We start from the raw sequence: 57,292 nt of genomic DNA, 5'->3' as shown, positions 1-57,292 counted from the left end.
AATGTTACTGATGTGATTGGGGAGGTTTCTGAGGTCGGCGTGTCGTTGGAACCGAACTGTGGCTAGATGGTGATCTCGCCGTCGAGTTTGGCCCGCATCGCCCGGTAGACCTCGGGCGCCACGAAGGGTTCGACGTTCCCACCCAGTTTGGCGACCTCCTTGACCAGCGAGCTGGACACGTGCGCGTACCGCGGGTCGGTCCAGAGGAAGAGTGTCTCGACGTCGGCGAGCTCGCGGTTCATCTGGGCCATCGGGACCTCGTATTCGAAGTCGCTGCTCGACCGCAGCCCCTTGACCATTGTCGTCACGCCCTCGTTGCGCATGTAGTCGACGAGCAGGCCGCGCCATCGGTCGACGCGGACGTTCGGCAGGTCGGCGCACGTGCGGGCGATCAAGTCGATGCGCTCGTCGACGGTGAACATCCCCTGCTTGTTCGGGTTGACCACGACCGTCACGATCACCTCGTCGAACCGCGCCGCGGCGCGCTCGACGACGAAGCGGTGGCCGAGGGTGAACGGATCGAACGAACCCGGGCAGAGTGCGATGGTCATGCGCTCGAACCTACCGTGTCCACCCCTCCGACGCCGCAGACGTGCAGCGCCAATTCGCAGTACATCGAGTCGGCCCAGCTGAACCATTCGCGCGTGAACCGGGCGTCGTCGTCGACGTGGAAGCTCTCGTGGACGTGCCCGGTGCCGGCGGTGGTCGCCGCGATGGTCCGCAGCAGACCGAGCGATTCGTCGGCGTCGGGCGTCGTGAGCCCCGCGACGGCCAGGGCGATCGGCCACACGTACTCCGGCGGGGTGTGCGGGCTGCCCGGTCCGGCGGCCAACACCCCGCGGTAGAAGTACGGGTTGTCGGGCGAGAGGACGAACTCCCGGGTGCGCCGGTACTGCTCGTCGGCCGGGTCGATGCCGGCGACCAGCGGCAGCGACAGCAGGCTCGGCATGTTCGCGTCGTCGGCGAGCAGCACCGAGCCGAGGCCGTCGACCTCGTAGGCCCAGATGTCGCCGTGCGTCGGATGGGCGGCGGTGCCGTGGCTGGCGATGCCGGCGCGCAGCATCGCGGCCAGCTCACGGGCCTGCGACTCGTCCTCGCCGGTCGACCGCGCGGCGATCAGGTCGAGGGTGTGCGCGGCCATGAGGTTCGACGGCACGAGGTACCCGTAGACGCAGGCGTCGTCGGACGGCCGGAAGCCCGACCAGCTCATGCCGGTGACGGCGACCGGTGACCCGAGGCCGTCGCGCGGCAGGGTGTCCTGCGCGATCGTGTCCGGCCGCACGAAGCGATAGGTGGAGTTCTGCTCGTGGTCGAGCTCGGTGCTCAGCGTCCGCAGCGCGGCTCGCGCGGCGAGTGCGAAGCCGTCGTCGAAGTGATCGGTGCGACCGGTCGCCGTGGCGAGCTGCTCGGCGAGTTGGAACGGGAAGCACAGCGAATCGATCTCGTATTTGCGCTCCCACAACCACGGGTCGTCGCCGAGGTCGCGCGGCTCGTGGCAGTTGCCGTTGGCCGCAGCGTTGAAGGCGTTCGCGTACGGGTCGTGCGCGATAAAGGCGAACTGCCGCGCGACGACGCCGGCGATCAGGTTGGCGAGGGCACCCAGGTCTTCAGATGCCTCCGCCGCCAGCAGGCGCAGGTACGGCCGCATCTGCGTCGCCGAGTCGCGCAGCCACATCGCGGGGATGTCGCCGGTGATGACGAAGACCGAGCCGTCGCCCTGCCGGTGCAGGGTCCGCGCGAGGGTGCGGCGCATCCCGGCGACGAACAGCTCGGCGCACCCGGCGTCCGATGCGTCGGCGACCCGGTCGGCCCACCGCCGCAGCACCGCGGGCGGCAGCAGTTCGTCAGGATCGGGCGCCACGCCCGGCACGGTCGGGTCGATGATCACGCTGGCTCCTCGGCGTCGACCCGCTCGGCCCATTCGACGCGGGTGTCGCCGTAGACCTTCTGCAACACCGGCCGCAAGATGGGCGGCCACACCGTCGGCCTGGCCCGCCTGCCCCGCTCGAGGATCAGGTAGCCGTCGCCGACGAGCGGGCCCACGGCGACCAGGACCCGCTCGAGCTCCTCGTCGGGCAGGCCGTAGGGCGGGTCGCAGAACACCATGTCGAAGACCTGGTTCCCGGCGCCACCGAGGTAGGCCAGCGCATCGGCGCGCACGACGGTGGCGCGATCGGCCGCGTCGCAGGTCGCAATGTTCGCCTTGAGGCCGTCGGCGGCGCTGCGGCCGGAGTCGACGAACACCGCTGCCGCCGCTCCGCGTGATAGGGCCTCGAGGCCGAGCGCCCCCGTTCCGGCGAACAGGTCGAGCACGGTCATGCCGTCCAGGTCGACGCGGGAGTCGATCGCGGCGAACAGGGCCTCGCGCACCCGGTCGGACGTCGGGCGGGTGTCATCGGAGGTCACGACCAGCCGGCGGCCGCCGAACGCTCCGGCGATGATCCTCGGCATCGCGCTACGCCAGCGCCAGGTCGTCGGCGTGCACGAGCGGGCCGCGCAGCTCGGCGGGCAGGTCTTCACTGGACAGGCCGATCATCTTCGCGACTTCGTCGGAATCGTAGCCGGCCACCCCCCGGCCACACAGGCCGCCGCGCTGGTCCACCAGCTCGACGACGTCGCCGGCCGAGAACACACCGTCGACCTCGACGACACCCGCGGCGAGCAACGAACGGCGGCGGCGCAGGGCGGCCACCGCGCCGTCGTCGAGGACGAGTCGGCCGTGGGTGTCGGCGGCATGTCGCAGCCAGAAGCGCCGGGCGGACATGCGCTCTTCGCCCGCGGCAAAGGCGGTCCCGACCGACGCGTCGCGCAGGGCGGTGTCGGCGTCCTTCGCACTGGCGAGCAGCACCGGCACTCCCCCGTCGGCGGCCAGGCGCGCGGCGGCGAGCTTGGAGGCCATGCCGCCGGTGCCCAGCGAGCCGCCCGATCCGGCGATCACCCCGTCCAGGTCGTCGGGGCCGGACACCTCGGGGATGAACCGCACCGGGTGCTCCGGCGCCGCCTTGCGCGGGTCGCCGTCGTAGAGGCCGTCGATGTCCGACAGCAGGACCAGCGCCTCGGCGCCGGCCAGGTGGGCGACAAGCGCGGCGAGGCGGTCGTTGTCGCCGAAGCGGATCTCGTCGGTGGCGACGGCGTCGTTCTCGTTGACAACGGCCACCGCGCCGAGCGCCCGCAAGCGGTCGAGTGTGCGCTGGGCGTTGGCGTGGTGGGTGCGCCGGGAGATGTCGTGCGCGGTGAGCAGCACCTGGCCGACGACGCGGTCGAAGCGGGCGAAGGAGGTGCCCCAGGCATGCGCCAGCGCCAGCTGGCCGACGCTGGCGGCGGCCTGCTTGGTCGCGAGGTCCGCGGGCCGCTTGCGCAGACCGAGCGGGGAGATCCCGGCGCCGATGGCACCCGACGACACGATGATGACGTCCGTGCCGGCGCGCATGCGGTGCTCGAGCGCCTCGGCGAGCTTGTCGAGGCGCTCGATATCGAGGCCCTCGTCGAGGTCGGTGATCGCGGCGGAACCGATCTTGACGACGATGCTGCGGGCGGCGGCGATCGCATCGCGCGTCGGGGACGAGCGCGCTGCGGTGCTCACCGGTCGCCCTCGTCGTCGGAGTCGTCGTCGACGTCCAGGGCCGCGGTGTGGTCCCACTCCTCGTGGTGCTCGCGGCGCAGCTTGCGGGCCGCCTTGCGCTCGGCCGCGCCGATGCGATCGCTGCGGTCGAGGCGGATGTCGGTGCCGCGCCCGGTGATGGGGACTTCGTCGCCGCTCGGTGTCGTGGGCTCCCAGTCGAAGGTGACGTCGCCGACCGTGACCGGCGCGCCCGGCTGCGCACCGAGGCGGTGCAGCTCCTCTTCGACGCCGAGGCGGTTCAGGCGGTCGGCGAGGTAGCCGACGGCCTCGTCGTTGTCGAACTGCGTCTGCCTGATCCAGCGCTCGGGCCGCTCGCCGCGCACGATGAAACCGCCCTCGACGTCCGGATCGGGACTGACGGTGAACTCGGCGGCGTCGACGGCCTTGGGACGGATGATCGCGCGACGCGCCTCCGGCTTGGGGTTGTCCTCGCGGTACTCGCGCACCATCTTCGCCAGCGCGAAGACGAGCTCGCGCAGGCCCTCGTGCGCGACCGCGGACACCCGGAAAACCGGCCAGCCGAACTTCTCGAGGTCCGACTCGACCAGGTCGGCGAGCTCGGCCGCCTCGGGGATGTCGACCTTGTTGAGAATGATGATGCGGGGCCGCCCGGCCAGATCGCCCAGACCGTGGTCGGCGTCGAGCGCGGGTTGGTACGCGGCCAGCTCGGCCTCGAGTGCCTCGATGTCCGACGCCGGGTCGCGGCCGGGTTCGAGCGTCGCGCAGTCGACGACGTGGGCGAGCAGCGCACAACGCTCGATGTGCCGCAGGAAGTCCAGACCGAGACCGCGCCCCTCGGACGCGCCGGGGATCAGCCCGGGGACGTCGGCGATGGTGAAGGAGTCGACCGCACTCGACCGCTCGCCACCGCGGCCGGGCGCGGTCTGCACGACGCCGAGGTTGGGGGCCAGCGTCGTGAACGGGTAGTCGGCGATCTTCGGCTTGGCCGCCGAGAGCACCGACACCAGCGAGGACTTGCCCGCCGACGGGAAGCCGACGAGGCCCACGTCGGCGACCGACTTCAGTTCGAGGACGAGTTCGCGCTCCTGGCCGGGCTCGCCGAGCAACGCGAAGCCGGGGGCCTTGCGAGCCTTCGACGCCAGCGCCGCGTTGCCGAGGCCGCCGCGACCGCCCTGGGCGGCCACGAACGTCGTGCCCGTACCGACCATGTCGGCCAGGATCGTGCCGTCGCGGTCGAGGATGACGGTGCCGTCGGGCACCGCGAGTTCGAGGTCGTCGCCGTTGGCCCCGTTGCGGTTGTCGCCCTGCCCGGGCTTGCCGTTCCCTCCGCTCGCGTGAGGGCGGAAGTGGAAGTCGAGGAGGGTGTGGACCTGCGGGTCGACGACGAGGCGGACATCACCGCCGCGGCCGCCGTTGCCGCCGTCGGGACCGCCGAGGGGCTTGAACTTCTCCCGGTGCACCGACGAGCACCCGTGTCCGCCGTTCCCGGCGGTCACGTGAATCGTCACCCGGTCGACGAAACGCGACATCGGTGCCTCCTCGAACGCGGTCGGACAAATGAAACAGGGCGGGCGAAAGGATCTCGGTGATCCCCGCCCGCCCTGTGAAAGAGCTTATGCGCCCCGGATCAGGCCGAAGCGGAATCCGGAACGATGTTGACAGTCTTGCGGCCGCGCTTGCTGCCGAACTCGACCGCGCCCGCCGCGAGGGCGAACAGGGTGTCGTCGCCACCGCGACCGACGTTAACGCCGGGGTGGATGTGGGTGCCGCGCTGGCGGACCAGGATCTCGCCCGCGTTGACCTTCTGGCCACCGAAACGCTTCACGCCGAGGCGCTTGGCGTTGGAATCACGACCGTTGCGCGAGCTGGACGCGCCCTTCTTGTGTGCCATTGTTCCGTCCTCCTGCGAAGTCTCTTACTTGATGCCGGTGACCTTGAGGACCGTCAGCTGCTGACGGTGGCCCTGGCGCTTGTGGTAGCCGGTCTTGTTCTTGAACTTGTGAATACGGATCTTCGGGCCCTTGACGTGCTCGACTACCTCGGCGTTCACGGCGACCTTGGCCAGCTTGTCGGCCTCGGTGGTGAGCTTGGCGCCGTCGACGACCAGCGCGACCGGGAGCTTCACGGTGCTGCCGGGCTCGCCGTCGAGCTTTTCGACCTTCACCACGTCGCCTTCGGCGACCTTGTACTGCTTACCGCCGGTCTTGACGATCGCGTACGTAGCCATCGGGTTTTCCTTCAATCTTCGTTGTCACAAACAAAATGCCTGCCCGCGTTGCGCTGCGGGTAGGCGACTTTCCAAGGTTACGGGAGCGCCGCGCCGCGGGTCAAACCGGCGAACCGGCCCCGCGGCGTGAGCGCGCTCACTCCTCGTGCTCGGGTGCGCCCGACGGCCGGCTGGCCGCGCGACGGCGCTTCCGTCGCACCACCGCGACCGGTTCTTCGTCCGAGGAAGCGGCGGCGACGGTCGTCTTGCTCAGCGCCGGGGCGTCGTCCTGGTCGCCTTCGCCGATCACGATGGTCGTGCCCGATCCGGTCGACACCGGGGCCCGGCGCACGCGGCGGTGGCGCGACTTGGCGACGTCGGCGGCCTTGGGCTGCTCGACGGGTTCCGACGCAGGCGTGGCGGCGACCTCGACGGCCTCGGCCTCGGCCGACTCAGCCTCGGCCGACTCAGCCGTCTCTACGACCTCTACCGGCTCGACGGTCGCGGTCTCGGTCTCGACGTCGACCTGCTCGATGTCGACCTGCTCGATGTCGGCGCCGTCTTCGTCGTTCTCGTGGATGTGGGCGTGCATCGCACGGAACAGCGGGTGCTCCTGTGCGGGGGCCTTCGACTCGGCCGCCGCGGTCTCCGACTTGGCGCCGCCCTTCTTGCGTCGCGAGCGCTTCGACCCGCCGCCCTGACCGCCGTCGTCGGACGGACGCACCTCGACGGGGTCGGCGTGCACGATGACGCCTCGGCCCGAGCAGTGCGTACACGTGGTGGAGAACGCCTCCAGCAATCCGGTGCCCAGGCGCTTGCGCGTCATCTGCACCAGGCCCAGCGAGGTGACCTCGGAAACCTGGTGGCGGGTGCGATCGCGGGCGAGCGACTCGGTGAGTCGGCGCAGCACCAGGTCGCGGTTGGACTCGAGGACCATGTCGATGAAGTCGACCACGATCATGCCGCCCAGGTCGCGCAGGCGCATCTGGCGGACGATCTCCTCGGCCGCCTCGAGGTTGTTGCGGGTGACCGTCTCCTCGAGGTTGCCGCCGGAACCGGTGAACTTGCCGGTGTTGACGTCGATCACCGTCATGGCCTCGGTGTGCTCGATGATGAGCGTGCCGCCCGAGGGCAGCCAGACCTTGCGGTCCAGCGCCTTGGCGAGCTGCTCGTCGATGCGGTGCACGACGAAGGAGTCGGGGGCGTCGGGGGCGGTCTTCTCGAACTTCTCGACGCGGTCCATCAGGTCGGGCGCGACGTCGCCGATGTAGCGCTCGACGAGACTCCAGGCGGTCGGGCCCTCGACGACGAGCTTCTTGAAGTCCTCGTTGAACAGGTCGCGCACGACGCGGACGAGCAGATCGGGCTCCTCGTACAGCGCCTTGGGCGCCACCGACTTCGCCTTGCCGCCCTTGCCCGGCTTGGTCGCCGCCTCGGAGTCGGCCTCGATCTTCTTCCACTGGGCCTCGAGCCGCTGAATGTCGGCCTCGAGGTCCTCGGCGCTGATGCCCTCGGATGCGGTGCGGATGATCACTCCGGCGCCCTCGGGCACGATCTTGCCCAGGATGGACTTGAGGCGCTTGCGCTCGACGTCGGGCAGCTTCCGGCTGATCCCCGTCGACGATCCGCCGGGCACGTACACCAGGTAGCGGCCGGCCAACGAGATCTGCGTGGTGAGCCGGGCACCCTTGTGGCCAACCGGATCCTTGGAGACCTGCACCAGCACGTTGTCGCCCGGCTTGAGGGCCTGTTCGATCTTGCGCGACCCGCCGTCGAGCCCGGCGGCCTCCCAGTTGACCTCGCCGGCGTAGAGCACGCCGTTGCGGCCGCGGCCGATGTCGACGAAGGCGGCCTCCATGCCCGGCAGCACGTTCTGCACGCGGCCGAGGTAGATGTTGCCGACCATCGACGTGGAGTTGGCGGTGGTCACGAAGTGCTCGACGAGGACGCCGTCCTCGAGCACGGCGACCTGGGTGTAGTCCTCGTGGGCCTTGTCGGCGACGGCGTGCACCTTTTCGCGCACGACCATCACGCGGTCGACGGCCTCACGGCGGGCCAGGAACTCCGACTCGCTCAGGATCGGCGGTCGCCGACGGCCGGCGTCGCGGCCGTCCCGGCGGCGCTGGCGCTTGGCCTCCAGCCGGGTCGATCCGGAAATGCCCTGCACCTCGTCGCGGGCGCGCTTGCTGCGCGGCTCGCGTTCGTGCACGACGGTGTTCGGGGGATCGTCCGGCGAGCCGTCCTCGCCGCCCTCTCCCCCGCCCTTGCGGCGACGACGGCGGCGACGACGCTTGGTGGTCGCGGTCGCACCATCCTCGTCATCACAGTTCTCGTCGGCCTCGGCGTTCTCGGCGTCGTCCTCGGACGTGTCACCGTCGGCGTCGTCGGTCTTCTTCTTCTTCGCGGCCGCCTTCTTGGCCGCGGCCTTCTTCACAGCCGGCTTCTCATCGCCGGCAGCGTCGGACGTGTCGTCGGCGGCCTCGTCCTCGTTCTCGTTCTCGGCGCCCTCGGCGGCGGCATCGCCGCGACCGCGGCCACGGCCACGACGGCCACGACGGCGACGGCGGGCGCGGTTCGGCTGGTCGTCGGAGTCTCCGCCGTCCGCCTGGTCCTCGTCATCGCCGGCTTCGTCGGAGTCGGCCGCACCGGCCGCGACGGGGACTGCCTCGGCGGGGTCCGGCGGCAGGAAGAGCGGATTGGCCGCATCCGGCGCGGCGGCGACGATCGGCGCATCCGTCGCCGCGGCTGCCGCCGAGAACAGACCCGAATCGGCGGGGGCGTCGGCCGCGGCGGGAAGTCCGCCGACGCGCTCGACGACGCGCTCGGCGGTCGCCTTGTCGACGGTGGACGAGGCGCTGCTCACCTGTGCACCCAGCGCCTCGAGGTGCTCGAGCACCTCTTTGCTGGTCGACCCCAGCAGCTTCGCCAGGGCGTGGACGCGCATTTTGTCGGGAAGTTCTGTTGCCTGGGTCGACGCGTTCGCGTCGGCCGGCGACCCGTTCTCGGTCACGTATTCTCCTTGCACCCCCGGGCGCGTCAACTGGCGCGGCCACTCGGGGGCTCATGCGGTATGCGGTTATGGGTCGCGCCGCGAAACGGCGGCGACCGCGTGGCTGGTCTTCCGGTGCGGATCGGTGTTCGACCGGGAATACGCCCGATCAGAACGCGCGAAACGCTCCTCGTGGTGAACGTGGAACACGAACCTCGACGCCGCGGTGAACCCTTGTGGGAGCGGTTCGTTGCCGTGGGGAGGTCCTGCTCGCGAAGCTTCTCGCGGGCGGTGGTCCGTCACCGTGCTGCGACGGGACACGGATGTGTCGGTCGCAACACCGCCAGTATCCCACATCACTCCGGGATCCGGAGAATCCCCGCGCCGACGGCGGGGCGCCGACCGACGTCAGGCCTTGGCGAGGTCCGGGAACCAGAGTGCGATTTCGCGCGCGGCGGACTCGGGCGAGTCCGAGCCGTGGACGAGGTTGTTCTGGGTCTCCAACGCGAAGTCGCCGCGGATGGTGCCCGGGGTCGCCTTCTCGACGGGGTCGGTGCCACCGGCGATCTGTCGCCATGCGGCGATCGCGCGCGGGCCCTCGACGACGGCCGCGATCAGCGGGCCCGACGTTATGAACTCGAGGAGGTCGCCGTAGAACGGCTTGCCCTCGTGCTCGGCGTAGTGACCGGCGGCCACCTCGCGCTCGGCGGTGCGCAGGTCGAGGGCGACCAGGGACAGGCCCTTACTCTCGATGCGGCGGATGACTTCGCCGACGAGGCCGCGGGCCACGCCGTCGGGCTTGATCAGTACCAGGGTGCGTTCGGTCACGCAGGAGATAGTAACCAGATGAGTTATCCACAAGGTGAACTCGGGCGGTTCCGCCGGGCCGCGGGCGGGCGTAATCTAGGCGGACGACGACCGATCCGGGGGGATCAGATGAGGGCCAAGCAAATCGAGAACGACATCGAATCGATCTACGAGATTCTCGCCGACCACGGCGGACAGCTCGTCACGATCACCAAAACACTCGCCGACCACGGCGGACAGCTCGTCACGATCACCGAGACACTCACCGACCACGGAAACCGTCTTGACTCGATCGAGACAACACTGACCGATCACGGCGCCCGCCTCGACTCGATCGAGACAACACTCACCGACCACGGCAATCGACTCGACTCGATCGAGGCCAAGGTTGACCACCTCGACACCAAAGTCGACCAGCTCGACACCAAAGTCGACCAGCTCGACACCAAGGTCGACCAGCTGGCCACCACGGTCGACAAGATGGGCACGCAACTCGACTTCGTCGTCGAGAAGCTGAGCTAGTCGATCGGCTCTTGGCCGGGCAGTTGCCCCGCGGCCTCGCGGTGGGCGACGTCGTTTCTGACGTACACGATGTAGGCCCAGACACACGCGAAGATCAGTCCGATGGCCGCGATGGACCAGTGGATCAGGCCGCCGACGATGGTGACGAGCGTGAGGCCGCAGTTGAGGGCGAGCGCCCACGGCCGGTTCTGGACGCCGCAGGCCAGCACGAGCGCGAGGATCAGGGCGACAAGGTAGGCGATCGCGACGCCGGTGAGCCCTCCCCCGATCGTCGCGACCACCGGGAACGCCAGACCGACGACGATGGCCTGCAGGATGAGCAGGCCGCTCATCACGCCGCGAAAGCCCTTCCACGGGTCGTTGGTGGGCGGGGTGAAGCGCTGCGCGGGTTCGTCGGTCATGCCGGTTCCTTTCCGAACAGCGAGCGGGCGGCGCCCGCGGTGACGACGGAGCCGGTGATGATGACGCCGGTGCCCGAGAGCGGCCCGCCCTCATTCTCCTCGGCCAGCGCGATGGCCTGCTCGACGGCGTCGGGCAGGAATGGTTCGACGACGATGCGGTCCTCGCCGAAGATCGGCTCGGCCGCGTCGGCCAGCGTCGCGGTGTCGAGCGCCCGGGGCGAGCCGTTGTTGGTAAGCACGACCTTGTCGAGGACGGGTTCCAACGCCTCGAGCAGTCCGACGACGTCTTTGTCGCCCAACACCGACACGACGCCGATAAGTCGCTGGAAGTCGAACTCCTCGGTCAGCGCCCGGGCCAGCGCCTGCGCGCCGTGCGGGTTGTGGGCGGCGTCCAGATAGACCGTCGGCGCGCTGCGGACGCGCTCGAGTCGCCCGGGGTTGGTCATCGACGCAAAGCCCGCGCGCACCGCGTCGACGTCGAGCTGGCGGTCGGGGCCCGCGCCGAAGAACGCTTCGACCGCGGCGAGGGCGAGCGAGGCGTTCGCAGCCTGGTGCGCTCCGTGCAGCGGTAGGAAGATCTCCGGATACACCCCGCCCAGGCCCTGCAGTTCAAGCATCTGGCCGCCGACGGCGGTCCGTGCCTCGAGGACGGTGAACTCCGAGTCCTGGCGGGCGACGATCGTGCCCGCCTCGACCGTCTCGCGCAACAGCACCTCGGCCACCTCGGGGGCCTGTGGCGCCAGGATCGTGACCGGGTCGACCGGGATCAGCGCGTCGGGGTCGGCGCCCTTGATGATTCCGGCCTTCTCCCCCGCGACGGCGGCCAGCGTGTCGCCGAGATAGTCGGCATGGTCCATCGCGATGGGCGTGATGACCTGCACCTGCGACGCGACGACATTGGTCGCGTCCCAGCGGCCGCCCATCCCGGTCTCGACGACGGCCACGTCGACGGGCGCTTCGGCGAAGGCGGTGTACGCCATCGCGGTGAGGACTTCGAACTTGCTCATGCGCGGGCCGCCGGCCTCGGTCGACGAGTCGTCGACCATGGTGATGAACGGTTCGAGCTCCCGATAGGCGTCGATGTAGGCGCGCGGGCTGATCGGCGCGTTGTCGATGGAGATGCGCTCGGTGGCCAGTTGCAGGTGCGGACTGGTGATGCGCCCGGTGCGGCGGTGCATCGCGGTGAGCAGCGCGTCGATCATGCGGGTCACCGACGTCTTGCCGTTGGTGCCGGCGATGTGGATCGACGGATAGTTGTGCTGCGGCGAGCCGAGCAGGTCGAGCAGCGCGGTGATGCGGGTGAGCGACGGCTCGATCTTGGTCTCGGGCCAGCGGGTGTCGAGTTCGGCCTCGACTTCGGCGAGCTCAGCCAGGTCGCCCGGGTCCACCGGCCGCCGGACCTCGTCGGGCTCGGGGCCGCTCACGCGCCGCCCAACGCCGCCAGCTTGGCGCCCAGCCGCGCGATCTCCTCCTGCGCGAGCGCCTGTCGCGCGCGGATCTTCTCGACGACCGCGTCGGGCGCCTTGGCGAGAAACTGCTCGTTGCCGAGCTTGGCGGTGGTCGTGGCCATCTCCTTCTCGGCGACGGCCAGGTCCTTGGCGACGCGGCGCTTCTCCGCCTCGACGTCGACGGTCCCGGAGGTGTCGAGGTCGACGAGCACGGTCTCCTCGCTCAGGCGCACCTCGATCGATGCGGTGGCGGTAAAGCCGTCCTGCGCCGGGTCGAGCCGGGCGAGGGAGTCGAGGAAGTGGCGCTTGTCGGCCAGGCCCGCGGTGTCGAGGCCGCTGATCTTCGCGGCGACCCGCTGCCCCGGGCGCAGTCCCTGGTCGCTGCGGAAGCGGCGCACCTCGGTGATCAACTTCTGTAGGTCTTCGATCGAGGCCGCGGACTTCTCGTCGCTCGGCAGGCCGCTGGGCCGGGGCCACTGCGCGATGACGACGGACTCGCCGCCGGTGAGCGCCTTCCACAGGGTCTCGGTGACGAACGGCATGACCGGCGAGAGGGCGCGCAGCAGCGGGTCGAGGACGGCGCCGAGGACGCGGGCGGTCGAGTCCTTGAGGGCGTCGTCGCCGATCTGGACCTTGGCCAACTCCAGGTACCAGTCGCAGACTTCGTCCCACGCGAAGTGGTACAGCGCCTCACAGGCCTTGGCGAACTCGAAGGATTCGAAGCCGGCGTCGACTTCGGCGAGCACCTCGTCGAGTCGGCCGAGGATCCACCGGTCGGCGTCGGTGAGTTGCTCGCGCGGGGGCAGGCCGCCCGCGCAGGTCGCGTTGTTCATCAAGGCGAACCTGGTGGCGTTGAACAGCTTGGTCGCGAAGTTGCGCGAGCTCTGCGCGTGGTCCTCGCCGACGGAAATGTCGCTGCCCGGGTTGGCGCCGCGGGCCAGGGTGAAGCGCAGGGCGTCGGCGCCGAAGCGCTCGACCCAGTCGAGCGGGTCGATGCCGTTGCCGCGCGACTTGCTCATCTTGCGACCGTGCTCGTCGCGCACGAGCCCATGCAGGAACAGGTCGGTGAAGGGCACCTTGGCGTCGCGCTGCGCGAGGCCCGCAGTGTCCTTGGCGCCGACGTAGGTGCCGAACATCATCATCCGGGCGACCCAGAAGAAGAGGATGTCGTAGCCGGTGACCAACACCGACGTCGGATAGAACTTGCGCAGGTCGGCGGTGTCGTCGGGCCAGCCCATCGTCGAGAACGGCCACAGGCCCGAGGAGAACCACGTGTCCAGGACATCGGTCTCCTGCGTGTAGCCGGCGGGCGGCTCCTCCCCCGGTGCCGGGCAGACGACCTCGCCGTCGGGGCCGTACCAGATCGGGATGCGGTGGCCCCACCACAGCTGGCGCGAGATGCACCAGTCGTGCATGTCGTCGACCCAGCCGAACCAGCGCGGCTCCATCGACTCGGGGTGGATCTTGGTCTCCCCGTCGCGGACGGCATCGCCGGCGCGCTTGGCAAGCGACTCGACGGCCACCCACCACTGCATCGACAGCCGCGGCTCGATGGGCTCGCCGGTGCGCTCGGAGTGGCCGACGCTGTGCTGGTACGGGCGGACTTCCTTGACGATGCGGCCCTGCTCGCGCAGTGCCTCGCACACGGCCTTGCGCGCCGCGAAGCGGTCCATCCCGTCGAACCGCGTGCCGGTGTCGACGACGCGGGCCTGCTCGTCGAGGATCGTCGGCATCGGCAGGTCGTGGCGCTGGCCGATGGCGAAGTCGTTCGGGTCGTGCGCCGGGGTGATCTTGACGGCGCCGGAGCCGAACTCGGGGTCGACGTAGTCGTCGGCGATGACCGGGATCCGACGGTCGAGGAACGGGTGCTCCAACTCGGTGCCGACGAGTTTCGCGTACCGGTCGTCGTCGGGGTGCACGGCGATCGCGGTGTCGCCGAGCATCGTCTCCAGCCGCGTGGTGGCGACGACGATGTGCGGCTCGTCGTCCTTCATCGAGCCGTAGCGGAAGGAGATGAGTTCGCCGTCGACGTCTTCGTACTTGACCTCGATGTCGCTGACGGCGGTCTGCAGGGTCGGCGACCAGTTGACCAGGCGCTCGGCCTGGTAGATCAGCCCGTCGTCGAAGAGTTGCTTGAAAATGGTGTGCACGGCGCTGGATAGGCCGTCGTCCATGGTGAATCGCTCGCGCGACCAATCGACGCTGTCGCCGAGGCGGCGCATCTGGCCGGCGATGCTGCCCGAGATGGCTTCCTTCTCCTGCCACACGCGCTCGATGAACGCGTCGCGGCCGAGATCGTCGCGGGTCTTGCCCTCGTCGGCGAGCTTGCGCTCGACCATCGTCTGCATCGCGATCGCGGCGTGGTCCATACCGGGCAGCCACAGCACCTCGTAGCCCTGCATGCGCCGACGACGGCTGAGCGCGTCCATCAGGACGTGCTCGTAGGCGTGGCCCATGTGCAGCGACCCGTTGACGTTGGGCGGCGGGATGACGATGGAGAACGGCGGTTTGTCGCTCGACGCGTCGGCGGTGAAGTACCCGGCGTCTACCCAGCCCTGGTACAGCTCCTGCTCGTGGTCGGCAGGGTTCCAGGCAGCGGGCAGCGCGCTCGTCGCGTCGGGGGTAGTCACGGCGTCAATTCTAAGGATGACGAAGGGGCTGCCGTGCAGGGGGCGGGTTTGTACGATTCAGCCCATGTCCCCTGCCGCCGCTCAGGCGTTTCCCAAGCTCAACGAGCCCGATGTCACTCTCGAGATCACTGCCGCTCAGCTCCTCGACATGGTCGGTCAAGTAAGGGAATCGACGAAGCGCGTGATCCTCACGTACGTCGGCGCTTTGGCGTGGGCATGCGCCACCGCATTGGTCGCCGCGGTGATTGCCCCCGCTGGAACCGACGACGCCGGGGGTGGTGGATCGCACCCGGCATCGCCTTCACGGCAAGCTTGGTGGTGTTCGGCTTCACTCGACGAAAGACGCTGCGCAGGCTGCGTGATCGGTACCACACCGCCCTCGACCGCGGATATGAGCAGCCGGCATACACATACTCGGCGGCCTTCGGGCCCGACTATCTCGACGTGGTGCTGGACGGGATCATCTACGAGCGGGTGTCGTTCGCCACGATCGACCGGGTCGAGCTCCACGGCGACCTAGCCGAGATCTGGGGCCGAGTCGACCGTTCAGCCTGGATGGTCTGCCCGCGGGCACTCCTCAATGGCAGCGGGATGGACAGGCTCCGGTCGGCCGGAGTTCGAATGGAAATCGCACAATGACTTACGCCAACCAACCGGGGTGGCAGGCAAATCCCGCACGAATCAGCAAATCCCGCACCGATCGATACGGGATTTGCTGATTCGTGCGGGAGGAAGCTAGGCGGTCTTGTCGCGCGGCTCGGTGCGCGGCTTCTTGCGCGGCACGACGGTCGGCAGGACGTTGTCGCGGACCGTGTCACCGGTGACGACGACCTTCTCGACGTCGTCGCGGCTGGGGATGTCGTACATGACGGGCAGCAGGACTTCCTCCATGATCGCGCGCAGGCCACGGGCACCGGTCCCCCGGTGGATGGCCTGATCGGCGATCGCCTCGAGGGCGTCGCCCGAGAACTCCAGCTCAACGTTGTCCATCTCGAACAGCTTGGTGTACTGCTTGACCAGCGCGTTCTTCGGCTCGGCGAGGATGTTGACCAGCGAACCCTTGTCCAGGTTGGTCACCGACGCGACGATCGGCAGACGGCCGATGAACTCGGGGATCAGACCGAACTTGATCAGGTCCTCGGGCATGACCTCGGCGAAGTGGTCGGTGGTGTCGACCTCGTCCTTGGTGCTGACCTCGTTGCCGAAGCCGATGCCCCGCTTGCCGACGCGGTCGGAGACGATCTTCTCCAGCCCGGCAAACGCGCCGGCCACGATGAACAGCACGTTCGTCGTGTCGATCTGGATGAACTCCTGGTGCGGGTGCTTGCGCCCGCCCTGCGGCGGCACCGACGCCTGCGTGCCCTCGAGGATCTTCAGCAGCGCCTGCTGCACGCCCTCGCCGGACACGTCGCGGGTGATCGACGGGTTCTCGCTCTTGCGGGCGATCTTGTCGACCTCGTCGATGTAGATGATGCCGGTCTCGGCGCGCTTGACGTCGTAGTCGGCGGCCTGGATCAGCTTCAGCAGGATGTTCTCGACGTCCTCGCCGACGTAGCCGGCCTCGGTGAGCGCGGTCGCGTCGGCGATCGCGAAGGGGACGTTGAGCATCTTGGCCAGCGTCTGCGCCAGGTAGGTCTTGCCACAGCCGGTGGGGCCCAACATCAGGATGTTGGACTTCGCCAGCTCGACAGTCTCCCCCGTCTTGGCGTCCTTCTTCTCCCCGGCCTGGATCCGCTTGTAGTGGTTGTAGACCGCGACGGCCAGCGTCCGCTTCGCGTTGTCCTGGCCGATGACGTAGTTGTCCAGGAAGTCGCGGATCTCGATCGGCTTGGGCAGGTCGTCAAGTTTGACGTCGCTGTTCTCGGCGAGCTCTTCCTCGATGATCTCGTTGCACAGGTCGATGCACTCGTCGCAGATGTAGACGCCGGGACCAGCGATGAGCTTCTTGACCTGCTTCTGACTCTTGCCGCAGAACGAACACTTCAGCAGGTCGCCACCGTCTCCGATTCGAGCCATGGTGCTACCTACTTCCCTGCTGCCTGTCGTGCCGGTACACCGACGGTACCCGCCTTGTGTTCGGACTTCGAGTTACTTAGAGCGAATGTCGCCGGATTCTTCCCACTACTTCTTCATCGACTTCTTGCGGTATCCGAAGACCTCGTCGATGATTCCGTACTCCTTGGCCTGCTCGGCGGTGAGGATGTTGTCGCGGTCGGTGTCCTCGCGGATCTTCGACGCCTTCTGACCGGTGTGGCCGGCCAGGATCTCGTCGAGACGGTTGCGGATGCGCTCGATCTCGGCGGCCTGGATCTCCAGGTCGGAGACCTGGCCCTGGAAGGCGCCGCCGGTGCGCGGCTGGTGGATCAGGATGGTCGCATTGGGCAGCGCGGCGCGCTTGCCGGGGGTGCCGCCGGCCAGCAGGATGGCCGCCGCCGACGCCGCCTCGCCGAGGCAGACCGTCATGATGTCGCAGTGCACGTACTGCATCGTGTCGTAGATGGCGAGCATGTCGTGCACGCTGCCGCCGGGCGAGTTGATGTACATGGTGATGTCGCGGTCGGGGTCCTGGGACTCCAGGACCAGCAACTGCGCCATCACGTCGTTGGCGACCGTCTGGTCGATCGGGGTGCCGACGAAGACGATGCGCTCCTCGAACAGCTTGGCGTACGGGTCGTACTGCCGGTGGCCGGTCGGGGTCTGCTCGATGAAGCTCGGCAGGATGTAGCGCGCCTGCAGATCGCGCATGGCCTGCGCCGATGCCGGGACGCCGGTCTGGTTCACGTCGTTGCTCATGATGCTCTTTCGAAGTCGAAGGTGTCGGTGGCTAGAGGGAGGTGACGACGTGGTCGACGAGGCCGTACTTCTTGGCCTCCTCGGCGCGGAACCACTTGTCGCGGTCGGCGTCGGCCTCGATCTTCTCCAGCGGCTGCCCGGTGTGCTTGGCGTTGAGTTCGTTCATTTCCTTCTTGGTCTGCGCGAACTGCTCGGCCTGGATGGCGATGTCGGCGGCGGTACCGCCGATGCCCGCCGACGGCTGGTGCATCATGATCCGCGCGTGCGGCAGGGCGTGCCGCTTGCCCTTGGTGCCGGCGGTCAGCAGGAACTGGCCCATCGACGCGGCCATGCCCATCGCGTAGGTGGAGATGTCGCACGGCGACAGCAGCATCGTGTCGTAGATGGCCATGCCCGCGGTGACCGAGCCACCGGGCGAGTTGATGTAGAACTGGATGTCCTTGTCCGGCGCCTCCGCCGACAGCAGCAGGATCTGCGCGCACAGCCGGTTGGCCACGTCGTCGTCGACCTGGGTGCCGAGGAAGATGATGCGCTCGCGCAGCAGTCGCTCGTAGACCGAGTCGTTCAACGTCAGGCCGGCGACGCCGGCGGACATCGCGGTGTGGATCGGGGAATTGCTCACGGGTTCCTGCCTTCGGGATTCATCTCGCGGTCTGATCGATCTCGCATTGGTGCTTGCACCGACACTAACCAATGGCCGGGCCCAACCCTTCCCAATAACACGCCGATTCGCTCACAGCTAAACGATGTTCCACCCGAACGGGTGCCCCGAGGGGACCACGGGCCGCGGAAACGACGACGGCCGCACCGGGGAGTTCCCGATGCGGCCGTCGCGTGACGTTGCCGGACTACTTGTCGTCGGCGGCGTCCTCGTCGTCGAAGGGGCCGAAGAATTCGGTGGTGTCGATCTTCTTGCCCTTGTCGTCCTTGACCGGCACGCGGCTGATGATCGACGCCAGCGCCTTGTTGCGACGGGCGTCGGCGATCAGCGCGCCGACCTGGTTGGAGGCCTGGAGCTGGTTGACGAACTCCTGCGGCTCCATCTGGTAGCGCTGCGCCAGGAAGATGATCTGCTGGGTCAGCTCGTCCTGGCTGACCTCGGTCTCCTCGGCGTCGGCGATCTCGTCCAGCAGCAGCTGGGCCTTGACGGCGCGCGCAGCACCGTCGCGGGCGTCCTTCTCGAACTCCTCGCGGGTGGTGCCCTGCGCTTCGAGCAGGCGCTCGAACATGGCCTCGTCGCCACCGATGCTCTGCATGACCTCGGCGGTCTGGTTCTCGACGGCCTCGTCGACGACGCCCTCGGGGACAGGGAAGTCGACGGTGTCGATCAGCTCTTCGAGCACCGCGTCGCGGATGCTGTTGGCCTGCTCGATCTTCTGGTTCTGGCCGACCTGGTCGGCGACCGCGGCGCGCAGCTCGTCGACGGTATCGAACTCGCTGGCCATCTGGGCGAACTCGTCGTCGAGTTCGGGCAGCTCGCGCTCCTTGACCGCGCCGACCTTGACGGTCACGTTGGCGTCGGAATCGGCGTACTCGCCGGCCACCAGCTTGGTGGTGAACTCGGCCTGCTCACCGGTCTTCAGCCCGACGACTGCCTCGTCGAGACCGTCGATCAGCTGGCCGGAGCCGAGCTCGTGGGAGAGGCCTTCGGCGGTGGCGTCGGCGACGGGCTTGCCGTCGACCGTGGCCGCGAGGTCCAGCACGACGTGGTCGCCGTTCTTGGCGCCGCGCTCGACGGGCTTGAGGGTGCCGAAGCGCTCGCGCAGGCCCTCGAGCTGCTCGTCGACGGCGGTCTCGTCGTCCTTGACGGCGTCGACGGTGACCTTCAGCTTGGAGTAGTCCGGCAGCTTGATCTCCGGGCGGATGTCGACGGTGGCGGTGAACTTGACCGGCTTGCCGTCGACCAGGTCCTCGACGTCGATGTCGGGGTTGGAGATGACCTTGATGTCGTGCTCTTCGACGGCCTCGGAGTACTTGATCGGGAGGATGTCGTTGACGACCTGCTCCAGGACGGCGTCACGGCCGACGCGGGTCTCGATCAACTTGGCCGGGGCCGTGCCGGGACGGAAGCCCGGGATGTTGATCTGCTGGGCGAGCGCGGCGTAGGCCTGCTCGAATCCGGGCTCGAGCTCCTCGAACGGGATCTCGACGGTCAACTTCACCCGGGTCGGGTCCAACTGTTCCACGCTGCTCTTCACGCGCGTCTCTCCTTATATATGTAGGTCGTAGTGTCGGGATGACAGGATTTGAACCTGCGACCCTCCGCTCCCAAAGCGGATGCGCTACCAAGCTGCGCCACATCCCGTGGGCTCGCTGCAGAGCGGGTGACGGGAATCGAACCCGCGTAGCTAGTTTGGAAGACTAGGGCTCTACCATTGAGCTACACCCGCGAGCAGGCGGCGCTGCCGGGATCGCCGGAACCGCCGCATGCGATGACCGACTGTACCTCGCGCCGACGCGGGGCCCGAAATCGGGGCGCCGGCCCTCCGACGACACGCGGACGCGTCGTCGAGTGGAAAATGTCACAGGCCGCATAACCGCAGGCACCGCGTCGTTTCGCCGGGATCTCCCTGTGTATCGCCTGGGAGGTAAGGAAACGCTGTGGCCATCCTGAAACGTTTATGCGACCATTGTCGATGATCAATCCGAGCGGACCTGGTTCCGCGCTGGATATCACCAGGGTTGGTCTCCAACCCCGCGGTGGCAATTCGAAGCCCCAACGAATGTGAAGGAACACCAGAGAATGCTTAGCACCACCAAGCATGCTCGGCGAGGCGCTGCCAAGGGCCTGCTCGCCGGACTCGCGGGCGCCGTGGCACTGACCGCCGCGCTCCCCGCCCAGGCACAGGCCGCGCCGGTCACGATCATCCCGGGCCTGCCCCCGGTCGAGATCCCCGGCTACAAGCCGCCGAAGCCGCGTCCGAAGCCGCAGCAGAAGCAGCAGCCCTCGGGACCGAAGGCTCCGCGTCCGCCGGCGCAGCCCGCTGTCGCCAGCCGCACCGGCTGGGTCGGCCTGTCCGACGACCACCTGCACTACGTCTTCTGGTACCGCAACGGCATCTTCGACCGCTCCATGCCGGTCTCGATGGGCAACAACAAGCACCCAACGCCCAACGGCACCTACTACGTCAAGGACCGTCGTCGCTCGATGTGGATGGACTCGTCCACCTACGGCGTGCCCGTGAAGTCGCCGGAGGGCTACCGCACCTTCGTCGAGTACGCCGTCCGCATGGACTGGAACGGCATCTTCATCCACGCCGCTCCATGGTCGGTCGCCCAGCAGGGCGTCTCGAACGCGAGCCACGGCTGCCTGAACGTCAGCATGGCGAACGGCAAGTGGGTGTTCGAGCACATCCCGCGCGGCACCCCGATCGTCGTCCGCGGCACCATCGGTGGCGGCAACTGGCGCACCCCGCGCGACTAGCTCCCACATAGACGCACAGTGAGCCGGATCCTCCTCGGAGGGTCCGGCTCACTTGTTTGTGTCGCGTCCCCGACCACCTCGTATTGTGTTGATGTGCCGCCGCTGCGGTGAGCGACAACAGGAGGACTCATGACGTTGGAACCGGGCGACGAATTTGCGGGCTACCGCATCATCGAGGTCCTCGGCACGGGCGGCATGGGCACCGTATACCGCGTCACCAACGCGAACCTGGCTCGCGACGAGGCTCTCAAGACCGTCCGTCCGACGACCGGGATCCCCGACGCCGACGAGCGCTTCCGCCGCGAGGCCCACGCGGCCGCCAATCTGAGCCATCCGAGCATCGTCACCATCCACAAGTTCGACGTCACCGACGACACGCCCTGGTACACGATGGAATACCTGCGGGGCGACGACCTTGCCAAGGTCGCGGGCCGCCTGCCCGCACACGAGGTCACCGAGATCATCGGCCGGGTGGGTCAGGCGCTCGACTACGCACACTCTCGCAGCGTGATCCACCGCGACGTGAAGCCGGGGAACATCATCCTCACCCGCGGCGCCAACCGCTTGCTCGACCGTGTCGTCCTCGTCGACTTCGGCATCGTCAAGGACGTTGCCCAGCCGACGCAGCTGACCCAGCCGTACCAGCCGCTCGGCTCCCCGCCGTACATGGCGCCCGAACTCATTCGCGGCGAGCCGGCCACCGCCGCGTCGGACCAGTACGCCTTGGCGGTCACCGCCTTCCAGGCCCTCACCGGCCACACCCCGTTCGCGGGATCGACCGGCGAACTCCTCGCCGCGCACGCCACCGCTCCCCCGCCGTCGATCACCCGGCACCGCCCCGACCTCGCTGCCGCCGACCAGGCCCTCAGCCGCGCCCTCGCCAAAGACCCCGCCCAGCGCTTCGGCAGTTGTGCCGAGTTCGCCGACGCCCTGGGCTTCGCGCTGGCCGGAGCGTCGCGAGACGCGGTCGCGCCGCCGACCTTGCCACCGCCGACAATGCCGCCCGTGGCCACCTACCCGCCACCGCCGACCGCGTACGCCCCGTCCCCGTACGGCGCCGCTCCCCTGCCACCGCCGCCGCCGAAGAAGCGCCGCAAAGGCCTTTATGCCGCGCTTGCGGCCCTGCTGGTCGTCGTCGCCGGCACCACCGGCGGCGTGCTGTGGCACCGCGCCAACCAGGCTCCGCCGCAGCGGGCCGACTGGCATCTCGCGAACCCCGCGGGCGTCAAGCCAGGGGCCTGGACCAAGTTGGCCACCGAGAGCAACACCCACGGCCCCCGGTCGGTGTGCGGGATCAACGACGGCGAGGCCTACTGCTGGGGCGAGTCGAACGACATGGGTCAGCTGGGCAAGGTCGGCGCACCGGCACAGTTCCGCAAGGTCGAGAACCTCATCAAGCCCGTCATCGACATCGCCGTCGGCCCGGATTTCGCGTGCGCGATACACGACGACGGCCGACTCACCGGCTGTTGGGGACGGAACAACGGGCGCATGGACGCGCCGCGCCCCGCCACGATGCCGCCACCGGCGAAGCCGTCGAAGGAACGCGTGACCGCCATCAGTGTCGCCTCGATCCGCGGCTGCCTGATCAAGACCGGAAAGCCCAAGTGCTGGGGCAAACTCAACCTTCTCAGTGACAATCCCGCCGATATTCAAGGGAGCATGCACTGGGGCCCCACCGATGTCTCGGTGTTCGGCGAGGTGGTCCAGGTGGCGACGCGGCCGAGCACGATGTGCGTCGTCGCCAAGGGCGGCACGGTGAAGTGCCAGGGAACCACGACCGACGGCCGCATGGATGACCGCGTGACCGACGTGCACGCGCAACCCACGAATCCGATTGTCGCCGAGATGCCGATTCTGAAGGACATCGTCGAAGTCGAGGGCAGCTCTGTCGGCTTCACCTGGTGCGCGCGCAGCAAGGCGAAGGTGTACTGCTGGGGCTCGGGCGGGGACGGGTTGCTGGGCAATGGCGACGAGCGCTTCGTCAACTCGCCTCCGATCCCCGTTGAAGGCCTCACCAACCCCACCTCCCTGTCCGGCGGAATGGAGTTCTTCTGCGCGGCGGCCGAGGGCTCCGCGTACTGCTGGGGAACGAACTCGGTCGGCCAGAACGGCAACGACCAACCCGGTGTCCAGACCGCGACCAAGGTCGAGGGCGTGCACAACGTGACGTCGGTGATCGCGGGCCGCGAATTCGCCTGTGCCCTCGCCGACGGGGAGCGCTACTGCTGGGGCAAGCCGCCTGTGCAGTGAGCCGGGCACCGTAAGGTATTTCACGTGCACCACGAGGGGCGGTGCCTGGCGAAGGAGTACCCATGGCGTTGGAACCGGGCGATGAGTTCGCGGGCTACCGCGTCATCGAGGTCCTCGGCACCGGTGGCATGGGGACGGTCTATCGCGTCGCCAATCCGCGGCTCGCGCGCGATGAGGCGCTGAAGACGGTCAAGCCCACGCCCGGCATCGCCGACGCCGACGAGCGGTTCCGCCGGGAGGCCCGCGCAGCGGCAAACCTGCACCACCCCGGGATCGTGACGATCCACGAGTTCGGCGTCACCGACGACACGCCCTGGTACACGATGGCGTTTCTCGACGGCGAGGATCTGGCCAAGGTCGCCGGACGCCTGCCCGCCCGTGAGGTGTCCGAGATCATCGGTCGTGTTGGTCCGGCGCTGGACTACGCCCACGCGCACGACGTCATCCACCGCGACGTCAAGCCGGGCAACATCATCCTGACCCGCGGTGCCAACGGCCTCCTGGATCGGGTGGTGCTGGTCGACTTCGGCATCGTCAAAGACGTCGCCCAATCGTCGACGCAGCTGACCCAACCGTTCCAGCCGCTCGGCTCCCCGCCGTACATGGCGCCGGAGGTGATCCGCGGCGAGCCGGCCACCGCCGCGTCGGATCAGTACGCCCTCGCCGTCACCGCCTATCAGGCGCTCACGGGACACGCGCCGTTCACCGGCGCCACCGGCGAGCTCCTCGCCGCGCACGCCACCGCGCCAGTGCCGTCGGTGACACGGCACCGTCCCGACCTCGCCGCTGTGGATCCGGTGCTGAACCGCGCACTCGCCAAGGATCCGGCGCAACGTTTTGGCAGCTGCGCCGAATTCGCCGAGGCGCTCGATCGCTCACTGGCGGGTTCCTCCCGCGACACCATCGTGCCGGCACCGCTCCCTCCCCCGCCCGCCGGAATCACCGCGCCGCCTCCGACGTCGTACGGCGCGTACCCGTACCCGGCGCCGTTTCCCCCTCCGCGGAAGAAGCGTCGCAAGGGGCTATACGCGGCACTCGCCGCGCTACTGGTCATCGCGGCAGGCACCACCGGCGGCGTCCTCTGGCACCGTTCCACCCAAGAGCCACCGCAGCGCGCGGAGTGGCAGTTGGCCAACCCGGCCGGCGCGAAGCCCGGTGCGTGGACGGCTCTGTCGACGGCCAGCAGCGCATACGGTCCCCGGACCGTATGCGGGATCAACGACGGCGACGTCTACTGCTGGGGCGAATCCAACGAACGGGGTCAACTGGGCAACGGCAAATTCGGCGGCCCCACGACGGCGAGCAAGGTGGCGGGCTTGAAGAAGCCCACCACAGCGGTCGCCGTCGCCCCGGATTTCAGCTGTGCGATCCACGACGGCGGCAAGGCCATGGGTTGCTGGGGCGCCGACGGAGGTCACATGGGCGTGCCGAAGCCGCCGGCCGACCCCGCCACGACGTCCACGCCCGCACCGGCACCGGCGCCGATCACGGCGGTGAGCGTCTCCACTCTGCGCGGCTGCATCGTCAAGACCGCCAAGTTGCGCTGTTGGGGCAACCTCAATTCGCTCGCCAACGCACCGCTGCGCGACGAGGAGAACCTCTACTACGGACAGGTCAACGTCTCGATCTTCGGCTCTGCCTCGAAAGTGGTCGTGCGCTCATCGACGATGTGCGTCGTCTCCAGCGTCGGAAAAGTCACCTGCCAAGGCATCACCCGCGACGGCAAGATGGTGACCTCGGCCGACGCGAAGCCCTCGTTTCCGGACGAGATGCCGCTGGTCAAGGACATCGAGGGCATCGACGCCGACGGTGACGGCTGGTCGTGGTGTGCCTTCAACAAGACCGCTGTCTACTGCTGGGGCACCGGCACCGACGGTGTCCTCGGCAACGGCGAGGGGCGCAGCCTCCCGCAACCCCCGGCCCCCGTCGCCGGATTGTCGAAGCCGACCGACATCTCCGGCGGCGCCGGCTTCTTCTGTGCCGTCGACGGTGGCTCGGTGTACTGCTGGGGCAAGAACAACACCGGCCAGCTCGGCCAAGAACGCGCCGGTCAGTACTACGCCCCCACCAAGGTAGAGGGCCTGCACAACGTGACCGCGGTTTCCGCGGGCCGGGACTTCGCCTGCGCCATTGCCGACGGCGAACGCTACTGCTGGGGCAAGCCGCCGGAGTAGCGGACAGTGCTACGTCCCGACTTCTCAGCTCAGTCCAGGCCGAGTGACGCGTGTACTTCCGCCGCGCTGTAGCGGACTCCGTCGTCGTTGGCGCGTGCTTCCTTAAGGGCTGCGACGTCGGCTGAGGCTTCAAGCTCCTCCAGATACTCGAGGTCGTCGGCGGAGATGAGCGCGGCGGCGGGCTTACCGTGCTTTGTGATGACGATGCGTTCGCCGGCGTAGGCGCTGCGGGAGATGGCATCGCCGAGGTTGGCGCGGAATTCTGCGACAGGGACGCTCGTGTGCCGTTCGGTTGCCATTGTCGGTGCTCCTATCTGAGGTTGAACCAAATATACACCATTAAGTCCATAATTACCATTATGTACATAGCTAGGTACTATTGTTAGGTCATGCCCTCGGGAAAGGCCTACACCGTCGAGTACACCGGCGCAGCGGCCCGCGAACTGGCGAAGATCGCCAAGGCTGACAAGAAGCTCGCCCGGCAGATCGCAGCCACCGTCACCTCCCTCGCGGACGAACCGCGCCCACCAGCAGCCACCAACTACACCGCCATCCCCAACGCCTATCGCATCAGAGTGCGCGACCACCGCATCCTTTACACCGTCACCGACACGTCGGTGCTCGTGGAAGTGTTCCGCGTCGAACACCGCAGTTCCGTCTACAAGAAGAGGTAGCGTCGTCAGCCCGGCTGACACTCCGGACACCAGAAGAGGTTGCGGCCCTCCATGACCTCGTGGGCGACGGGGGTCCCGCAGATGCGGCACGGCTCCCCCGCCCGTCGGTACACATAGGTTCGCGGCCGGTCCGGCCGATACGCCGGTGCACCGTGATCGTCCTCGGGCCGCATCACGTGCATCTGGCCGCGCCGCACGCCGACGGGCATGAGGAGCAGCAGGTCCCGCCACAGCGCGTCGAACTCCTCGTCGGTGATCGACGTGCCCGGCCGGTGCGGGTTGATCCCCGCGCGGTAGAGCACCTCGGCGCGATAGACGTTCCCGATGCCGGCGATCACCTTCTGGTCCATCAGCAGCGCGCCGATCGGCCGCTTCGACTTCTGGATCGCGGCCCTCGCGCGCGACGGATCGGAGTCGGGCCGCAGCGGATCGGGGCCGAGCCGGGCGATCAGAGCGTCCAGATCCTCGGGCGTGTAGAGCTCACACGCGTTGGGGCCGCGCAAGTCGACAGCGGCAGTCGGCCCGACGATCCGCAGGCGCACCTGCCCGACGGGCGGACCCGGTGGCACGGCCAGATCGTGGAAGGCGCCGTAGATCCCGAGGTGGACGTGGACCAACTGTCGCGGGCCCGAGCGCGGCGTCGAACCGGGTGGGCGGTACTCCTGCACGAGGTGCTTGCCCCACGCCTGCGCGCGGTGGAAGGTCCAGCCGTCGAGCATCGCGGCTTGGTCGGCGAAGCGCCCCTGCGGGCTGCTCAGCGCAACGGGGTTCCCGCCGAACAGGCGCTGCTGGCGCCGGGCGAGTCGATGAAGGGTGTGGCCCTCAGGCACCGGGCACGGCGGGGGCTTCCCCGGTGCGCTCGTACTCGGCGAGGATGTCGATGCGGCGCTGGTGGCGCGGCTCCTCCGACCACGGCGTCGAGATGAACGCGTCGACGATGGCCAGGGCCTCGGCCTCGGTGTGCATACGGCCCCCGATACCGATCAGCTGCGCGTTGTTGTGCTGGCGCGCGAGCTCGGCGGTCTCGACGCTCCAAGCGAGCGCACACCGGGCGCCGGGCACCTTGTTCGCGGCGATCTGCTCGCCGTTGCCGCTGCCGCCGAGGACGATGCCGAGGCTGCCCGGATCGGCGACGGTCCGCTTGGCGGCGTCGATGCAGAAGGCCGGGTAGTCGTCCTGGGCGTCGTATTCGAACGCACCGCAGTCGATGACTTCGTGGCCACCGGCCGTCAGATGTTCTGCGATTCGGGCCTTCAATTCGAAGCCGGCGTGGTCGCCACCAAGATAGACGCGCATGGCGTCACTATAGTTTGGAGTCGTGGCTCACCCAGAAACGACCCCCGGCCTGTCCTCACCGATTCCCTCGGTGCCCGGAATCCCGGCCGGACCGACCCCCGAACCCCAGCAGCTCCCCGCCGACGCGACGTGGCTGCCGCCCGCCCGATTCGCCGGTGCCCCGCAGCGGCACCCGTGGGAGATCCCGATGCTCGTCGTGGTCATCCTGGCGACGCTGTTCCTCTACCTGGGCATCGTCCTGGTGGTCATGGTCAGCAGCTTCAGCTGGCAGTTGCTCTCGGTGCTGGGCCTGCCGCTGCTGCTGGCCTTCGGCCGTGGCATCGGCTACGCCCGTCAGCGGGTCGGCGCGGTGCAATTGACGCCGACCCAGTTCCCCGAGGCCTACCAGATGGTCGTCGACGCAGCGGCCCGCTACGGCCTCGAGTACATCCCCGACGCCTACGTGATGAACGGCAACGGCACGATCAACGCGATGGCCTCGGGCCACGGGTTCCGCCGTTTCGTCGTCGTCACCAGCGACCTGTTCGAGATCGGCGGCCAGGCGCGTGACCCGGAGACCTTGCGGTTCATCATCGGCCACGAGGTCGGCCACATCGCCGCCGGCCACGTGTCGTACTGGCGCCAGCTGGCGTCGTCGATCGCCTTCGCGATCCCCGTGCTCGGCACGACGCTCTCGCGCGCCCAGGAGTACACCGCCGACAACTACGGCTACTACACGCAGCCGTCGGCCGCGCCCGGCGTGATCGGCGTGCTGTCGGCGGGCAAGTACATGCTGTCGGCGATCGACTTCGACCAGTTCGCCGACCGGGCGACGCAGGAGCGCGGGCCGTTCGTGCACATCGTGAACCTGTTGGCCACGCACCCGGTGTTGACCTGGCGCGCCGCCGCATTGCGCGACCGGACCCGGCCGGGCGCGATGATCGCGCGGCCGAAGGTCATCGTGCGCGGCGTCGGCAGCGGCAACGTCGCACCGCTGAACCCGCAGCCGCCCCACCCGGCGGCCGTGCCCGACGGCTTCCTGCCGAACGGCATGATCTCGCAGACCAAGCCGTAGGGGCTCGGCGGGCTCAGTCGAAGGCCGGGTCCTCGGTGCGGGTCCGCTTGAGCTCGAAGAAGTGCGGGTTCGATGCGACGGCGACCACGCCGTCCCACAGCGTGCCGGCGTCCTCGCCCCGCGGAATGCGCGAGAGCACCGGACCGAAGAAGGCCACGTTGTTGACGTGGATCGTCGGGGTGCCGACGTCGTCGCCGACCTTGTCCATGCCCTCGTGGTGGCTCGTGCGGATGGCCTCGTCGAACTCGGTGGAGTCCGCCGCCTTCGCCAGCTCGGCGGGCAGTCCGACGTCGGCGAGCGAGCCGGCGATCACCGAGTCGAGGTCCTTGTCACCCTCGTTGTGGATGCGGGTGCCCATCGCGGTGTAGAGCGGCGAGAGGATCTCGTCGCCGCGTTCGGCCTGTGCGGCGGCCAGCACGCGCACCGGCTTCCAGGCGTGCTTGAGGCCCTCGCGGTACTCGTCGGGAATGTCCTTGCCCTCGTTGAGGACGGCCAGGCTCATGATGTGGAAGTTGACGTCGATGGGACGCACCTTCTCCGCCTCAAGGATCCAGCGGGAGGTGATCCAGCACCACGGGCACAGGGGGTCAAACCAGAAGTCAGCGCGATTGCTCATGACTCCGTTCTACTCCTCCCGCAACCTCTGGGCTTGCGCCGCCCGCAGCCGGCCGATTCCGGCGACCGCCTCCGCGTTGATCGGGGCCGCCCGCGCGGCGAAACGTTCGAGCATGCTGCGGAAGCCGTCGATGGAGTCTGCTGCCCCTTCCAACCGGTACCTCGCCGGTCCGATCGAGAAGGTAATGCCGTGCACATCGTCCGCAGCGAGCTCGGCACCCGTGAGGTCGTCGATGATGATCTTCTGGTCTGTCATGCGCGGACCGTAGCGCGCCGGTCTGACAACCGCGGTCGGGACGGCCCCCGCGCCCCGACCTCGTTAGGGTGGTACCCGTGACTGAGCCGAATCTGACCCGCGACCAAGCCGCTGCCCGTCGCGCCGTCCTCACCGACGCCGCGTACCGGATCGACCTCGACCTCACCGACGGCGCCGGCAAACCGGGCGAGACTACGTTCCGCTCCACGACGACCATCAGCTTCGGCGCCACACCCGGCGCCCAGACCTTCGTCGACCTCGTCGCACCCAGGCTCGTCTCGGCCACCCTCAACGGCACTGAACTATCCGTCGACGGCTACGACGAGGAAGTCGGCCTGACGCTGCCGGACCTGGCCGAGCGCAACGAGCTCGTCGTCGTCGCCGACTGCGCGTACTCCAACACCGGCGAGGGCCTGCACCGGTTCGTCGACCCGACCGACGACGCGGTGTACCTGTACTCGCAATTCGAGACGGCCGATGCCAAGCGCATGTTCGCCTGCTTCGACCAGCCCGACGTGAAGGCCGTCTTCGACGTCACGGTCAAGGCGCCCGCCGACTGGCAGGTCGTGTCGAACGGCGCGACCGCGTCGACGACGCCCAACGACGACGGCAGCGCCACCCACGTCTTCGCCACGACTCCCCTCCTCAGCACCTACCTCGTCGCGCTGATCGCCGGGCCGTACCGCCGCTGGACCGACAGCTACACCGACTCCCACGGCACGATCGACCTCGGCCTGTTCTGCCGCGAATCGCTCGCCGAGTACATGGACGCCGACCGCCTCTTCCAAGAGACGAAGCAGGGCTTCGACTTCTACCACCGCAACTTCGGCACCCCCTACGCGTTCGGCAAGTACGACCAGCTGTTCGTGCCCGAGTTCAACGCCGGCGCCATGGAAAACGCGGGCGCGGTGACGTTCCTGGAGGACTACGTCTTCCGTTCGCGCGTCACCAACTACCTGTACGAGCGTCGCGCCGAGACGGTGCTGCACGAGATGGCGCACATGTGGTTCGGCGACCTGGTGACGATGCGCTGGTGGGACGACCTGTGGCTCAACGAGTCCTTCGCCACCTTCGCCTCGGTGCTGTGCCAGGCCGAGGCCACCGAGTACAAGTCGTCGTGGACGACCTTCGCCAACGTCGAGAAGTCGTGGGCCTACCGCCAGGACCAGCTGCCGTCGACGCACCCCGTCGCCGCCGACATCCCCGACATCGCCGCGGTCGAGGTGAACTTCGACGGCATCACCTACGCCAAGGGCGCCTCGGTGCTCAAGCAGCTCGTCGCCTACGTCGGCCTCGAGCCCTTCCTCGCCGGCCTGCGCGACTACTTCGCCGCCCACAAGTTCGGCAACGCCACCTTCGACGACCTGCTCGCCGCACTGGAGAAGTCCTCCGGCCGCGATCTGTCCGGCTGGGGCGCGCAGTGGCTCAAGACCACCGGCATCAACGTCCTGCGGCCCGACTTCGACGTCGACGCCGACGGCAAGATCACCCGCTTCACCGTCGTCCAGGAGGGCGCCTCCCCCGGCGCCGGCGAGACCCGCGTGCACCGCATGAAGGTGGGCATCTACGGCGACGACGGCGGCAAGCTGGTCCGCAAGAGCGTCGTCGAGCTCGACGTCGAGGGCGAGCGCACCGACGTCGCCGACCTGGTCGGCGTCGACCGCGGCGACCTCGTGCTCCTCAACGACGACGACCTGACCTACGCGTCGATCCGCCTCGACGCCGACTCGCTCAAGGTCGCCACCGAACGAATTGCGGACATCGCCGACTCGATGCCCCGCACGCTGATCTGGTCGGCGGCCTGGCAGATGACGCGCGACGCCGAGATGACCTCGCGCGACTTCCTAGACCTGGTGTCGCGCGGGATCGCCAGCGAGACCGAGATCGGCGTCGTCCAGCGCGTCCTGCTGCAGGCCACGACCGCCCTGGACGCCTACGCCGACCCGCAGTGGGCCAAGGCCGCCGGCTGGCCCACCATTTCCGCGCGCCTCCTCGAACTCGCACGCGGCGCCGAACCGGGCTCGGACCACCAGTTGGCGTTCCTCAACACACTTCTCGGCGGGGTCACCTTCCCCGACCAGCACGCCGTGCTGCGGGGCCTGCTCGACGGCGACGACCCGTCGTCGCACGGCCTTGCGGGCCTGTCGGTCGACACCGACCTGCGCTGGCGGATCCTGCTCGCACTGGCCACCGCCGGCGTCGTCGACACTCCGGAGATTGACGCCGAACTCGACCGCGATCCGACGGCCGCGGGCCGTCGCAACGCCGAGGCCGCCAAGGCCGCCCGCCCGATGGTCGCGGCCAAGGACGCCGCCTGGGAGGCGGCGATGAACGACGACGGGCTGCCGAACATCACCGTCCGGTCGATCACCCAGGGCTTCGTGCGCCCGGGCCAGGACGAACTGCTGGCGCCCTATGCCGAGAAGTACTACGCCGGCGTCGCCGACGTGTGGAGCCGACGCTCGAGCGAGGTCGCCCAGACCGTCGTCGTCGGCCTCTTCCCGACGTGGGACAACACCGACGCCGGGCTGGCGCGCGCCGACGCGTTCCTCGCCGGCGACCACCCGCCGGCGCTGCGCCGCCTGGTCCTCGAGGGCCGCGACGGCATCGCTCGCTCGCTTCGGGCCCGGGCGTTCGACTCCGACGCATAGACTCCCCGGTGATGAGCACCGAGATCGAGCAGCTCCCGCCGACGCCGGAGAAGCCCAAGCGCAACCGGACGCACTGGCTCTACCTCCTGGTGATCATCGGTGTCATCGCCGGCATCGTGGTGGGGCTGGTCGCGCCGTCGGTAGGCAAGGAAGTCGCTTTCCTGGGCACGATGTTCGTCAACCTCATCAAGATGATGATCGCGCCGGTCATCTTCTGCACGATCGTCATCGGCATCGGCTCGGTCCGCAAAGCCGCGACGGTCGGCAAGGTCGGCGGGCTCGCGTTCGTCTATTTCCTGGCGATGTCGACGCTCGCGCTCGCGTTCGGCCTCCTCGTCGGCAACATCCTCAAGCCGGGCACCGGCCTCGACTTCAAGCCCGACCCCAGCAAGGGCGCCGAACTCGCCGAGAAGGCCCACGAGGCGGGCGGCACCATCGGCTTCTTGCAGGGCATCATCCCGGACACGCTCGTCTCGGCGCTGACGTCGGGGCAGGTGCTGCAGGCGCTGTTCGTCGCGCTGCTCGTCGGCTTCGCCATCCAGGCGCTCGGCAAGGACGGCGAGCCGATCCTGATCGCCGTCGGCTACTTCCAGAAGCTCGTCTTCAAGGTCCTCGCGATGATCCTGTGGACCGCTCCGATCGGCGCCTTCGGCGCGATCGCGGGCGTCGTGTCACAGACCGGCTGGGCGGCGGTGCGCGAGCTGTTCGTCTTCGTCCTCGCGTTCTACCTGACGTGCATCGTGTTCGTGTTCGTCGTGCTGGGACTGCTGCTCAAGGCGGTCACCGGGTTCTCGATCTTCCGGTTGGCTCGGTATCTCGGCCGCGAGTACCTGCTGATCGTCGCGACGTCGTCGTCCGAGCCCGCGCTGCCGTCGCTGATCGCGAAGATGGAGCACCTGGGCGTGAACACGTCGACGGTGGGCATCGTCGTGCCGACCGGATACTCGTTCAACCTCGACGGCACGGCGATCTACCTGACGATGGCGTCGTTGTTCATCGCCGACGCCGCGGGTGATCCGATGTCGATCGGCGAGCAACTCGGCCTGCTGCTGTTCATGATGATCGCGTCGAAGGGCGCCGCCGGGGTGACCGGTGCCGGCCTGGCCACACTGGCGGCCGGACTGCAGGCGCACCGGCCCGACCTGCTCGGCGGTGTGGCGGTCGTCGTCGGCGTCGACCGCTTCATGTCCGAGGCCCGCGCGCTCACCAATTTCTCCGGCAACGCCGTCGGCACCCTGCTCATCGGGCAGTGGACGCACACGATCGACAAGAGTCGCGCGACCCGGGTTCTCGACGGCGAGCTGCCCTTCGAATTGGGTGTCGATTCGCCCGTACCGCCCCAAACGGAAAACGCCTAGTAATTCGCATATGGGCGGGTTTCCCACCCCCTACCTGCGGCGATGGCGTTCGGGGTGACCCATATTCTGCGGCCGGCATTAGTGCTGGTCCGTCGCAGGTGTCAGGGTGAGCGGGCATTCGGCCCTTTGAAGGAGGAACCCCACCCATGCGCACCACGACCACCCTGGCCAAGGCCGTCGCTGCGGCAACGCTGACCACTGCCGCACTCACCGCGGGAACGGCCGCGGCGAACGCCGCGCCGCGCCGCCCGGCCGGTCCGACACCGTCGAATCCGCTGATGATCACCACCCCGATCGCCCCCGGCATCACCTACTCCGGCAACGCCAGTACCGGGCGCGCCGAACTCGCCACTCCCTGGGGCACGGTCAAGACCGCCCCCGGCGCAGCATCGGTGTCCGACAACCGCGGCAAGGCGGTGTGGGGCGACCCGAAGACCACCGGGCTGGCGCCGGTGAGTGACGCACCCACGGCCCCGCCCGCGCCCCTGCACATCCCCGTCCCGGGCACCCCCGGCATCACGCTTCCAACGCCGGCCGCACCTACCGCGTGGGCGGCCACCGCCCCCGGGTCGACCCGGGTCGACGACGACAGCTCGGTCGCACCGAAGACGCAAGAGCAAAAAGATGCCGACATCCAGAACTCGCTCAACAACGTCGGCAACAACTTCGGCCTCGCCACCGGGGTCGGCGCCTTCGTCGGCGGTGCCGGCGGTGCCATCATCGGCTGCCCGCTCGGCGCGGTTACCGGCGGCGCGTTGACCGCACTGGCCTTCCCGCTGACCCCGCTGGGTGTCGTCGGCGGCTGCATCATGGGCGCTGGCGCCGTGGCCGGCATCGGCGCCGTGATCGGTGGCGCAGTGGTCGGGGTTCCCGTCGGCATCGCCAGCGCGATCTTCGAGTATCAGCTGCTGCGCGCACACGGCGACCTGTAGCGCATCAGCTGCTGAAAATCTCCCCTGGCGAGTGCTCGAGGGCAATATGCCCTCGGCCCTTCGTCAGGGGAGATTTTTCAGCGGTGAATCAGGGCGCGACGGCCGCGGTGGCCATCACGCGGATCGCCGACACGAGGCCGTCGATCAGGTCGCCGCGGCGGAACGCGCCGGCGGCGGCGGTCACGCCGAGTGCGGCAACGCGGTCGTTGACGCGACCGGCAACCTCGCTGCCGGAGACAACGGCGATGTCCTTCGAGTTCGGCGACACCGCGATGAGCGCGCCGTGGGCGGGCTCGGGAGCCTTCAGCAGCGCCTCGCGGGCACCGGCCACCGGGTCCGAGCCCAGGTCGCCGATGTAGACCGAGAAGCGCACGCGCGCCTGCTCCGAGCAGTCCTTCAGCGCGTTGTCGAGGCGCAGCAGCTCAGCCGGGGTGAACGGGGGTCCGGGGACCTCCGCGTCCGGGAAGCGCACGGCGGAGACGCGGCCGCTGTTGGTGACGACCGTGCCGATCGGCAGGTCGCCCTTGTGGGTAACGACGTCACCACTTGCCATGTGCGGCACCGCCTTCGGTGTTCGACGCCTCCGCGTGCGACGGGGCTGCCACGTTCGGCACCTCGGTCGCGGAGAACAGGATCGGGTCGTGGTCCCACTGCTGGTCGAGCGTGTAGTGCTTGGCCGCCTTGTACTTCGTCGTTCCGGCGAAGGTCAGATACGCCATCGACAGCACGCACAGGATCACCGACGCACAAACCAAGATCACCACCGGCAAGCCGACGGGGACGATGAGGTCTTCAACCACGTCTTGGTCCTCTCTATTGCAGTTGGGCTGTGCACTGAATTTATCAGTCGGCGGGCGCACTGCGTAGCGCGGGCAACACATAGCGTCGGAAGTGTCGTCGAATGGCTTCCGGGTCGTCGGCGTCGATGGTGTTGCCGGGCACGCTGCCCAGGCTGATCAGCACTCGCGCGACCCACTCGGCGGTTTCGTCGACGTCGGTGTCCGGGTGGATGTCCCCCTCCTCCACGGCGGCGACGACGTAGCGGTGCCAGAACGCGGCGAGGTCGGGTACCAGGCCAGCGACGCCGACGCCGATGGCCGCGGCGAACTCCTCGGGCTCGGCCGTTCGCAGTCGCATCAGCGTGGCGCCCGGATCGTCGTAGGCCCGCCGGCCGATGGCGACGCCGAGGACCAGCCGGCTCTCGAAGCCGTCGACAACCTCCAGCTCGGCGTGATTGCGTTCCCAGGTCGTCTCGACGAGTCGGATCAATGCCGCCCCGACCAGCGCGTTCTTGTCCGGAAAGAGTCGGTACAACCACGCACGCGACACCCCGGCCCGCTCGGCGACGGTGCTCATCGTCGTCGCCCGGATGCCCTTCACGGCGAGCATCTCGTCGGCCACGGCGAGCAGTCGCTCCCGCGTCGTCGCCGCGTCGGTTCGGGTCATGGGGCGGAGTCTAAACAGATTTCGCCAAACCTTGTAGACACATTCAGCAATCTGTGTACTCTCGCCGCATGACCAAACCCACCGTGGCGGTGATCGGCGCTGGGATCAGCGGCCTGACGTCGTCGAAGATGCTGTCCGACTACGACGTCGAGCACACCGTGTTCGAGGCGTCAGACCGGATCGGCGGCAACTGGGCCTTCGAGAACCCGAACGGCCACTCCAGCGCCTACCGCTCGCTGCACATCGACACCTCCAAGCACCAGCTGTCCTTCAAGGACTTCCCGATGCCCGAGGAGTACCCCGACTTCCCGCACCACACGGAGGTCAAGGAATACCTCGAGTCCTACTGCGACGCGTTCTCCCTCAAGGACAACATCGAGTTCCAGAACCGGGTGCTCCACGCGCAGCGCCTACCCGGCGGCGGTTGGGAGCTCGACACCGAGAAGACCGGCAAGCGACGGTTCGATCTGCTCGTCGTCGCCAACGGCCATCACTGGGACCCGCGCTACCCCGACTTCCCCGGCACGTTCGACGGCATCGAGATGCACGCGCACCACTATGTCGACATCAAGACGCCGCACGACTTCACCGGCAAACGGATCCTCGTCGTCGGCCTGGGCAACAGCGCGGCCGACATCGCCGTCGAGCTGTCGTCGAAGTCGCTGCAGAACAAGCTGACGCTCTCCACCCGCTCGGGCGCCTGGATCGTGCCCAAGTACTACGGCTCGACGCCGGCCGACAAGTTCTACCGGACGTCGCCGCACATCCCGCTCAAGTGGCAGCGCAAGGTGCTGCAGATGATGATCCCGATGGTGGGGCGACCGGAGGACTTCGGCCTGCCGACGCCCAACCACAAGTTCTTCGAGGCCCACCCGACGCAGTCGCTGGAACTGCCGCTGCGCCTCGGCTCCGGCGACGTCATCCCCAAGCCGAACATCACCAGGCTCGACGGCGACACCGTCCACTTCGAGGACGGCACCTCCGGCGAGTTCGACATCATTATCTACGCGACCGGCTACAACATCACCTTCCCGTTCTTCGACGAGGACTTCATCAGTGCGCCCGGCAACGTCATCGACCTCTACAAGCGCATCATCTACCCCGGCATCGACGACCTGCTGTTCCACGGCTTCGCCCAGGCGACGCCGACGCTGTTCCCGTTCGTCGAGTCACAGGCGCGCCTGATCGGCGCGTACGCGGTCGGCAACTACCGCCCGCCGTCGGTCGAGGACATGCACCGCGTGATCAAGGAGGACATGGAGCTCTACACCGGCCACATGCTCGACCGTCCGCGGCACACCCAGCAGCTCGACTACTTCCTGTACGAGCACAACATGCGCACCAAGGAACTCCCCGAGGGCCTCAAACGCGCCCGCGAGCAGGGCCCGGTGACCTGGGCCGGCGTGGGCGATGCCACGACCGACAAGAAGGTGGGTGCCAGCGCATGAGCCCCGCCAAGACCCGCGCCAAGAAGGGCGACGAGCGCGTCGACGTCACCTTCACCAGCGGCGGCGACAAGTGCGCCGCGTGGTTCTATCCCGCGCCCGGCACCGCGCCGGCGCCCGTCGTCGTGATGGGCCACGGCCTCGGCGGCACCATGGACGCCGGCCTCGAACCGTACGCGCGGGCGCTGCGCGACGCCGGTTACGCCGTCTTCGCCTTCGACTACCGCGGCTTCGGCAAGTCCGGGGGCGAGCCGCGCCAGCGGGTGTCGATGCGCAGCCAGGTCGGCGACTACCACGCCGCGTGCGCGGCAGCGGCCCGCCAACCCGGCGTCGACCCGTCGAAGATCATCCTCTGGGGCGTCTCCAACTCCGGCGGACACGTCTTCGAGGTCGGCGCCTCGCGCACCGACGTCGCCGCGATCATCGCGGTGGTGCCACTGGTGAGCGGGCTGGCCGCCGCCAAGCACGCGCTTCCGCTGCACACGCCGTCGAGTCTGGTGAAGACCACGACGACGGGGTGGCGCAGCTCGATCCGCCAGCGCATGGGCAAGGCGCCGGCGACCGTCGCCATCGTCGGCAAGCCCGGCGAATTGGCCACGCTCACCGCGCCCGGCTACTACGAGGCCTACACCGAGCTGGCCGGACCGTCGTGGCGCAACGAGATCGACGCGACCATCGGCACCGAGATCGCCACGCACCGCCCGGGCAAGTACGCGAAGAAGATCACCGCGCCGATGCTCGTCCAGATCGCCGACCTCGACCAGGGCGCTCCCCCGCAGGCCGCCGCCAAGGCCGCCTTCAACGCGCGCGCCGAGGTCCGCCACTACCCGTGCGACCACTTCGACGTCTTCCAGGGCGTTGCCGGCAACAACTGGTTCGACAAGTGCGCGCAGCACCAGATCGAGTTCCTCAAGCGGCACGTCGAGGTTTAAGCCGCCAGGTACTGCTCCCAGATCGGGTCGATGTCCGAGACGGTGGCCAGCAGCCGCCAGTGGCGGCCCTTCGGAGCCGTCGGCTCGCGGTGCAGCGTCCACCCCAGCTCGTGCAGCAGGCGGTCGGCCTTGCGCCGGTTGCACGGCGCGCAGCAGGCCACGCAGTTGTCCCACGTGTTCAGACCGCCGCGGCTGCGCGGCACGACGTGATCGATCGTCGTCGCCTTCGAGCCGCAGTACACGCAGCGGTTGGCGTCGCGGCGCATCAGCGCGGCGCGCGTCATCGGGATCTGCGCCCGGTACGGGACGCGCACGAAGTGGCGCAGCCGGATCACCGACGGCACCGGCACCGCGAGCTGCTCGGAGTGCGCGATCGCGTGCGCCTCGTCGACGTGGACCGTCTCGGCCCGCCCGGTGATGGTGAGCACGATGGCCCGCCTCGTCGACACGACGGTGAGCGGCTCATAGGTGGCATTCAGCAGCAGAACGCGCTGACGCTGCCATGAGACTGAGATCACAGCATCAAGAAAACCACGGACTCGGCGGTTGCGCACTTCAATTCTGCTGTCAATCTCCCCGTGTCGTCGCAGCTCTGCGGCCCGCTCCGACGGCGGCCCGGAAGATGTGGACAATGGAGGCGTGCCCAGTTTCTACGACGAGGTCGGTGGCCATGCCACCTTCGCGGCGATCACCCAGCGGTTCTACGAGGAGGTCGCGCGCGACGAGATCCTCCGCCCGATGTACCCCGAGGAAGACCTGGGCCCGGCGCAGCGCCGACTGCGGATGTTCCTCGAGCAGTACTGGGGCGGCCCGCACACCTACTCCGACGAGCGGGGCCACCCCCGGCTGCGGATGCGCCACGTGCCGTACCACATCGGGCCCCTCGAACGGGATGCGTGGCTACGCTGCATGGAGACGGCCATCGCCGAAGTCCCGGCGGACGTCCTCGACGACGAGCACCGTACGGCGTTGCTGGATTACATGAACATGGCGGCCAATTCGTTGGTCAACGCGCCGCTGTAGACCGAAAGTGGACCCCGCCGCCATGAGTCAGACCCCCAACATCGTGCCGTCCGCGACGCGCCGCGCCGCCACGACCGCCGCACCCGTGCCGCGCAGCACCAATACCCAACTGGACCCGAGCGACACCACCTGGTGGCGCAGCGCCGTGGTCTACCAGGTCTATCCGCGGTCCTTCGCCGACTCCAACGGCGACGGCGTCGGCGACCTCGGCGGCATCATCGAGAAGATCGGCCACCTGGAACTGCTCGGCGTCGACGCCATCTGGCTGTCCCCGGTGATGCGCTCGCCGATGGCCGACCACGGCTACGACGTCGCCGATCCGCGCGCCATCGATCCACTCTTCGGCGACCTCGCCACCCTCGACGAGCTCGTCGCGCAGGCCCACGCCCGCGAGATCCGCGTCGCCATGGACCTGGTGCCCAACCATACGAGCGTCGAGCACCCGTGGTTCGGCGCCGCGCTGGCCTCGCCGCCGGGCAGCCCGGAGCGCGCCCGCTACTACTTCCGCGACGGCCGCGGCCCCGACGGCTCGCTGCCGCCCAACAACTGGGTCAGCGTCTTCGGCGGACCCGCGTGGACCCGCGTCCCCGACGGCCAGTGGTACCTGCACCTGTTCGCCCCGGAGCAGCCCGATCTGAACTTCGAGAACCCGGAGGTCGTCGCCGATCTGGAGCAGACGCTGCGCTTCTGGCTCGACCGCGGCATCGACGGCTTCCGCATCGACGTCGCGCACGGGCTCGCCAAGGCGCCCGGTCTGCCCGACATGGACCTGTCCGCCGCGCAGGTCCTCAAGCACACCGACTCCGACCCGCGGTTCAACAACCCGCAGGTCCACCCCATCCACCGGCGCATCCGGGCCGTCGTCGACCAGTACCCGGGCGCGTTCACCGTCGGCGAGATCTGGGTCGACGACAACAGCCAGTTCGCCGCGTACCTGCGCCCCGACGAGCTGCACCTGGGCTTCAACTTCCGTCTAGCGATGGCCGCCTTCGACGTCGGCGAGATCCGCGGCGCGATCGACAACTCGCTCGCCGCCGTCGCGGCGGTCGGTGCCCCGCCGACCTGGGCGCTGTCGAACCACGACGTCTACCGCGAGGCGACCCGCTACGCGCCGGACGACTCCCCGACCGGCCGGGCGATCGGCGTCGACCGTGCCCGCGCGATGCTCCTCGTCGAGTTGGCGCTGCCCGGCACCGCGTTCATCTACAACGGCGCCGAGCTCGGCCTGCCGAACGTCGACCTGCCCGACGAGGCGCTGCAGGACCCGGTGTGGGAGCGCTCCGGCCGCACCGCCCGCGGCCGCGACGGCTGCCGCGTCCCGCTTCCCTGGGCGGGCGTCGCTCCCCCGTTCGGGTTCAGCACCAACCCGCACACCTGGCTGCCGATGCCGACGGACTGGGCCGCGCTCACCGTCGAGAAGCAGCTGGAAGACGTCTATTCGACGCTCGCGCTGTACCGGGCCGCGATCGAGCTCCGGTACCAGCGCGACGAGTTCCGCGGCGACGGGATCGAGTGGTACGGCGCACCGGCCGGCTGTCTGGCCTTCCGCCGGACGGCGGGGCACCTCGTGTGCGTCCTCAACGCCGCCGACCACTCGATCGCGCTGCCGCCCGGCGACGTCCTGTTGGTCAGCAAACCCCTCGTCGACGGTCACCTCGCCGCGAATTCCGCCGCCTGGCTGGTCGCCCAGCGCTAGATGAGCGTCAGAGCACGGTGACGGCGAACTGGTCGCCGCGCCGCTGGTAGACCGAGCCGTAGCGTGCGTCGAGGCGGATCCACGTCCCACTGGCGCGCACGCGCACCGGCTCGTCGTCGGCGATGTCGTCGAGGTTCGCCGATTCGCCGATCGCCCTGCCGTTGCGGTCGCGGGCGAACCCCATGCCGGTGAGCGCGAACAGCGAGCGCAGCGCGATGCCGGCGTCGACGCCGCCGCCGGAGACCTCCAGGACGACCTGGTCGAGCAGGGAGGTCACCGGCCCGTGCCCGCCGCCGACGGGTTCCTTGGCCAGGGCCGCGCCGCGCTGGGCGAGGTCGACGATGGTCCGCAGCGGCACGTCGTCGACATGCCGATAGCCCTGCTGCGGCGGCAGGGCGCCGCGCCAGGCGCTGTCGAGGGCGAAGCCGGGGTCGATGGTCAGGTCGCCGCCGGCCGCCGCAGTGTTGAGCACGCGGGCGTCACAGACGACGTCGGCCGGGGTGAGCGTGCCAAAGACCGCGCGCGTGGCGAGCACATCGAAGCCGGTGGTGCCCCACAGGCCGACGAGGCCGTCGTCGCGCTGCTGCAGCCGGATCACCGCCGCCTCGTCCAGGCGCAGGAGCCGCCCGGTGAAGGCCGTGACGTCAGACGCGTCGGCCGCCGAGGCGAGGACGAGCTGTCGATCGCCCATCTCAGGCCTCGCGCAGGAACTCGCGCAGGTAGTCCTTTTCCGCGTCGGTCATGCGGCGCGGGCGCTGGGTCTCGATGTCGAAGGAGGCCAGGTGCGTCGACGCCACGACGGCGGGCTTCGAGTCGGGGTCGGCGCCGGCCGCGCGGACCTCGTAGCCGACGAAGAAGTCGACCGAGCGCAGCTTCTCGATGAACATGGTCACCTCGATCGGCGACTGGTCGTGGCGCAGCTGCTGCTGGTACTTGAAGTTCATCTCGACGACGACACAGCCCTCGCGCAGCGGGGCCGTCGGGCGCTCGTCGTAGAACAGCCATGGGATGCGCGCCTCTTCGATGAGCGTCACCATCCGTGCATGGTTGATGTGTTGGAAGACGTCCATGTCCGACCAGCGCACCGGCACCTTGACCACATAGCCGCGGTCGGTCCGCACTCCGTCGTCGGGAATCTCCATCACACGCGCCTCTCGCCATAGATTCAATCGTTCCGCCGCCCATTGTCCACGGGGTGGTGCGGATCGAGAAAGGTGCCCGTCAGAACGCGATGCTGCGCAGGGCCCGCGCTGCCACGGAAAGCGATTCGAAGCCGGGCTCGCCGGAGTCGCGGACCTGGGTGATCGTCTGGCGGACCCGCGCGAGGCGCGGCGCGTTGCGCAGCTCCCAGTCGGCGATCTGCGCGTCGGGCGTCTCGCCGGGGTCGGCCTGCGCGATCACCGTCTGGGTGAGGGTGCGCAGGACGCCGTGCAGGTCGTCGCGGATGGCCAGGCGGGCCTGCACCTGCCACCGGTCGTGGGCGACGAGGTGGGTGACCGCGGTCAACAGCTGCTCGACGGTGAGCCGCTCGCACAGCGTCCAGTACATCGTCCCGACCTCGTCGACGTCGCGGTCGGTGATCTCGGCGACGTCGATGATGTCCAGGAGGGCGTAGCTGTGCAGGCTCATGGCGACGCGCTCGGCGAGGTCGCGGTCCACACCGGCGGCGGTCAGCCCCGCGATCCGCTCGTCGACGTCGTGACGCGAGGCGGCACCGAGCCAGCCGTACATCCGGCCCCGCAGCTCCGCGACGCGGTCGCGATAGCGGATGACCTCGGCCGCCATGGCGAGGGGTTGCGGGCGCACCGAGAGGAACCAGCGCGATGCGCGGAACAGCAGTCGGCGCGAGTAGTAGAGCATGTCGTCGATGACGTCGGTGGCCACCGCCGCCGCCGCGACCCGTTCCCACAGCGGCAGGAGGTCGTAGACCTCGGCGACGACGACGAAGGCGCGCACCGCGTCGGTGCTGGTGACCCCGCTACCCTCGCCGAGCCGGAAGACGTGGGAGAGCCCGCCCTGGTCGACGACGTCGTTGACGACGCCGGTGGCGATGATCTCCCGGCGCAGCCGGTGCCCGGCGAGCTCGTCGGGGAATCGCTCGACGACCCGCGGCGGGAAGTAGTCCCGCAGGCGCGCAGTGAACAGGTCGTTCTCCGGCAGGTCGGACTCGAGGAGATCGGCCTTGAGTCCGAGCTTCACGTGCGCCATCAGCGTCGCGAGCTCCGGCGAGGTCAACGCGCGCGGCCGGCCGGCCGCCGCCGTCGACGCGTAGCGCTCCGCGAGCCGCGCCGACGTCGGCAGCCCTTCAAGGGCGAGGTCGACCTTGCGCCGGTCGGCCAGGTCGGCCAGCATCCGCTCGTGGGTGTCGACATAGCGCGCGGCGTGCGTGCGCTCGAAACCGAGCTCGTTGTTCTGCGCGACGTTGTCGGCCAGGACGGCCGCGGCGACGTCGTCGGTGAGCGACGCGAGTAGCGCCGGTCGGTCTCCTGGCGGCAGCGCGCCGGAGGCGATCGCCGCCTGCAGCAGGATTTTGAGGTTGACCTCGTGGTCGGAGCAGTCGACGCCGGCCGAGTTGTCGAGCGCGTCGGTGTTGATCGCGACGCCGTGCAGGTCGGCCTCGATGCGGCCCTGTTCGGTGACGCCGAGGTTGCCGCCCTCCCCGACGACGGTCGCCCGCAAGCGGTTGGCGTCGACGCGCACCCCGTCGTTGGCTTTGTCGCCGACGTCGGCGTTCGTCTGCGTCGACGCCTTGACGTAGGTGCCGATGCCGCCGTTCCACAGCAGGTCGGCCGGCGCCTGCAACATCGCCCGGATCAGCTCCGGCGGCGACATCTCCTCGACGTCGTCGTCGATCCCGAGCACCGCCCGGACCTGCGGGTTGAGCGGGATCGACTTGCGGTCACGGCGGTGGACGCCGCCGCCCGCGCTGATCTTCGACTCGTCGTAGTCCGCCCATGACGAGCGGGGCAGGCCGAACATCCGCCGGCGCTCGGCGAAGGACGCGGCCGCGTCGGGATCGGGGTCGAGGAAGATGTGCCGGTGATCGAACGCGCCGATCAGCCGGATGTGGTCGCTGCAGAGCATGCCGTTGCCGAAGACGTCGCCGCTCATGTCGCCGATGCCGACGACCGTGATGTCCTGCGTCTGCGGATCGATCCCGAGCTCGGCGAAGTGGCGGCGCACCGAGATCCACGCGCCCCGAGCGGTGATGCCCATCGCCTTGTGGTCGTAGCCGATCGACCCGCCCGAGGCGAAGGCGTCGCCGAGCCAGAATCCGTAGTCGGCGGCGACCGCGTTCGCCTCGTCGGAGAAGGAGGCGGTGCCCTTGTCCGCGGCGACGACGAGGTACGGGTCGTCGCCGTCGCGCCGCACGACCCCGGTGGGGGTGACGACGTCGCCGGTGGTCGCATCGACGTTGTCGGTGACGTCGAGCAGCGCGGCGATGAACTCGCGATAGCGCGCCACGACGGTGTCGCGGTCGGGGTCGCGCACGCCCTTGACGACGAAGCCGCCCTTCGCGCCGAGCGGCACGATGACCGCGTTCTTCACCGACTGCGCCTTCGCCAGCCCGAGGATCTCGGTGCGGTAGTCCTCGCGCCGGTCCGACCAGCGCAGCCCGCCGCGCGCGACGGTCCCGAAGCGCAGGTGGACTCCTTCGACGCGCGGCGAGTGCACGAACAGCTCGAACCTCGGCCTGGGCGCGGGCACCAGCGGGATCTGTTGCGGGGCAAGTTTGAACACCAGCGCGCGCGGGGCGGTCGTGCGGTGGTCGGTCACGTACGCGTTGGTGCGCAGCGTGGCGCGCAGGGCCGAGCGCAACGTCGACAGGACGCGGTCGGCGTCCAGGCTCAGCACCTCGGCGGCAGCGGCGTCCAGGCGCGTCGCAGCGGCCGCACGACGATCGTCGTCGACGAGGTCGGGGTCGAAGGTCGCCGCGAACAGGTCGAGCAGCGCCCTCGTCACCGACGGGTACTGCGCGAGGACGTCGGCGACGTACGCGCCGCGATAGGCGAAGCCGCATTGGCGCAGGTAGCGGTGATAGGCGCGCAGGATCGCGACCTCGCGCCAGGTCAATCCAGCGCCGAGGACGAGCTTGTTGAACGGATCGAGCTCGGCGTCGCCCCGCCACATCGCGGCGAAGGCGTCGATGAGCCGGCTGCCGCGGTCGGGGTCGTCGGCGTCGACAGGCGGGAGGACGACGGCGAAGTCGTAGGCCCAGCACACCACCCCGTCGGGCCGGTCGATCCGCAGCGCCTTCTCCTCGGAGACCCGCACGCCGAGACTGTCGAAGATGGGCAGGAGGTCGGTGAGGTCGGCCGAGTCGTCGCAGAGGTAGAGCACGACGGTGCGCGCGTCGGGCGCGGTGACCGCCACGTCGCCCGGCGCCATGGACTGCAGTTGGAGCAGGTCGTCGTAGGCGCGCGCCGGATCGCGCACCTCCTGGTAGACGGGCGACACCGACGCGGCGAACCCGAGCAGTGCCGCCGTCTGCTCGTCGCCCGCATCGGCGGGCAGCCGCGCGGCCAACTGCTCGTCCCAGGTCTCGATGAGTGCGGCGAGTCGTCGCTGCAGGTTCCGCTGCGCCGGCGCACCCGTGGTGTACGCGGCGGCTTCGACATCCCCGTCCACGTGCAACAGCACGTGCAGCAGCGCGTACGGGCCGTCGCCGACGTGCCCGGTGTACTCGACGCCGGAACCGCCGAGCTCGTCGGCGATCATCTCCTGCAGCCGCAGGCGGGTGGTCGTGTTGTAGCGCTCGCGCGGCAGGTAGACGAGGGCGGCCGCCGTCTGCGCGACGGCGTCGACCCGGACGAACGCGTGCAGCGCCGTCGCGGACGACGTGGTGAGCGCTTGCAGTCGTCGTTCGAGTTCATCGGTGGCGGTGGCGAACAGTTCGGCGAGCGGATAGGCCTGCAGGTCGGCCACCATCTCCGCGCCGACGAAGGACTCGAGGTCGACCTCGGCTCCGTCGAATACCGCGGCGACGGTGCGGCGCACGACGGGGATGTCGAAGACCGACTGGCTCAGCGCGGCGGTGTTCAGCAGGCCGACGAAACGCGCGCCACCGGGGAGGTCGAGGACGATGGGATAGTCGGTGCGCACCACACCCGTCGGGAGGTACGTGCGTGCGAGCCGGGCACGGTCGTCGAGATTCTGGGCACGCTCGGCGGAAAACTGGGCACGCCCAGCGGTTCGGCACAGCCCGCGCCGCACGTCGTCACCCGCTTCGCCCAGGGGTGTGAAGTTGCCGTCGGCGAGCCAGCGCAGCAGCGCCGCGTCCTCGGCGTCGGCGCAGTCGTCGGCGGCCCGGGTCAGCGCGTCGCGCATCGCCCGGTCGTCGGCGTGAATGGCGGCCACACCCGCCAGCGACTGTTCGAGCGCGGCGGCCAGCTCGTCGTCGGCCCCGGCGGTTTCGACACCGCTGCGGGCGCGCAGGCAGATCCACGACTCGTCGCCGACGCCGCTGCGCGGCCCGAGATCTACGAGGTCGCCGTCATCGTCGCGCCGGGCGGACACGACGGGATGGTCGACGGCCTCGACGCGCAATCCGGCGGCACCGACGGTGGCGAGCACCGCCTCGACGATCATCGGCATGTCGTCGGTGACGACGAGGACCCGGGTGTGCCCGGCGGTGCGCGTGACGCGGACGACGGGGGCGTCGTCGATGCGTCGCTGACCGGCGTCGAGGAGGTCGGTGAGCGCCGAGCCGTCGACCATCGCCCCGGCGGCCCGCAACTGCGAGCCGGCCTGCGAGGATTGCGCCCTCGACGTGGTCACACTGCCGATGCTAGTTGCCCGACAGCGGGAAAGCTGGTCGCCGCGCGCTCAGTCGCGGGTGAGCTTGCGGTGCGTGACGCGGTGCGGGCGGGCGGCCTCGGCGCCGAGGCGCTCGACCTTGTTCGCCTCGTAGGCCTCGAAGTTGCCCTCGAACCAGAACCACTTGCCCTCTTCGACGTTGCCCTCCCACGCGAGGATGTGGGTACAGGTGCGGTCGAGGAACCAGCGGTCGTGCGAGATGACCACGGCACAGCCGGGGAACTGCTCGAGCGCGTTCTCCAGCGACGACAGGGTCTCGACGTCGAGGTCGTTGGTCGGCTCGTCGAGCAGGATCAGGTTGCCGCCCTCTTTCAGGGTCAATGCGAGGTTCAGGCGGTTGCGCTCTCCGCCGGAGAGCACCTCCGACGGCTTCTGCTGGTCGGCGCCCTTGAAGCCGAAGGCGCTGACGTAGGCGCGCGACGGCATCTCGTTCTGGCCGACCTCGATGTAGTCGAGACCGTCGGAGACGACCTCCCACACCGACTTCTTCGGGTCGATGTTGGCGCGGTCCTGGTCGACGTAGGACAGCTTGACCGTCTCGCCGACCTTGACCGTGCCCGAGTCCGGCTCCTCGAGCCCGACGATGGTCTTGAACAGCGTCGTCTTGCCGACACCGTTGGGGCCGATGACGCCGACGATGCCGTTGCGCGGCAGCGTGAAGCTCAGGTCCTTGATCAGCACGCGGCCGTCGAAGCCCTTGTCGAGGTTGTCGACCTCGACGACGATGTCGCCCAGGCGCGGCGGCGTCGGGATCTGAATCTCCTCGAAGTCGAGCTTGCGCTGCTTCTCGGCCTCGGCCGCCATCTCCTCGTAGCGGGCCAGGCGCGCCTTGTTCTTGGTCTGCCGGGCCTTGGCGCCCGATCGGACCCACGCGAGCTCCTCCTTGAGGCGCTTCTGCAGCTTCTGGTCCTTCTTGCCCTGGACCTCCAGGCGCTCGGCCTTCTTCTCCAGGTAGGTCGAGTAGTTGCCCTCGTAGGGGTGCAGCTTGCCGCGGTCGACCTCGCAGATCCACTGCGCGACGTGGTCGAGGAAGTAGCGGTCGTGCGTCACGGCGAGCACGGCGCCCGGGTAGTTGGCCAGGAACTGCTCGAGCCACAGCACCGACTCGGCGTCGAGGTGGTTGGTGGGCTCGTCGAGCAGCAGCAGGTCGGGCTTGGACAACAGCAGCTTGCACAGCGCGACGCGGCGTCGCTCACCACCGGACAGGTGGGTGACCGGCGAGTCGCCGGGCGGGCAGCGCAGGGCGTCCATGGCCTGCTCGAGCTGGCTGTCGAGGTCCCACGCGTCGGCGGCGTCGAGGTCCTCCTGCAGCTTGCCCATCTCCTCCATCAGTTCGTCGGAGTAGTCGGTGGCCATGAGCTCGGCGACCTCGTTGTAGCGCTTGAGCTTCGTCATGACGTCGCCCATGCCCTCCTCGACGTTCTCCTTGACCGTCTTGTCCTCGTTGAGGGGCGGCTCCTGCAGCAGGATGCCGACGGTGGCGTCGGGGTCGAGGAAGGCCTCTCCGTTCGACGGCTGGTCCAGGCCCGCCATGATCTTGAGGATCGACGACTTGCCGGCGCCGTTGGGGCCCACGACGCCGATCTTGGCGCCCGGGTAGAACGACATGGTGACGTTGTCGAGGATGACCTTGTCACCGTGCGCCTTGCGCACGTTCTTCATGGTGTAAATGAACTCGGCCACGACGGGGCGCCTTTCAGCTGGGGGTTTGCGCGGATGCGGTTTCGGGTTCGCGCCGGCCGCGTGCCGCGACGGGGAACCCGCATGATCACCAATCGTATCGGCCGCGTCGGGAACTGCCACATCGGCCGTCGCAGGCTAGATTGCAGGGCATGGCGAAGGACACCGCAGCCCCGGCCCCGAAGCGCTCCCTGCTGCGTCGGATCGGCTCCGCCATCACGACGACGCTGCTGCTGGTGGCGTGCTTGCTCATCGCGGTGTTCGTCGCCGCGGAGTTGCTCAAACCGATGTGGTCGTTCGCAGGACTGCTGGTCCTGGGCGTCATCCTTGCCGTGATGCTGATCCTCACCGCGATCGGCATCATCAAACCGCGCACCTGGAAGCGGCTCGGCGTCGCCGCGCTACTCGTCCTGCTGGCCCTCGGCCTGGCGCTCCTCAAGGCCCCGCAGCGTGCCAGCTTCGCGTTCTCGCGCGGGGAGCTGACCACTTTGGCGCAGACGTGTGACCCGCAGCAGGCCGGGCGGTGGTACCGCACGGTGCGCGTCGACCGCGTCGAGAAGTTCCCCGACGGCGTCTGCGCGCTCTGGACCGGCGGCATCCTCGACGACTGGGGGTGGGTCTACAACCCGCAGGGCGCCACCCTGCCGCCAGACCTCCCGCACGCCACGCGGCACTCGGGCCCGTGGGGCCGGTTCAACCAGGCCGGCGACCGCGACTAACCGCGCGGCGGCCAGAGCGGCGGCGGGTTGGGGCCGCAGGGCTGGGTGGTGCAGTTGTCGCGCTTGTCATCGTCCTGGCGACGTCGACGTCGGCGCGGTGAATTCGGGAATCCGGGAAACCAGTACTCGTACGGGTCGGTTGCTCTCCGCATAGCGGACCTCGGTTGCGACCAGAATGTCTGTTGAATTGGACAACTCCCAGCGTACTGCGCTGTGACCAGGGCCTCAAGGGATGCGGCGCCGGTCTTGGGTCGTTGGTCCCGATCTGCTCCCGCCCGACCCGAAATAACTGACAACAGTTGTTCCCAGAATTACCCTCGGGATATGGCCGCACCGACCCGCTCGCCCGACGCCGACAGTCGTCGACGGTTCTCCATGCCGCTGGTCTACCGCTACCTCGGCGACCGCCGCTTCGCCTACACGCTGCCCCGCGCGCTGTCGTTGCAGATCCTTCAGCCGGCCAACGCCGCGAGCCTCGTGCAGCACGTCCACGGCGGGCTGTGGGCGCACAAGAGTCGGGCGGTGGGCCAGATGGTCTACATGGTCTACACCAACCGCGACCTCACGTCGGTCATCCGCACCGCGCACGCCCACGTCAAGGGCGTGGACTTCGAGCGGCGAGCGCTACCACTCGCTCAACCCCGAGCTGTTCTACTTCCAGCACGCGACCTACGTCGACACCCTCTTCCACTCGATCGACATCTTCCACGGCGGGCTCGACCGGGCCGACAAGGAAGAGCTCTACCGGCAGTGCTGCCTCTGGTACGACGAGAAGTACGACATCTCCGACCGCGCCCAGCCGACGACCTACGACGCCTTTGTCGACTACTTCGACGACTACCTCGCCACGAACCTCGCCATGACCCCCGACGCCGCGAAGCTGCGCAACGAGGTGCTGCACCCGCCGACCTGGTACCCCCGGAAGGTGCCGGCGCCCGCGATCCGCGCGATGCTGCACCCCCGCGCCGCGCAGCTCCTCGACGTCGAGGTGACCGCGGCCGACCGGAGCGCCCTCAAAGCGTTCGCCACGGCAGCGAACCTGCGCGCCGGCATGCGCCCGCACAGGTACCAGCTCATCCCGCCGGCTCGGCACGATCCCGACGAGTAGGCGTCAGAAGGCGGGCGCCTCCTCGCGAGCCGCCACGCCGTTGATCTCGTCGTCGACCTCGATCGCCTCGATCTCGCCGACCGCCTCCGTCGGGGCCGCATCCTCGACGGGCGCGGCCGAGTCCTGCTCGTCGACGTGCCCGTCCTCGTCCCGGCGCGGATAGCCGCAGAACTTCACGATGCAGCGACTCAGGTCCAGTCCGACCGCCTTGGCGTCCATCTCCAGCGACGAGCGCTTCTCGTCGCCGACCGTGTACTCGTTGGTGCGGACGGTGCCGCTGACGATGATCGGGTTGCCCTTCTGCACCGAGGCGGCCACCCCGGCGGCGAGCTTTCGCCAGCACGACACCCCGAGGTAGAGCACCTTGTCGTTGTTCCATTCGTTCTTCTCCGCGTCGAACTTGCGCGAGTTGCTCGCGACGCGGAACGAGACGACGTCGCCGCTGCCGGTCTTGCGCACGAGCGGGTCGGTGATGACGGTCCCGACGACGGTCAGGTGTGTTTCAAACATGGTGGCCTCCCCCAGCCGATTTCAGTGGTGCGTCCACCATCGCGCACGGGACCGACGGATCGGGCCCGCGACGGCGCCCGTCTGGGGATAACGACCGGGTTGTGGAGAACTAGTTGTCGCGGCCCAGCTGCGCGAGCATCTCGTTGTACTCGCGCAGCTCGGCATCGTCGTCGCGCTCGGCGTTGCGGTCGTAGCGCCGCGCGTCCTTGTCGTCCTCGCGGTTCCACTGGATGACCAGCGCGACCATCACCAGCGCGAGCGGAATCTCGCCGGCCGCCCAGGCGATGCCGCCGCCGACGCGTTGGTCGCTGGCGAGGTCGATCCGCCACGGGAGCATCAGGCTCTTGTAGTACGTCTCGGCGATGATCCCCGACGTCATCATCAGGGCGACGCCGAAGAAGGCGTGCAACGGGATCGTCGACCACACGACGCCCAGTTTGGCGATGGGTCGGAGCTTGTACGGAGCGTGGTCGACGCCGATCACGGTCCAGTAGAAGAGGTAGCCCGACAGCAGGAAGTGGACGTTCATCAGCAGGTGCGCCGCGTGGTACTTGACGATGACGTCGAACAGCCCGCCGAGGTAGAGGACGTAGAAGCTGCCGACGAACATGACGACGGTGACGGCGGGGTGGCCCAGCACCTTCGCGACCGGGCTGCTCACGCCGTACTGGATCCACTCGCGCGGGCCGGGCGGATTGCCGCGCCCGGCCACCGGCAGCGCGCGCAGCGCCAGCGTCACCGGGCCGCCGAGGACGAGCAGCACCGGCACCAGCATCGACAGCGTCATGTGGTTGATCATGTGGATCGAGAACATCGCCGGGGCGTAGCGGCCGAAGCCCGACGAGGTCGCGAGCAGCAGGATCGCACACCCGGCGACCCACGCGACGGTCCGCCCGATCGGCCACTCGTCACCCCGCTTGCGCAGGCGGTACACGCCGCGCAGATAGACGACGCCGAGGACGATCGCCGCAGTGCCGAAGATGAGGTCGAAACGCCAGTCGAACAACAACCGGGCCAGCGTCGGCGGGCCGTCGAGACGGTAGCCGAGGGTCTCCTCCATCGGCGTGATCTTCGGGTTGATCGATCCCGCGGGCGGCGGAGTCTTCGACAGGGCCACGGCGATGCCGTAGGTCACGGCGAAGACGATCAGTTCGACGATGCCGAAGCGGACGAAGAGAGAGCGCGGTGGGTCCGGTTCGGTTTCCAGCGACACGATCGTCTGCCGCCGGTGCCACGCACCCAGGGCGCCCAGAATGAGCAGCGCCATGACCTTCGCGACGACGATCCGACCGTAAGCACTGGAGAACAAGTCGCCGAAGCCGACGCGCACCGCCGCGTTGATGACGCCCGACACCGCCACGACGAGGATCAGCCAGAACGCGGCGCGCGAGAACCGTCGCACGGCGAGGACCCGCCACTTGCCGGCCGCGAGCGCATAGGTGACGACGGCGAACAGGCCGCCGAGCCAGGCGACCGCCGCGACGATGTGCAGGATCAGGCTGTTGGCGGCGAGGTCGTGGTTGCCGCCGGCGGCCGAGTGTCCGGCCAGGGCCAGCGGCATGAGCGATGCGATGCCGAAGCCCAGCGCGCCGAAGGTGTACCCCCAGTGCATGCCGAAGCGCGCGAACAGCATTGCCAGTAGCGCGAACGCCGCGGTGACGGTCCAGGTGCGGGCGTCGGCGACCGAGCCGTAGCCCTTCCAGAATTCGCCCGAGGAGAACAGGGCGGCCACCGACTTGCCGGATTGGTCCGACACCGACAGCCCGATCATCGCGACCGCGCACACCACCCACACCGCGAAGAGCCGTCCGGCCCAGCGCATCGCGCGGTACCCGCCGATGTCGAGGACCCGGTCGGCCTGCGGCGGCACGAAGAAGGCGGCGAACAGGGCCGATCCGACGGCCAGGGACACCGCCACGTACCCGATCGCGGTGACCGCCGGAACGCCGAACGTCGTGAGGGCGCCCGGATCGGAAAGACCGAGGAGGTCGCGCGCATTGGGCGCCGACGGCGCGAACACCGCGACGGCCGTTCCCCCGGCGATCGCCGCGAGGACCGCGCCGAGGACGCGGACGGCAGCACTGCGGTCGTCCATCTCGTCCCGGGCTGTCATGCCCCCCAGCGTAATGAGCGCGGGAAAGGCGCTTCGCGCTGGATATACTCGCTGCGACCCTCGGGTCCGGCCTCCGTAGCTCAGTTGGATAGAGCAGCAGCCTTCTAATCTGCGGGTCGCAGGTTCGATTCCTGCCGGGGGCACCGAGACTTCGCGGATCTGTTGCAGTTCAGACCGGTTACCGAACCAAAACGCAATCGAAGCTCTCCCCTGGAACCACCGCGCCCGATTCTGCGTCCTAGACGTATGGATCTGAACGAGTTCCTGGCCCGCCACGACGGCGTGATCACCAGACGGCAAGCAGTCGAGCACGGGCTCTCGCAATCGGCGATCACCCGACGGATCGGCTCGGGACAATGGCATCCGGTCGCACGGGGCGTGTACCTCGCGGCAGGACACCCTCGGGGCGACGCGGCCCAGGCTCGACTCGCCGTGCACTCCGTCGGCCCCGGCGCCGTGCTCGGCGGTGCCGCTGCTGCGTGGTGGCTCGGCCTCCTCGACGAAGCACCGCGTCGACACCTCGTGCTCACAGCTCACAACGGTGAGCATCGGCGAACGACATCGACGACCAGGGTCGTCCACCGCACCCTCGCCCCGTCCGACACGACGATCTATCGCGGACTGGCTCTCACCAAACCGGAATTGACCGTGCTCGACGCATCCCTCGAGGTCGGCATAGGCATCCTCGACCGCGCACTCCTGCGGCGCTCGGTCACCCTTCCCGCACTGGTCGCGGCGAACGGCCGCTATCCGGGGCGGCCCGGGATCGCACGTGTTAACAAATACCTCGCCCTCCTCGGCAGCGGCGCACGGTCGGAAATGGAGCGGCGCGCGGTGCACCTCTTCCGGCGATCGGGCGTGACCGGCTGGATAGCCAACTTCCGCGCAGCCGGATACACCATCGACTTCGCCTTCCCCGACGCGATGCTCGCCGTCGAGTTCGACGGCTTCGCCTTCCACCGCGACGCGGCAACTTTCCAGCGCGACCGCACACGGCGCAACGCGTTGATCGCGGCAGGGTGGACGGTCCTCAACTTCACCTGGGGCGATGTGGTGGATCGACCAGACCAGATCGTCGGCCAGATCCGCAGCGCACTGAGGGTTGCGGCCTGATCTCGCTTGCAGTTGTGTCCGGTTACCGAACCGAACCGCAAGGAATTCCTCTCACAACCCCACCTGTCGCCGTGTGCGTTTATCCACACAGACGCGAAACAGAACTGGCAAGGTCGCGCAACACGCGGTTCCTACCTTGGTGCTCATCAGCCATCGAGCACAGGAGGATCCAGTGGCAGCCGCCCCCGCACCCCAGACCGTGGTCGTCGTCGGCCACGGCATGGTGGGCCACCGTTTCGTCGAGGCGCTGCGCACCCGTGACGCCGACAACCACTGGCGCATCGTCATCCTCGGCGAAGAGGCCGACGCCGCCTACGACCGCGTCGGCCTGAGCTCGTACGTCGGCGCATGGGATCGTGCGCAACTCGCGCTGGCGGGCAACGAGTACGCCGACGACCCGCAGGTCGACCTGCGCCTGGGCACCGCCGTCACCGCCATCGACCGCGACGCCAAGACGGTCACCCTCGCCGACGGCGCGTCCCTCGACTACGACGCCCTGGTGCTGGCCACCGGCTCCTACGCCTTCGTGCCGCCGGTGCCCGGCCACGACGCGGACAACTGCCACGTCTACCGCACCCTCGACGACCTGGACGCCATCCGGGCCGACGCCGACGCCGCGCTGGCCCAGAACCCCGACGCGGTCGGCATCGTGGTCGGCGGCGGCCTGCTCGGTCTGGAGGCGGCCAACGCGCTGCGTCAACTGGGCCTGCGCCCGCACGTCGTCGAATACAACCCCCGCCTCATGCCGGCCCAGGTCGACGAGGCGGGCGGGGAACATCTTGCCCGCATGGTGGGCGAGCTCGGGATCGACGTGACGCTGGGGGTCGGCACGTCGAACATCGAGACGGCCGCCGGCGGCGGACTGCGAGTGACGCTCGGCGAGGACACCGTCGTCGACGCCGCGCTACTCGTGTTCGCCGCCGGTGTCCGGCCGCGCGACGAGCTGGGCCGCGACGCCGGCCTGGACATCGCCAAGCGCGGCGGCATCGTCACCGACCTCGGCTGCGCCACCTCCGACCCGTCGATCTTTGCCATCGGCGAGGTCGCCGCGATCGAGGGCACCTGCTACGGCCTCGTCGGACCGGGCTACGCGACCGCCGAGGTGGTCGCCGACCGACTCCTCTCCGGCGACGCCCGATTCCCCGGCGCCGACCTATCGACGAAGCTCAAACTCCTCGGTGTCGACGTCGCCAGCTTCGGCGACGCTCACGGCACGACCGACGGCGCGCTCAACGTCGTGGTCAGCGACCCCATCAACGGCACCTACGCCAAGCTCGTCCTCTCCGACGACGCGCAGACCCTCCTCGGCGGCATCCTCGTCGGCGACGCCAGCGCGTACGGCCTGCTGCGACCGCTCGTCGGCCAAACCCTGCCCGGCGACCCGGTCAGCCTGATCTCCCCCGCCACCGACGGCGCGTCCGCGATCGGGGTCGGCGCGCTCGGCGACGACGCCCAGATCTGTTCCTGCAACGACGTCAGCAAGGGCACGCTCTGCTCGGCCATCACCGACGGCGCCTGCACGGTCGCGGACCTGAAGAAGCGCACCGGCGCCGGCACCGCCTGCGGCTCCTGCGTCCCGCTGCTGTCCCAGGTCCTCGCCGACTCCGGCGTCGAGCAGAGCAGCGCGTTGTGCGAGCACTTCGACACCTCGCGCGCCGAGCTGTTCGAACTGGTCCAGGCCAGCGGCATCCGCACCTTCTCCGGGCTGATCGAGCGCTTCGGCAGCGGCACCGGCTGCGACATCTGCAAGCCGACCGTCGCGTCGATCCTCGCGTCGACCAGCTCGGACCACATCCTCGACGGCGAGCAGGCGTCGCTGCAGGACAGCAACGACCACTTCCTCGCCAACATCCAGCGCAACGGCACCTACTCGGTCGTGCCGCGCGTCCCCGGCGGCGACATCACGCCGGAGCAACTCATCCTGATCGGCGAGATCGCCCGCGACTTCGGCCTCTACACCAAGGTGACCGGCGGCCAACGCATCGACATGTTCGGCGCGACCGTCGACCAGCTGCCCGAGATCTGGCGCCGACTCGTCGACGGCGGCATGGAGTCGGGGCAGGCGTACGGCAAGTCGTTGCGCACGGTGAAGAGCTGCGTCGGGTCGGACTGGTGCCGCTACGGCCAGCAGGACTCGGTCCAGCTCGCCATCGACCTCGAGCTGCGCTACCGCGGCCTGCGGTCGCCGCACAAGATCAAGATGGGCGTCTCCGGCTGTGCCCGCGAGTGTGCCGAGGCGCGCGGCAAGGACGTCGGCGTCATCGCCACCGACAAGGGCTGGAACCTCTACGTCGGCGGCAACGGCGGCATGACCCCGCGCCACGCGCAGCTGCTCGCCGGCGACCTCGACACCGACACGCTGGTCCGCTACGTCGACCGCTTCCTCGTGTACTACATCCGCACCGCCGACCGCCTCCAGCGCACCGCCGCCTGGATCGAGGAGATCGACGGCGGACTGGACCGCATCCGGGAGGTCGTCGTCGACGACGCGCTGGGCCTGGCCGCCGACTTCGAGGCCGACATGGCCCGCCACGTCGACGGCTACGAGTGCGAGTGGAAGGGCGTCCTCGACGATCCGGACAAGCTCTCGCGCTTCGTGTCCTTCGTCAACGCTCCCGACACCCCGGATCCGACGGTCAGCTTCGGCGAGCGGGGCGGCCGCAAGGTGCCGGTCCTGCTCGGCACTCCCCCGATGCCCGCCACCGAGAAGGAGAGCGCCCGATGAGCCTGAACTTCGACCTGCACCGCTGGACCCGCGACTGGACCGCGGCCTGCCCGCTCGCTCGCCTGGAGCCGTTGCGCGGCGTGGCGGTGCTCCTGCCCGACGACGCCCAGGTGGCCCTGTTCCGCCTGGCCGACGACAGCATCCGGGCCATCGGCAACATCGATCCGATCGGCCGCGCCGCGGTGATGTCGCGCGGCATCGTCGGCGACCGCGGCGGCTTCCCCATCGTCCAGTCGCCCCTGAAGAAGCAGGCGTTCAGCCTGATCGACGGCCGCTGCCTCGACGTCGACGGCGTCCGCATCCCGGTGTACGACACCCGCATCGGCCTCGACGGAACCGTCTTCGTCGCCAACTCGCCCGAGGTCCGCTTCGGCTACCGGCCCGACGGCTTCACCCGATCGCCGCGGAGCGCGTGATGACCACGCTGCTCGTCGCCCACGGCACCCGCAACACCCACGGCGTCGCGATGATCGGCGACCTGGCCCACGCCATGTCCCGCCGGCTCGACGACGAGGTCCGCGTCGGGTTCGTCGACGTCCTCGGCCCCGATCCCGCCGCCGCCCTCGACGGCATCGGCGGCACCGACACCGTGCGCGTCGTGCCCGCCTTCCTGGCCAGCGGCTATCACGTGCGCACCGACCTCCCCGACTACCTGGACCGGGCGCCGCGCCGCACGGTAGTGAGCGAAGCGCTCGGTCCGGATCCGGCGCTGGCCGAGGCGATGACCGCCCGGCTGGTCGCCGCGGGCGCGCGGCCCGGCGATGCGGTGGTGCTCGCCGCGGCCGGGTCGCGCGACCGCCAAGCGCAGGCCGACGTCGCGGCGATGGGCCGGCTGCTGTCCGCGCGGCTGGGCGCTCCGGTGGAGATCGGCTTCGTCCTGCCCGCGGCCGACGGCTCGG

51 protein-coding genes and 3 tRNA genes (1 of these 54 running past the window's edge) are annotated in these 57,292 nt (G+C 69.1%); 21 read left to right on the top strand and 33 right to left on the bottom strand.

All coding sequences use genetic code 11. The features are described 5' to 3' along the window. Positions 1 to 62 precede the first annotated feature (62 nt). From coaD to ndk, 9 genes are all read right to left on the bottom strand, one after another. Positions 63 to 551: a pantetheine-phosphate adenylyltransferase gene (gene coaD / locus QM728_RS05895; protein ID WP_415031109.1), complete on the bottom strand. Its 489-nt coding sequence runs from the start codon at positions 549 to 551 to the stop codon at positions 63 to 65. Beyond that, on the bottom strand, positions 548 to 1,888 hold the full coding sequence (locus QM728_RS05890; protein WP_415031108.1) for a glycoside hydrolase family 125 protein: 1,341 nt from the start codon (positions 1,886 to 1,888) through the stop codon (positions 548 to 550). Before QM728_RS05890 ends, coaD begins: the two co-directional genes overlap by 4 nt. Continuing rightward, positions 1,885 to 2,451, bottom strand: a complete 567-nt coding sequence (gene rsmD, locus QM728_RS05885) for a 16S rRNA (guanine(966)-N(2))-methyltransferase RsmD (protein WP_415031107.1) — start codon at positions 2,449 to 2,451, stop codon at positions 1,885 to 1,887. The genes QM728_RS05890 and rsmD overlap by 4 nt, the downstream gene beginning before the upstream one ends. 4 nt (positions 2,452 to 2,455) lie before the next feature. Beyond that, a complete protein-coding gene (gene proB, locus QM728_RS05880; RefSeq protein ID WP_415031106.1) occupies positions 2,456 to 3,583 on the bottom strand; it encodes a glutamate 5-kinase in 1,128 nt (375 codons plus the stop codon). Next, on the bottom strand, positions 3,580 to 5,112 hold the full coding sequence (gene obgE / locus QM728_RS05875) for a GTPase ObgE (RefSeq protein ID WP_415031105.1): 1,533 nt from the start codon (positions 5,110 to 5,112) through the stop codon (positions 3,580 to 3,582). Before obgE ends, proB begins: the two co-directional genes overlap by 4 nt. A gap of 98 nt (positions 5,113 to 5,210) precedes the next feature. Next, entirely contained in the window at positions 5,211 to 5,474 is a 264-nt protein-coding gene (gene rpmA / locus QM728_RS05870) for a 50S ribosomal protein L27 (RefSeq protein WP_415031104.1), read from the bottom strand. Between the two features lie 24 nt (positions 5,475 to 5,498). Further along, entirely contained in the window at positions 5,499 to 5,810 is a 312-nt protein-coding gene (gene rplU, locus QM728_RS05865; RefSeq protein WP_415031103.1) for a 50S ribosomal protein L21, read from the bottom strand. Positions 5,811 to 5,946: 136 nt separating this feature from the next. Continuing rightward, positions 5,947 to 8,799: a translation initiation factor IF-2 N-terminal domain-containing protein gene (locus tag QM728_RS05860; RefSeq protein ID WP_415031102.1), complete on the bottom strand. Its 2,853-nt coding sequence runs from the start codon at positions 8,797 to 8,799 to the stop codon at positions 5,947 to 5,949. A gap of 387 nt (positions 8,800 to 9,186) precedes the next feature. Then, complete coding sequence (ndk, locus tag QM728_RS05855) at positions 9,187 to 9,606, bottom strand: nucleoside-diphosphate kinase (protein ID WP_415031101.1); 420 nt, start codon at positions 9,604 to 9,606, stop codon at positions 9,187 to 9,189. Positions 9,607 to 9,714: 108 nt separating this feature from the next. On the opposite strand from ndk, the gene QM728_RS05850 reads away from it, so the two are divergent. Further along, positions 9,715 to 10,107: a hypothetical protein gene (locus tag QM728_RS05850; protein ID WP_415031100.1), complete on the top strand. Its 393-nt coding sequence runs from the start codon at positions 9,715 to 9,717 to the stop codon at positions 10,105 to 10,107. Here QM728_RS05850 and QM728_RS05845 read toward each other — a convergent pair. From QM728_RS05845 to QM728_RS05835, 3 genes are read right to left on the bottom strand one after another with little or no spacing between them, the layout of a single operon-like run. Next, positions 10,104 to 10,508, bottom strand: a complete 405-nt coding sequence (locus tag QM728_RS05845) for a DUF4233 domain-containing protein (protein ID WP_415031099.1) — start codon at positions 10,506 to 10,508, stop codon at positions 10,104 to 10,106. The genes QM728_RS05850 and QM728_RS05845 overlap by 4 nt on opposite strands. Further along, positions 10,505 to 11,932, bottom strand: coding sequence for a bifunctional tetrahydrofolate synthase/dihydrofolate synthase (folC, locus tag QM728_RS05840; protein ID WP_415031098.1), 1,428 nt, complete (start codon positions 11,930 to 11,932; stop codon positions 10,505 to 10,507). Before folC ends, QM728_RS05845 begins: the two co-directional genes overlap by 4 nt. Further along, the gene (locus tag QM728_RS05835; protein ID WP_415031097.1) at positions 11,929 to 14,586 is read right to left on the bottom strand and encodes a valine--tRNA ligase; all 2,658 of its coding nucleotides are present in this window, start codon (positions 14,584 to 14,586) and stop codon (positions 11,929 to 11,931) included. Before QM728_RS05835 ends, folC begins: the two co-directional genes overlap by 4 nt. A 210-nt stretch (positions 14,587 to 14,796) precedes the next feature. Here QM728_RS05835 and QM728_RS05830 point away from each other — a divergent pair, with 210 nt between their 5' ends. Further along, the gene (locus tag QM728_RS05830) at positions 14,797 to 15,225 is read left to right on the top strand and encodes a hypothetical protein (protein WP_415031096.1); all 429 of its coding nucleotides are present in this window, start codon (positions 14,797 to 14,799) and stop codon (positions 15,223 to 15,225) included. 96 nt (positions 15,226 to 15,321) lie between these two features. Here QM728_RS05830 and clpX read toward each other — a convergent pair whose 3' ends face one another. From clpX to QM728_RS05800, 6 genes are all read right to left on the bottom strand, one after another. Further along, entirely contained in the window at positions 15,322 to 16,602 is a 1,281-nt protein-coding gene (clpX, locus tag QM728_RS05825; protein ID WP_415031095.1) for an ATP-dependent Clp protease ATP-binding subunit ClpX, read from the bottom strand. Positions 16,603 to 16,707: 105 nt separating this feature from the next. After that, positions 16,708 to 17,379, bottom strand: a complete 672-nt coding sequence (locus tag QM728_RS05820) for an ATP-dependent Clp protease proteolytic subunit (RefSeq protein WP_415031094.1) — start codon at positions 17,377 to 17,379, stop codon at positions 16,708 to 16,710. A 31-nt stretch (positions 17,380 to 17,410) separates the two neighbouring features. Beyond that, positions 17,411 to 18,001, bottom strand: a complete 591-nt coding sequence (locus QM728_RS05815; RefSeq protein WP_415031093.1) for an ATP-dependent Clp protease proteolytic subunit — start codon at positions 17,999 to 18,001, stop codon at positions 17,411 to 17,413. A 226-nt stretch (positions 18,002 to 18,227) separates the two neighbouring features. Beyond that, entirely contained in the window at positions 18,228 to 19,577 is a 1,350-nt protein-coding gene (gene tig, locus QM728_RS05810) for a trigger factor (RefSeq protein ID WP_415031092.1), read from the bottom strand. Positions 19,578 to 19,610: 33 nt separating this feature from the next. Next, positions 19,611 to 19,684 (bottom strand) — tRNA-Pro (locus tag QM728_RS05805). A 14-nt stretch (positions 19,685 to 19,698) separates the two neighbouring features. Then, positions 19,699 to 19,769: transfer RNA gene (locus QM728_RS05800), tRNA-Gly, on the bottom strand. Positions 19,770 to 20,122: 353 nt separating this feature from the next. Here QM728_RS05800 and QM728_RS05795 point away from each other — a divergent pair. The 3 genes from QM728_RS05795 to QM728_RS05785 all read left to right on the top strand — a co-directional run bounded on the left by QM728_RS05795 (position 20,123) and on the right by QM728_RS05785 (position 25,230). Next, on the top strand, positions 20,123 to 20,803 hold the full coding sequence (locus tag QM728_RS05795; protein ID WP_415031091.1) for a L,D-transpeptidase: 681 nt from the start codon (positions 20,123 to 20,125) through the stop codon (positions 20,801 to 20,803). Between the two features lie 129 nt (positions 20,804 to 20,932). After that, complete coding sequence (locus QM728_RS05790) at positions 20,933 to 23,056, top strand: protein kinase domain-containing protein (protein ID WP_415031090.1); 2,124 nt, start codon at positions 20,933 to 20,935, stop codon at positions 23,054 to 23,056. A gap of 62 nt (positions 23,057 to 23,118) precedes the next feature. Further along, positions 23,119 to 25,230 carry a protein kinase domain-containing protein gene (locus QM728_RS05785; protein ID WP_415031089.1) on the top strand — a complete coding sequence of 704 codons (2,112 nt, stop codon included), beginning with the start codon at positions 23,119 to 23,121 and terminating at the stop codon, positions 25,228 to 25,230. A gap of 29 nt (positions 25,231 to 25,259) precedes the next feature. On the opposite strand, the gene QM728_RS05780 is transcribed toward QM728_RS05785, so the two are convergent. Then, positions 25,260 to 25,529, bottom strand: a complete 270-nt coding sequence (locus QM728_RS05780; RefSeq protein ID WP_415031088.1) for a type II toxin-antitoxin system Phd/YefM family antitoxin — start codon at positions 25,527 to 25,529, stop codon at positions 25,260 to 25,262. Positions 25,530 to 25,619: 90 nt separating this feature from the next. Here QM728_RS05780 and QM728_RS05775 point away from each other — a divergent pair, with 90 nt between their 5' ends. Further along, complete coding sequence (locus tag QM728_RS05775; RefSeq protein WP_415031087.1) at positions 25,620 to 25,904, top strand: type II toxin-antitoxin system RelE family toxin; 285 nt, start codon at positions 25,620 to 25,622, stop codon at positions 25,902 to 25,904. Positions 25,905 to 25,909: 5 nt separating this feature from the next. Here the strand turns inward: QM728_RS05775 and QM728_RS05770 are convergent, their stop codons facing one another. Together QM728_RS05770 and QM728_RS05765 are read right to left on the bottom strand one after the other, a co-directional pair. Then, positions 25,910 to 26,734, bottom strand: coding sequence for an Fpg/Nei family DNA glycosylase (locus QM728_RS05770; RefSeq protein WP_415031086.1), 825 nt, complete (start codon positions 26,732 to 26,734; stop codon positions 25,910 to 25,912). Further along, on the bottom strand, positions 26,727 to 27,200 hold the full coding sequence (locus tag QM728_RS05765; RefSeq protein WP_415031085.1) for a ribose-5-phosphate isomerase: 474 nt from the start codon (positions 27,198 to 27,200) through the stop codon (positions 26,727 to 26,729). The genes QM728_RS05770 and QM728_RS05765 overlap by 8 nt, the downstream gene beginning before the upstream one ends. Before the next feature lie 22 nt (positions 27,201 to 27,222). Between QM728_RS05765 and QM728_RS05760 the strand changes: the two genes are divergently transcribed. Next, entirely contained in the window at positions 27,223 to 28,254 is a 1,032-nt protein-coding gene (locus QM728_RS05760) for a M48 family metallopeptidase (RefSeq protein ID WP_415031084.1), read from the top strand. A gap of 13 nt (positions 28,255 to 28,267) precedes the next feature. On the opposite strand, the gene QM728_RS05755 is transcribed toward QM728_RS05760, so the two are convergent. Then, complete coding sequence (locus tag QM728_RS05755; RefSeq protein ID WP_415031083.1) at positions 28,268 to 28,870, bottom strand: DsbA family oxidoreductase; 603 nt, start codon at positions 28,868 to 28,870, stop codon at positions 28,268 to 28,270. 9 nt (positions 28,871 to 28,879) lie between these two features. Next, the gene (locus QM728_RS05750; RefSeq protein WP_415031082.1) at positions 28,880 to 29,125 is read right to left on the bottom strand and encodes a hypothetical protein; all 246 of its coding nucleotides are present in this window, start codon (positions 29,123 to 29,125) and stop codon (positions 28,880 to 28,882) included. Positions 29,126 to 29,202: 77 nt separating this feature from the next. Here QM728_RS05750 and pepN point away from each other — a divergent pair, with 77 nt between their 5' ends. The 3 genes from pepN (at position 29,203) to QM728_RS05735 (ending at position 34,066) form a co-directional block, all read left to right on the top strand. Next, the gene (pepN, locus tag QM728_RS05745; protein WP_415031081.1) at positions 29,203 to 31,776 is read left to right on the top strand and encodes an aminopeptidase N; all 2,574 of its coding nucleotides are present in this window, start codon (positions 29,203 to 29,205) and stop codon (positions 31,774 to 31,776) included. An 11-nt stretch (positions 31,777 to 31,787) separates the two neighbouring features. Next, the gene (locus tag QM728_RS05740) at positions 31,788 to 33,134 is read left to right on the top strand and encodes a cation:dicarboxylate symporter family transporter (RefSeq protein WP_415031080.1); all 1,347 of its coding nucleotides are present in this window, start codon (positions 31,788 to 31,790) and stop codon (positions 33,132 to 33,134) included. A 146-nt stretch (positions 33,135 to 33,280) separates the two neighbouring features. Further along, positions 33,281 to 34,066 carry a hypothetical protein gene (locus QM728_RS05735; protein WP_415031079.1) on the top strand — a complete coding sequence of 262 codons (786 nt, stop codon included), beginning with the start codon at positions 33,281 to 33,283 and terminating at the stop codon, positions 34,064 to 34,066. Positions 34,067 to 34,154: 88 nt separating this feature from the next. Here QM728_RS05735 and QM728_RS05730 read toward each other — a convergent pair whose 3' ends face one another. The 3 genes from QM728_RS05730 to QM728_RS05720 are packed head-to-tail and all read right to left on the bottom strand — an operon-like array spanning position 34,155 to position 35,512. Then, positions 34,155 to 34,619 (bottom strand): DUF5130 family protein, encoded by a 465-nt coding sequence (locus QM728_RS05730; RefSeq protein ID WP_415031078.1) that lies wholly within the window; start codon positions 34,617 to 34,619, stop codon positions 34,155 to 34,157. Continuing rightward, complete coding sequence (locus tag QM728_RS05725) at positions 34,606 to 34,866, bottom strand: hypothetical protein (protein WP_415031077.1); 261 nt, start codon at positions 34,864 to 34,866, stop codon at positions 34,606 to 34,608. Before QM728_RS05725 ends, QM728_RS05730 begins: the two co-directional genes overlap by 14 nt. Positions 34,867 to 34,909: 43 nt before the next feature. Beyond that, complete coding sequence (locus QM728_RS05720; RefSeq protein ID WP_415031076.1) at positions 34,910 to 35,512, bottom strand: TetR/AcrR family transcriptional regulator; 603 nt, start codon at positions 35,510 to 35,512, stop codon at positions 34,910 to 34,912. A gap of 68 nt (positions 35,513 to 35,580) precedes the next feature. Here QM728_RS05720 and QM728_RS05715 point away from each other — a divergent pair, with 68 nt between their 5' ends. Together QM728_RS05715 and QM728_RS05710 are read left to right on the top strand one after the other, a co-directional pair. Continuing rightward, positions 35,581 to 36,960 (top strand): flavin-containing monooxygenase, encoded by a 1,380-nt coding sequence (locus QM728_RS05715; RefSeq protein ID WP_415031075.1) that lies wholly within the window; start codon positions 35,581 to 35,583, stop codon positions 36,958 to 36,960. Then, positions 36,957 to 37,889, top strand: a complete 933-nt coding sequence (locus tag QM728_RS05710; protein ID WP_415031074.1) for an alpha/beta hydrolase — start codon at positions 36,957 to 36,959, stop codon at positions 37,887 to 37,889. Before QM728_RS05715 ends, QM728_RS05710 begins: the two co-directional genes overlap by 4 nt. On the opposite strand, the gene QM728_RS05705 is transcribed toward QM728_RS05710, so the two are convergent. Further along, the gene (locus QM728_RS05705; RefSeq protein WP_415031073.1) at positions 37,886 to 38,407 is read right to left on the bottom strand and encodes an HNH endonuclease; all 522 of its coding nucleotides are present in this window, start codon (positions 38,405 to 38,407) and stop codon (positions 37,886 to 37,888) included. The two genes, QM728_RS05710 and QM728_RS05705, sit on opposite strands and share 4 nt — an antisense overlap. A 121-nt stretch (positions 38,408 to 38,528) precedes the next feature. On the opposite strand from QM728_RS05705, the gene QM728_RS05700 reads away from it, so the two are divergent. Together QM728_RS05700 and QM728_RS05695 are read left to right on the top strand one after the other, a co-directional pair. After that, complete coding sequence (locus tag QM728_RS05700) at positions 38,529 to 38,912, top strand: globin (RefSeq protein ID WP_415031072.1); 384 nt, start codon at positions 38,529 to 38,531, stop codon at positions 38,910 to 38,912. A 22-nt stretch (positions 38,913 to 38,934) separates the two neighbouring features. Continuing rightward, positions 38,935 to 40,608, top strand: coding sequence for a glycoside hydrolase family 13 protein (locus QM728_RS05695; RefSeq protein WP_415031071.1), 1,674 nt, complete (start codon positions 38,935 to 38,937; stop codon positions 40,606 to 40,608). Positions 40,609 to 40,615: 7 nt separating this feature from the next. On the opposite strand, the gene QM728_RS05690 is transcribed toward QM728_RS05695, so the two are convergent. From QM728_RS05690 to ettA, 4 genes are all read right to left on the bottom strand, one after another. Further along, positions 40,616 to 41,299 carry a hypothetical protein gene (locus QM728_RS05690; RefSeq protein WP_415031070.1) on the bottom strand — a complete coding sequence of 228 codons (684 nt, stop codon included), beginning with the start codon at positions 41,297 to 41,299 and terminating at the stop codon, positions 40,616 to 40,618. Between the two features lies 1 nt (position 41,300). Further along, a complete protein-coding gene (locus tag QM728_RS05685) occupies positions 41,301 to 41,750 on the bottom strand; it encodes an acyl-CoA thioesterase (RefSeq protein WP_415031069.1) in 450 nt (149 codons plus the stop codon). A gap of 79 nt (positions 41,751 to 41,829) precedes the next feature. Next, positions 41,830 to 46,386, bottom strand: a complete 4,557-nt coding sequence (locus QM728_RS05680; protein ID WP_415031068.1) for an NAD-glutamate dehydrogenase — start codon at positions 46,384 to 46,386, stop codon at positions 41,830 to 41,832. 48 nt (positions 46,387 to 46,434) lie between these two features. Beyond that, a complete protein-coding gene (gene ettA / locus QM728_RS05675; protein WP_415031067.1) occupies positions 46,435 to 48,108 on the bottom strand; it encodes an energy-dependent translational throttle protein EttA in 1,674 nt (557 codons plus the stop codon). 149 nt (positions 48,109 to 48,257) lie between these two features. Between ettA and QM728_RS05670 the strand changes: the two genes are divergently transcribed. Both QM728_RS05670 and QM728_RS05665 read left to right on the top strand, forming a co-directional pair. Beyond that, positions 48,258 to 48,824, top strand: coding sequence for a hypothetical protein (locus tag QM728_RS05670; RefSeq protein ID WP_415031066.1), 567 nt, complete (start codon positions 48,258 to 48,260; stop codon positions 48,822 to 48,824). A 289-nt stretch (positions 48,825 to 49,113) separates the two neighbouring features. Then, complete coding sequence (locus QM728_RS05665; protein WP_415032840.1) at positions 49,114 to 49,932, top strand: oxygenase MpaB family protein; 819 nt, start codon at positions 49,114 to 49,116, stop codon at positions 49,930 to 49,932. A gap of 3 nt (positions 49,933 to 49,935) precedes the next feature. Here the strand turns inward: QM728_RS05665 and QM728_RS05660 are convergent, their stop codons facing one another. After that, the gene (locus QM728_RS05660; protein WP_415031065.1) at positions 49,936 to 50,442 is read right to left on the bottom strand and encodes a single-stranded DNA-binding protein; all 507 of its coding nucleotides are present in this window, start codon (positions 50,440 to 50,442) and stop codon (positions 49,936 to 49,938) included. Positions 50,443 to 50,551: 109 nt separating this feature from the next. Beyond that, positions 50,552 to 52,555 carry a cytochrome c oxidase assembly protein gene (locus tag QM728_RS05655; protein ID WP_415031064.1) on the bottom strand — a complete coding sequence of 668 codons (2,004 nt, stop codon included), beginning with the start codon at positions 52,553 to 52,555 and terminating at the stop codon, positions 50,552 to 50,554. A gap of 69 nt (positions 52,556 to 52,624) precedes the next feature. Here QM728_RS05655 and QM728_RS05650 point away from each other — a divergent pair. The 5 genes from QM728_RS05650 to QM728_RS05630 all read left to right on the top strand — a co-directional run. Then, positions 52,625 to 52,698, top strand: a tRNA-Arg gene (locus QM728_RS05650). Positions 52,699 to 52,801: 103 nt separating this feature from the next. Next, positions 52,802 to 53,668 carry a type IV toxin-antitoxin system AbiEi family antitoxin domain-containing protein gene (locus tag QM728_RS05645; RefSeq protein WP_415031063.1) on the top strand — a complete coding sequence of 289 codons (867 nt, stop codon included), beginning with the start codon at positions 52,802 to 52,804 and terminating at the stop codon, positions 53,666 to 53,668. 172 nt (positions 53,669 to 53,840) lie between these two features. After that, positions 53,841 to 56,393 carry a nitrite reductase large subunit NirB gene (gene nirB / locus QM728_RS05640; protein ID WP_415031062.1) on the top strand — a complete coding sequence of 851 codons (2,553 nt, stop codon included), beginning with the start codon at positions 53,841 to 53,843 and terminating at the stop codon, positions 56,391 to 56,393. Beyond that, entirely contained in the window at positions 56,390 to 56,809 is a 420-nt protein-coding gene (nirD, locus tag QM728_RS05635; RefSeq protein ID WP_415031061.1) for a nitrite reductase small subunit NirD, read from the top strand. Before nirB ends, nirD begins: the two co-directional genes overlap by 4 nt. Beyond that, a protein-coding gene (locus QM728_RS05630) for a sirohydrochlorin chelatase (RefSeq protein WP_415031060.1) crosses the window boundary here: on the top strand, positions 56,809 to 57,292 show its 5' portion. It continues 218 nt past the right edge of the window; only the first 484 of its 702 coding nucleotides appear in the window; its start codon is at positions 56,809 to 56,811; the stop codon falls past the right edge of the window. Before nirD ends, QM728_RS05630 begins: the two co-directional genes overlap by 1 nt.

The organism is Gordonia sp. (in: high G+C Gram-positive bacteria), assembly GCF_047602025.1.
Taxonomy (GTDB): Bacteria; Actinomycetota; Actinomycetes; order Mycobacteriales; family Mycobacteriaceae; genus Gordonia.
The sequence above is the reverse complement of the archived record's forward strand: the minus strand, read 5'-3'. Positions and strand labels throughout refer to the sequence as shown.

Excerpts from the sequence above, each read along its gene's own strand:
- QM728_RS05755 (WP_415031083.1), bottom strand. The coding sequence starts at position 28,870 with ATGAGCAATCGCGCTGACTTCTGGTTTGACCCCCTGTGCCCGTGGTGC.
- QM728_RS05790 (WP_415031090.1), top strand. The coding sequence starts at position 20,933 with ATGACGTTGGAACCGGGCGACGAATTTGCGGGCTACCGCATCATCGAG.
- QM728_RS05775 (WP_415031087.1), top strand. The coding sequence starts at position 25,620 with ATGCCCTCGGGAAAGGCCTACACCGTCGAGTACACCGGCGCAGCGGCC.
- QM728_RS05690 (WP_415031070.1), bottom strand. The coding sequence starts at position 41,299 with ATGGGCGATCGACAGCTCGTCCTCGCCTCGGCGGCCGACGCGTCTGAC.
- coaD (WP_415031109.1), bottom strand. The coding sequence starts at position 551 with ATGACCATCGCACTCTGCCCGGGTTCGTTCGATCCGTTCACCCTCGGC.
- QM728_RS05660 (WP_415031065.1), bottom strand. The coding sequence starts at position 50,442 with ATGTTTGAAACACACCTGACCGTCGTCGGGACCGTCATCACCGACCCG.
- QM728_RS05655 (WP_415031064.1), bottom strand. The coding sequence starts at position 52,555 with ATGACAGCCCGGGACGAGATGGACGACCGCAGTGCTGCCGTCCGCGTC.
- nirD (WP_415031061.1), top strand. The coding sequence starts at position 56,390 with ATGAGCCTGAACTTCGACCTGCACCGCTGGACCCGCGACTGGACCGCG.
- rplU (WP_415031103.1), bottom strand. The coding sequence starts at position 5,810 with ATGGCTACGTACGCGATCGTCAAGACCGGCGGTAAGCAGTACAAGGTC.
- QM728_RS05850 (WP_415031100.1), top strand. The coding sequence starts at position 9,715 with ATGAGGGCCAAGCAAATCGAGAACGACATCGAATCGATCTACGAGATT.
- clpX (WP_415031095.1), bottom strand. The coding sequence starts at position 16,602 with ATGGCTCGAATCGGAGACGGTGGCGACCTGCTGAAGTGTTCGTTCTGC.
- QM728_RS05845 (WP_415031099.1), bottom strand. The coding sequence starts at position 10,508 with ATGACCGACGAACCCGCGCAGCGCTTCACCCCGCCCACCAACGACCCG.
- QM728_RS05695 (WP_415031071.1), top strand. The coding sequence starts at position 38,935 with ATGAGTCAGACCCCCAACATCGTGCCGTCCGCGACGCGCCGCGCCGCC.
- QM728_RS05685 (WP_415031069.1), bottom strand. The coding sequence starts at position 41,750 with ATGGAGATTCCCGACGACGGAGTGCGGACCGACCGCGGCTATGTGGTC.
- QM728_RS05670 (WP_415031066.1), top strand. The coding sequence starts at position 48,258 with ATGGCGAAGGACACCGCAGCCCCGGCCCCGAAGCGCTCCCTGCTGCGT.
- QM728_RS05785 (WP_415031089.1), top strand. The coding sequence starts at position 23,119 with ATGGCGTTGGAACCGGGCGATGAGTTCGCGGGCTACCGCGTCATCGAG.
- QM728_RS05750 (WP_415031082.1), bottom strand. The coding sequence starts at position 29,125 with ATGACAGACCAGAAGATCATCATCGACGACCTCACGGGTGCCGAGCTC.
- QM728_RS05730 (WP_415031078.1), bottom strand. The coding sequence starts at position 34,619 with ATGGCAAGTGGTGACGTCGTTACCCACAAGGGCGACCTGCCGATCGGC.
- QM728_RS05735 (WP_415031079.1), top strand. The coding sequence starts at position 33,281 with ATGCGCACCACGACCACCCTGGCCAAGGCCGTCGCTGCGGCAACGCTG.
- QM728_RS05780 (WP_415031088.1), bottom strand. The coding sequence starts at position 25,529 with ATGGCAACCGAACGGCACACGAGCGTCCCTGTCGCAGAATTCCGCGCC.
- QM728_RS05720 (WP_415031076.1), bottom strand. The coding sequence starts at position 35,512 with ATGACCCGAACCGACGCGGCGACGACGCGGGAGCGACTGCTCGCCGTG.
- QM728_RS05645 (WP_415031063.1), top strand. The coding sequence starts at position 52,802 with ATGGATCTGAACGAGTTCCTGGCCCGCCACGACGGCGTGATCACCAGA.
- QM728_RS05765 (WP_415031085.1), bottom strand. The coding sequence starts at position 27,200 with ATGCGCGTCTATCTTGGTGGCGACCACGCCGGCTTCGAATTGAAGGCC.
- obgE (WP_415031105.1), bottom strand. The coding sequence starts at position 5,112 with ATGTCGCGTTTCGTCGACCGGGTGACGATTCACGTGACCGCCGGGAAC.
- QM728_RS05795 (WP_415031091.1), top strand. The coding sequence starts at position 20,123 with ATGCTTAGCACCACCAAGCATGCTCGGCGAGGCGCTGCCAAGGGCCTG.
- QM728_RS05710 (WP_415031074.1), top strand. The coding sequence starts at position 36,957 with ATGAGCCCCGCCAAGACCCGCGCCAAGAAGGGCGACGAGCGCGTCGAC.
- QM728_RS05740 (WP_415031080.1), top strand. The coding sequence starts at position 31,788 with ATGAGCACCGAGATCGAGCAGCTCCCGCCGACGCCGGAGAAGCCCAAG.
- QM728_RS05715 (WP_415031075.1), top strand. The coding sequence starts at position 35,581 with ATGACCAAACCCACCGTGGCGGTGATCGGCGCTGGGATCAGCGGCCTG.
- rsmD (WP_415031107.1), bottom strand. The coding sequence starts at position 2,451 with ATGCCGAGGATCATCGCCGGAGCGTTCGGCGGCCGCCGGCTGGTCGTG.
- QM728_RS05820 (WP_415031094.1), bottom strand. The coding sequence starts at position 17,379 with ATGAGCAACGACGTGAACCAGACCGGCGTCCCGGCATCGGCGCAGGCC.
- rpmA (WP_415031104.1), bottom strand. The coding sequence starts at position 5,474 with ATGGCACACAAGAAGGGCGCGTCCAGCTCGCGCAACGGTCGTGATTCC.